This window comes from Micromonospora sp. WMMA1976 (assembly GCF_027497335.1).
Taxonomy (GTDB): Bacteria; Actinomycetota; Actinomycetes; order Mycobacteriales; family Micromonosporaceae; genus Micromonospora; species Micromonospora aurantiaca.
In genome coordinates, this window is record NZ_CP114912.1 from 4,433,368 (window position 1) to 4,490,345 (window position 56,978).

Here is a 56,978-nt window from a genome sequence, read left to right on the forward strand (position 1 = left end):
AGCGACGACACCGCGGTGCTGAGCCAGCCGACCCAGATGGTGGCCGCGCTCCAGCCGGTCGAGCGCCCGGCGTGGGCCCGGCTGCCCGAGAGCGGCGCCGCGCAGCGCCCGCACCGGCGCCGCGCCGTCGAGGAGGACGTTCCGGGGACCGGGTTCGCCGCTCTGCGTACCCGGATCATGGGCTCACCGCGCGGGCGGCTGGCCGTCGCCGCGGTGGTCGTCGTGCTCGGCCTGGTCGCCGCCGGGGGTGGCTGGTGGTTCGGCGTGGGCCGCTACACGGTCGCGCCGCAGCTGGTGAGCCTGACCAAGGCCGACGCGGAGGCGCGGGCCGAGCGCGGCGGCTTCACGCTGCGGTACGCCGCACCGCGCTACGACGAGAACGTCCCGAAGGACACGGTGCTCGGGCAGGATCCCGGCTCGGCCGCGCGGATCGTCAAGGGCGGCACGATCACGCTGACCCTGTCGCTCGGTCCGGAGCGGCTGCCGGTGCCGGACGTGGTGGGCAAGGACTACGCGCTGGCCCAGGCCGAACTGGAGGGCGTCAACCTGGTCGTGGCCAAGGGCTCCTCCCGGTACGACGACGCCCTGCCGGCGGGTGTGGTGCTGGCCACCGATCCGAAGGTGGGCACAGAGGTCAAGCCCGGGGCGAAGGTGACGGTGATCCTCAGCAAGGGTCGCGCGCCGGTGACGGTGCCCAACCTGGTCGGCAAGAGCCTCACCGAGGCGCGCGCCATCCTCGCGCAGCTCGGGCTGAAGCCGGTGGAGAACGTCAAGGACTCCGACAAGCCGAAGGACGAGATCCTCGGCCAGAGCCCGGCCGACGGCACCGGTGTGGAGAAGGGCACCCAGGTCAAGCTGGAGATCAGCAAGGGCCCGCCGCAGGTGGCCGTGCCCCGGGTGATCGACATGCCGTGCCAGCAGGCCAAGCAGACGCTGGAGAGCCAGGGCTTCCCGGTCAACGTCCAGCTCAACCCGAACGGCATCGTCCGGATCCAGAACCCGGCCGAGAACACGCCGGTGCCGCCGGGTACGACGATCACGGTGACGTGCCTGTGAGCGGATGCGACGGCCGCCGCCGGGTGGGGTCGCACACCCCCACCTCCGGCGGCCTGGCCCGGGCGGCCCTGCCGTACGCGGACGCGGCCGGGTCCGAGGTGGTGCAGGTCTACGTCTCGAACTCGCGGGGCTGGGCGCTGCCGGCCGGGGACCCGGCGCAGGACGCGTCGTTCCGCGACGGGTGCGGCGAGCGCGGCCTGCCCGTGTTCATCCACGCGTCGCTGCTGGTGAACCTCGGCTCCCCCACCCCGGCGACTGTGACCCGGTCGGCCGAGACGCTGGCGCACGCGCTGCGGCGGGGCCGGGCGATCGGTGCCGAGGGCGTGGTGTTCCACGCCGGCAGCTCGGTCGACGCCGGTCACGCCGAGGCGGCCCTGCGGCAGGTCCGGGAGGCACTGCTCCCGCTGCTCGACGAGGTCGCGGCCACCGGCGGACCGATGCTGCTGGTCGAGCCGAGCGCCGGGGGCGGCCGGTCACTGGCGTCCCGGGTCGAACACCTCGGCCCCTACCTGGACGCGGTCGACAGGCACCCGATGCTCGGGGTCTGCTTCGACACCTGTCACGCCTGGGCGGCCGGCCACGACCTTGCCGCCGAGGGCGGCATGACCGCCACGCTCGACACGCTGGTCGCGACAGTGGGCGCGGACCGGCTACGGCTGGTGCACGCGAACGACTCGAAGGACCTGTGCGGTTCCACCCGGGACCGGCACGAGAACATCGGCAAGGGCACCATCGGTGAGCCGGCGTTCGCCGAGCTGATGCGCCATCCGGCGACGGCCGGTGTGCCCGTACTGGTGGAGACCCCCACGGAGAAGCACGTCGGCCACGCCGCTGACATAGCCACCCTGAAGCGCCTCCACCCCTGACGGTTCCGCCCACGCGCCCCTCCCCCGCCGGACTCCGGCAGGGGCGCGGGGCGCGGCAGGGTGAGGGCGGGTCAGGCGCGCAGGGCGGTGTTCAGGATGGTGGCGGCGCGGTCGATCTGCGTGTCGGTGACGTCCAGGTGGGTGACCAGCCGGGCGGTACGCGGGCCGAGCACCGAGATCAGCAGCCCCTCCGCCCGCGCGGCCGCCGCCAGCGCGTGCGCGTCCAGCGGGTGCTTGGTCAGGTCCAGCGGCACGATGTTGGTCCGCACCGCCGCCGCGAGCACCCCGTGCGGGGCGACCGCCTCGGCCAGCCGGGCCGCCTTCACGTGGTCGTCGGCGAGCCGCTCGACGTGGTGCGCCAGCGCGTACCGGCCGGCGGCGGCCAGGATGCCGACCTGCCGCATGCCGCCGCCCATCCGCTTGCGCAGGAACCGCGCCCGGGCGATCTTCTCCGCGCTACCCACGATCAGCGAGCCGACCGGCGCGCCGAGGCCCTTGGAGAGGCAGACCGAGAGCGTGTCGAACAACACGCCGTACTCGGCCAGCGGCACCCCGTCGGCCACATGCGCATGCCAGATCCGCGCGCCGTCGCAGTGCAGGGCCACCCCGTGCTCGTCGGCGACCTCACGCATCCGCCGCAGCGTCGGCAGCGGGATCACCCCGCCGCCGCCCCGGTTGTGGGTCTGCTCCACCGCGATCGCCCGCGTGGGCACCGCGAAGTAGCCGTCCGGCCGGATCATCCCGGCCACCACGTCGGGGTCCAGCTCCGCGCCCACCGCCGGCCAGGTCCGCGAGGAGATCCCACCGTACGCGGCGGCGGCGCCCACCTCGTACGTGACCACGTGCGCGTCGGCGTCGCAGAGCAGCTCGTCGCCCGGCGGTACGTGCAGCTGGAGCGCGATCTGGTTGGCCATCGAGCCGCTCGGGGCGAACAGCGCCGCCTCGTGGCCGAACAGCGCGGCCACCTCGGTCTCCAGCGCGGTGACCGTCGGGTCCTCGCCGTAGACGTCGTCGCCCACCTCGGCGGCGGTCATCGCCTCCCGCATCCCCGGCGTCGGCCGGGTCACGGTGTCCGTCCGCAGATCGATCAGATTCCTCACATCACCCACGGAGCATCTCCGCCACCAGGAACGCCAACTCCAGTGACTGCTGGGTGTTCAGCCGGGGGTCGCAGGCGGTCTCGTACCGGTCGGGCAGGTCGAGGTCCTCGATGCCCTGGGCGCCGCCGAGACACTCGGTGACGTCCTCGCCGGTCAGCTCGACGTGCAGGCCACCCGGGTGGGTGTCCAGGCCGCGGTGCACCTCGAAGTAGCCGAGCACCTCGTCCACGATCCGGTCGAAGTGCCGGGTCTTGTAGCCGTTCGAGGACTCGTGCGTGTTGCCGTGCATCGGGTCGCACTGCCAGACGACCTTGGCGCCCGCCGCGGTGACCTTGGCGACGATCGGGGGCAGCGCGTCGCGTACCCGGTGGTTGCCCATCCGGCTGATCAGCGTGAGCCGGCCGGGGATGTTGTCCGGGTTGAGCTTCTCGCAGAGCTCGATCGCCTCGTCGGGGGTGGTCGTCGGGCCGAGCTTGACGCCGATCGGGTTGGCGATGCGGGAGATGAAGTCGATGTGCGCGCCGTCGATCTGCCGGGTCCGCTCACCGATCCAGAGGAAATGCCCGGACAGGCCGTACGCCTTGCCGTTGGAGATCCGGGTCAGCGCCCGGTCGTACTCCAGCGCCAGCGCCTCGTGCGAGCAGTGCAGCGTGACGGTGCGCAGCGCCTCGTCGTCGGTCATTCCGCAGGCCCGGATGAAGGCCAGCGCCCGGTCGATCTCGCGGGCGATCGCGTCGTAGCGTTCGCCGGCCGGGGACCGCCGGACGAAGTCCTTGTTCCAGTCGTGCACGGCGTGCAGGTCGGCCAGCCCGCCGGCCAGGTACGCCCGGAGCATGTTCATCGCGGCGGCCGAGTTGGCGTACGCCCGGATCATGCGCTGCGGGTCGGCGACCCGCGCCTCCGGCGTGGCCTCAAGGGAATTGATCATGTCGCCGCGGTAGGCGGGCAGGCCCCGGGCGTCGGTCGGCAGGGACCGGGGCTTGGTGTACTGGCCGGCGACCCGGGCGACCTTGACCACGGGCAGCGACGCGCCGTAGGTGAGCACGATGGCCATCTGGAGCAGCGTGCGGGCGTTGGCGAGCAGGTGGCTCTCGGTGTTGTCGGCGAAGGTCTCCGCGCAGTCACCGCCCTGGAGCAGGAACGCCTTGCCCTCGCAGACCAGCGCGAGCCGCTGCCGCAACTGGTCGACCTCGTAGGGCGCGACCACCGACGGCACCGTGTCCAGCACCCGGCAGACCTCGGCGACCTGGGCCGGGTCGTCCCAGGGCGGGGTCTGCGCGCGCGGCAGCTCCCGCCATCGGTCGAGGCCGAGGGCCGCGTCCTCGGCGGAGTCGGCGGTCGGGCGGCTGGTCTGCAGACCAGGGCTGCCCACGGCGGGGTGACTCAGCTGATGCCACTCATGGCGCATGAAGGAAAGCGTACGGCGACCGTCGCGATCACTCGCCGCCGAGGGGGATGGTTCCGGTCACTGGGAGGGAACCGGTGAGGGCGCCGTCGCCGGCGGCGCCGGCTCCGCCGGGTCGGCGGTCGCCTCGACCGCGCGCTCGCCGGGCACCTCGCCGGAGATGCACCAGTCCGCCCCGTTACGGGTGACGGTGAACAGCAACGACCGGGCGGCCTTGCGCGAGCCGGCGGCAACGGTGATCGAGGCGCTGACCTCCTGGCCGTTCGGGCCGGAGCGGACCTCGGTGATCGTCGCCTCGGGCACCGTGAAGTGGTCGGCGAAGTCGCCGTTCGGGCCGGTGGCGGCGGAGTCGAAGGCGGCGTGCATGGGCGCGCAGAGCTGGCTGCGGCCGGCGGCGGCGTCGCGGGCGGTGAGCGCGTCCAGGTACGCCTGCACACGTTCGCGGCTCTTGGCCGCCGCCTCCTCGGCCGGCGCCTTCCCGCTGGGCGGGGTGTCTCCGCCGTCCTGGCCGCCCGAGCCGCAGGCGGCCAGCGCCGCCGGCAACAGCGCGAGGAGAGCGAGCCCGGCGAACCGGTCCCGGTGGCTGCGACCCATCTGTCCTCCCGTCGCGTTGACTCGTCGAGCGGCGAGTGTGCCACACCCGGCCCGCGTGGCCGGGTGACTCCCCATCCTGACCCGGATCGGCGCGCTCGGCCAGGACGGCACGCGGGCGGGGAGGGGCCGGTGCGGCCCCTCCCCGCCGGGTGGGTGGTGCGTCGGCCCTCGGCTCAGCCGAGACCGCCCTTGATGGCGCCGATCAGCTCACCGTTGCTGGTGTCACCGGAGAGCTCCCAGAAGAACGCGCCACCGAGGCCCTGGCTGTTGGCGTAGCTCATCTTCCCGCCGATGGTCGACGGGGTGTCGTAGCTCCACCAGTTGCTGCCGCACTTGGCGTACGCCGTGCCGCCGACGGTGCCGGTGGCCGGGCAGCTGTTCTTGAGCACCTTGTAGTCCTCGATGCCGGCCTCGTAGGTACCAGGTGCCGCGCCGGTGGCGCTGCCGCCGGGTGCGGCCTGGGTCACGCCGGTCCAGCCGCGTCCGTAGAACCCGACGCCGAGCAGCAGCTTGCTGGACGGTACGCCCTTGGACTTGAGCTTCTGGATCGCCGCGTCCGACCAGAAGCCCTGCTGCGGGATGCCGGCGTAGGAGTAGAGCGGCGAGTGCGGCGCGGTCGGCCCCTGCGCGTTGAAGGCGCCGAAGTAGTCGTACGTCATCGGCATCAGCCAGTTGAGGTTGTTCGCGGCGCCGGCGTAGTCGGTGGCGTCGATCTTGCCGCCGTTGCTGCCGTCGGCGGTGATCGCCGCGGTGACCAGGAAGCTGGAGCCGAACTTGCTCCGCAGGGCCGAGACCACGTTCTTGAACGCGTTCGGGCCGCTGCTGTCGCACTGGAGGCCGCAGGCGTTCGGGTACTCCCAGTCGACGTCGATGCCGTCGAAGACGTCCGCCCAGCGCGGGTCCTTGACCAGGGAGTAGCAGGAGTCGGCGAACGCGGCCGGGTTCTGCGCGGCCTGGGTGAAGCCGCCGGACCAGGTCCAGCCGCCGAAGGACCAGAGCACCTTCAGGTTCGGGTACATCTTCTTGAGCTTGCGCAGCTGGTTGAAGCTGCCGCGCAGCGGCTGGTCCCAGGTGTCGGCGACGCCGTCGACGCTGTCCGCCGCGGTGTACGCCTTCTCGTAGTCGGCGTAGCTGTCCCCGATGCTGCAGCGGCCGCCGGTGGTGTTGCCGAAGGCGTACAGGATGTGGGTCAGCTTCGCGGCCGAGCCGCTGGTGTGGATGTTCTTGACGTGGTAGTTGCGGGCGTAGACGCCCCACTCGGCGAAGTAGCCGACGATCTTCTTGCCGCCGGGCGGCGGCGTGGTGGGCGGCTGCGTGGTCGGCGGGGCGGTCGTCGGCGGTGCCGTGGTGGGCGGCGCGGTGGTCGGCGGCGCCGTGGTGGGCGCGGTGGTCGTCGGCGTGCCGCCGCCGGTGCAGGAGCCGCCGTTGATCGTGCAGCTCACCGGCGCCTTGTACGCGCCGGTGCCGTTGTAGCCCCAGCTGAAGCTGGCGCCGGGGGCGAGCGTCGACGCCCAGCTCTTGTTGACCGCCACGTAGCGGTCACCGCTGCGGGTGATGTCGGCGTCCCAGGAGCTGCTGATCGAGGTGCCGGAGGGCAGCGTGAACTCGATGCGCCAGCCGTTGACGGTGGAGCTGGTGCCGTTGGTGACTGTCACCCGTCCCTCGTGGCCGGTCCCCCAGTCCTGCACCTTGGCGAAAGTGGCGGTGACGCTGCCGGCGGCCGACGCGGTGGTCATGGGCACCGCGGCGACCGCGAGCGCGACCACGGCGCCGGTGGCCCACAGGGCCCGGCGGAGCGATCTCTTCATACGGCGTCCCTCCAATAGTTAGGAAACTTTCCAAATTGATTGCTGAGACGCTACTCACGCCGTCACCACTTAGTCAAGATGTCGATGCATCGATTTCACGGGTGGCGCGGGACGGTGGGCGCCAAGGCCCGTAGCCTCGTCCCATGACCGTTTTCGACGTCCAGATCGACGCCCTCACCGGCGGCCCGGCCGACCTCGGCGGCTACCGCGGCCGCGCCCTGCTCGTGGTCAACGTGGCCTCCCGCTGCGGCCTCACCCCGCAGTACGCGGGCCTTCAGGAACTCGCCGACACGTACGCCGGACGCGGGCTGACCGTGCTCGGGGTGCCGTGCAACCAGTTCGCCGGCCAGGAGCCGGGCAGCGCCGCCGAGATCGAGGAGTTCTGCCAGATCAACTACGGCGTGACGTTCCCGCTGACGGAGAAGGTCGACGTCAACGGGCCCGACCGGCACCCGCTCTACGCGGAGCTGGTGTCCACGCCGGACGCCGAGGGGCACACCGGCGACGTGCGCTGGAACTTCGAGAAGTTCCTCGTCGCGCCGGACGGCACGGTGGCCGCCCGGTTCGGCCCGCAGGTCACGCCCGAGGATCCTGAGCTGCGCGCGGCGATCGAGAAGGTCCTGCCGGCCTGACGGGCACACCGCCGCCGGGCACGGCGAAGCGGCACGCTCCCGCGGGGAGGCGTGCCGCTGCCGCGGACCGGGTCAGCCGGCGGCGGACCGGAAGACCGGGTAGTAGCCGCCGGACTGCCCCGCGGCCGTCGGGTGGTACGACTTGCTCAGGCTCAGCACGTTCAGCGCGTGCAGCCACTTGGTCCCGCCGCTGCACAGCTGGTGGCCGACGAAGATGGAGCGGACGTCGGCGAATTTGAAGCCGGCCGAGACGGCGGCCGTACGGGTGATGTCGTCGAGCAGGTTGATGCCCTCGTTGATCTTCGCCCGGGACGTCGCGCTGAGCCCGACGCAGGTGGTGCCGAGCTGGTAGAAGACCGGGTAGCCGACCACCACGACGCGGGCCGAGGGCGAGCGGCTCTTGATGCCGTTGTAGACGTTGGCGAGGCGGCCCGGCATCGAGGTGCGGGCCACGTTCATGGCGGACTGCACGGCCGCCACGCACTGGGTCTCCCCCTGGAGCACGCAGGTGCTCATGATGTTGGCGAAGCCGACGTCGTTGCCGCCCACCGTGACGCTGACCAGCGTGGTGGTGGAGGAGAGCGCGGAGAGCTGGCTGTTGATGACGTCCGCCGTGGTGGCGCCGGAGCAGGCGACCGAACGGTACGACGCGGGCTTGATGTTGGCGTTGTAGAGCGCCGGATAGGCGTTCGTACTGCGTAGGCAGTTACCGCTCTCGGACGTGTAGCTGTCGGCGCCGACGCCGGAGGCGTACGAGTCGCCGAGCGCGACGTAGCGGTCGGACGGGGCCGCCTGGGCGGGGGCGGCCAGAGACAGGGTGACCCCGACCGAGGCGGCCAGGGTCAGGGCGAGGGTGGCAAGACGGGATCTCCGCACGTCGCACTCCTGGGGGCGTGAAGTGGTGGTGAGAGATAGATATCAATAAGATCACAGCGCATGGAAGATCACCGATTTGCGGCCGGGCGCGTATAGCGACTTACGCCTACAAATCGTTGCCGGTTTCGCGGAGCGGGCTGAAGGATTGTTCCGCCGGGATCGTCAGCCGCATCGCCGGGTCGGCGGTCTCCCGGAAACCCAGGGCACGATAGAGCGGCCGGCCGGCCGCCGAGGCCCGCAGATCCACCCGGCGCACACCCCGGTCCCGGAACCACGCCAGCAGCGCGGTCAGGCAGGCCCGGCTGTGGCCACGTCGGCGGTACGCCGGGTCGGTGCTGACGTTGAAGACGTACCCGACCAGGCCGCTCGGATCGTCCGGCCCGCCGAGTCGGCGCTCCACAGTGCCCACCGCGCAGGCCGCCAGCGACGCGCCGCCCGGCGCGTCGACCACGAAGGCGGCGAGCCACGGGTCCGGCTCAGCCAGCCAGGTACGCAGATTGTCCCGGGCGACGTCCTGCCAGCGACCCGGCGGCGTCGGCACCCCGCTCATGCCGGCGAGCATCAGCCCGCGCAGCCGCACCAGCTCGTCGGCGTCGGACGGCACCGCCCGGCGCGCGTCACCCACAGGCCGGCTCAGACGGGACGACGGCCGGCGAACCCGCACTCGACCCGGTGATACCACCGGATGTCGGTGTCCCCCTCCAGCCAGCACCACAGCACCGCCCGGCCGTCACGCTCACCGGGAAAGTCGAGCAGCACCGGGGCGATCCCCTTGACCGCGATCTCGTGCTGGTGGAACTCGTCCACCACGAGATGCAGGCGCGCCTCCAGCGCCTTCACCTCGGCGAGCCCGCCGAGCGCGCTGACGCCGTGATCGGCCAGATCGACCCGCAGCTCGGCCAGGTCGGCCCGCAGCCGGATCAGCTCGTCGACGCGCGGCCGCAACGTGGCCACCAGGTGACGCGCCTGGGCGAGAGTGAACACCGGGCCAGTATGCGGCACGACCGCGCCGGGAGAAGTCTCCACATGCTACGACCGTCGCCGGGCTTCCCTTTCACGTTCACCGGCTCTCGTGACGGACGGTCAAGTCGGGAACACGGGAGGACGGAAGTGTGCGATTATCGCACCATGGTCGATGACAGCGACTGGGCGACGGTCGGCGAGCAGATCCGGCAGGCACGTCTCGGGGTCGGCCTGTCGCAGGCTGAGCTGGCCACCCGCATCGGCCTCGACCGCACGATGATCGCCAAGGTCGAGGCTGGTGCCCGCCGCGTCGACGCGTTGGAACTTGTCCGTCTCGCCACCGCGCTCGACGTCACGATCGACTATCTCCTGCATCGACGGCCGGCCGTCATCTCTCATCGCACCGACCTGCTCGCCGAAGACGAAAACGTGGAGTCCGCGCGCAGATCCCAGCGTCTCGACATCGCACTGTCCGCCTGGCTCGGCGACGTCCGGCAGATGATCGATGTGGGAACGCTGCGTCCGAACGCCCCGACCCGATACCCCGGACCGGTCGAATCGGAGGCTGACGCGCGGATGGCCGCACGATGGCTACGCGAGGCACATCGTCTCGGCGAGGAACCGATCACCACGCTCATGGAGTTCAGCGAGCGCTGCGGACAATACGTTCTGGTCATCGACCTGCCGGGGGACGGCGCCTCCCTGATCGACGGCGACACCGCCGTGGCGGTGGTGAGCGCCAAGGGTGATCCGGGCAGGCGGCGAGCCACTGCGGCCCACGAACTCGGTCACCTGGTACTCGGCGACGAGTACTCCAGCGACCTGGCGGTGCACCTGTCCCGGGCCGATCGCGAGTCCATGATCAATGCATTCGCGGCGGAGCTGCTGCTGCCGCTTGCGGCCTTCTCCGGCCCCGTCCCGGACGGCAACCCGCGCGAACAGATCATTCGCCTGGCCGCCACGTACCGCACATCCTGGTCGCTCGCCCTCAGACAGGCCGAGCTGGCCGGCTGGCTTGACACCCCGAGACGGCGCAACCTGAACCAGGTCACCCCCACCCAGGCGGAGTTCATGGACGCCGTGGGTTGGGCGCCGCAGCCCGACCTGAACGCGGAGCGCGTTCCGCCCAGCTACTCACACGCGGTGATGCAGGCATGGCGCCGCAATCTGGTGACCGGCCCCCGTGCGGTCGAACTGCTGCACGGCCAGATCACCTCCGATGATCTACCTCCGCGCCACGACGCAGATCTGCCGCTGTGACCGACCCTGGAGCGGGTACATCGATGCTGGTCTTCGATACCACGGTGCTGCACCACTTCGCGCTCGCCGACCGGCTGGACGTCCTGGCGAGCATGGTCGCGGAAAACTCATGTGCAACCACCTCGATCGTGCTGGACGAGCTTCGGTCCGGAGCCGAGCGGCATCCGATGCTCACCTCCGCGCTGGAACTGGACTGGATTCGGGTGATCGCACTCGACGACGCGGCCGAGATCCGATGCTTCGCGGCCTGGGTCCGCAGGACCGGCGCCGGCGCCCGTCACATGGGCGAGGCCAGCGTCTTCGCCGCCGCACAGATCTACAGCGGCACCGCGGTGACCGACGATCGCGACGCGACCAGAGTCGCCCGTGCGTACGGCTTGAGCGTGCACGGAACGATCTGGCTCCTGGCGACCGCATGCGGCGCGGGCACGATGACGGAGATCGGGGCCGGTGCGATCATCGATGCGCTGCGACAGACGAACCACCGGCTCCCGTGCACCGGGGCTCAGTTCCCCGCGCCCGTCGCAATGGCCTGCTCAAGGTGGTCTCACCCCGTCAGCCCACGACGCCGGGCGTCCTCGCGCCGCCCGGAACCTCAGGCGTACTTTGACTGTCGGGGCCGGGACGAGACGGTGGGTCTGGAATGGCCGCGGGAGACCAGACGACGCCGGCAGCCTCCCGCACCTCGGCCTGCCAGGCGCGCAGCGCCCGCTTGATGCGGTCGTTCTCACCCAGCGCGTCGTCGAGCAGCCGGGTCCGCTCCCCCAGCTCGTAGACGAGCCGATGCAGCAGCGCGTCGACGTCGTCGGTCCGGTAACCGCGCCGGCCCAGTGGCGTGCGGGGCAGCTCGACGGCGCTGAGCCGGTCCGCGGTGAGCGGGCCGGCCAGCGCGTTGCGGCTGCGATAGACGCCCATCAGACCCCGCACCCGTCCGGCAGGTGGATCCGCTCGGCCGGCACCCCACCGGCGAGCAGCCGCAGCCGCGACCCGGCCACCATCAACGGTGGACCGCACAGGTAGACCTCCTGACCGGGCCGCCAGTGGTCGAACGCGACGGTGAGCGCGTCGCCCTGCTCTCCCGCCTCCGCCACCGGATCGTGCGAGAACGCGGGCACGACGGTCAGCCAGTCGTTGCTCCTCTGGAGCTTGTCCAGGCTGATCGGGTCGTAGAGGTCGGCGAAGGTGCGGGCGCCGACGACCACTGTGACCCGGCGACCGGCCGGCGCGGCGGCGACCTGCTCGACCAGGGCGCGCAGCGGCGCCAGCCCGGTGCCCCCGGCGACGAGCAGCAGGTCCGCATTCGACGCCGGATCGAGGGTCAGGCCGGTCGACCGGGGCGGGCCGAGCCAGATCCGATCATCGGGGCGTACCCGGTGCACGAGCGTGCGGGAGACGGCGGCGACGGCACGGATGTGGAATTCGATGGTGCCGTCGGCGCGCGGAGCGTTGGCCGGCGAGTACCAACGCCACCGGCCGGGCCGGCGCTCGGTGCAGACGGGCAGCGACTGACCGGGCCGGTACGTCAGGCGGCGCCAGGGGCGCACGGTCACCACGGCGATGCCGTCGGCCGCCCGGTCGTGGTCGACGACCTGCGCCGGCCACCAGGGCGGGCCGTCGCCGGCCTGCTCGACCGCACGGCGCACCGCCGCCGTGGCCCGCCGGGCGGCCCCTGCCCAGGCCGCTGCCAGCTCCGGTGTCCACCTCACCTGCCGGGACACTGTCGCGACGAGCGCGGCCTCGACGGTGAGTAGGTGCGGCAGCAGCCGGTAGCGGCGACAGGCGCGGCCGAGCACTGCCAACAGCGCCGCCCGCCCGGCCGGGTCGTCGCCACCGCTGACCAGCCGTCCGAATGCGGCGAGGAACACCGCCGCCTCCCGCTCCGGCAGCGTCGCGGGGCAGCGGTCCTCGACCGCACACCAGAAGTGGTCGGCTGCCTCGCGGGCGTACCGCATGGTGACGGACCACGACGCGGCCAGGGCGGCGGTCACGAGCCGGCCTCGTCCGAGAAGGCCCGCCGGGCCGCTTTCACCGAGTTTGCCGGCACGTCGAGCGCCCAGAGCACCCCGGCCAGGTAGTCGACCACGCGGCGGTGCTGCGCCTCGGTCAGGCCCAGGCCGCGCCACGCCCCGGCCGCCGGCCGGGCGATGTCGCCCGCCGGTCCGCCGAGAGCAACCGTGAGAGTGAGCGCCAGGTGTCCGGCGAGCCGGGCCCGATCAACCCCGACGAGGTACGGCGCCAGCTCCGCGTCCGCCGCCACCAGCCGCAGCCACCGGGCCACCGCCTCGCGCACCGCCGTCGAGCCGGGCCAGCTCTCCATCGGGTACGCCCCGAGCCCGGTCACGCCCACGGCCAGGCGCCCGGGTCGCCGGCGGCGACCAGCTCGTCCACGCGCTCCTCGGTGAGCCCGGCCGCCCGTAGCGTGCCGCGGCCCCAGCGGGCCAGCCGGCACGGATGCGGCACCCGCTCGCTGCGGCACAGTGGGCCCGTCGGCCACCGTTCCGGCACATGCACCGCCACCGCGCGTACGGCCAGCGCCACATCCTCGTCGCTGACCGGGGTGAGCGCCGGAAAGTCGTCCAGCACCGCCGCCATGAAGAGCCCTTCCGTCGAGAGTCGGAGCGGCACCGGGGCGGGCGGGGACGGCGGACGCGCTCGGGTGACGCCCCACCGGAGCCCAGCACCCGCCCCGGGCCATGCGTCCACCCTCGCCAGCTTGCGGCTCATGGGGTACGACTACGCTCTGCACTTGCGCTGTACCAGCTCTGAAGTCGAGCCGCTAAGCTGCTGGCGGCCGGTCTCGACGCACTCGGAGGCGAGCCGATGACGACCGTGCAGAAGTGGACCGGGCGGGAAACCCGGATGCTGCGGCACGCGCTGCGGATGAGCATCCGCGACTTCGCCGAACACCTCGGCGTCAGCGAGCGCACCGTGTCGAAGTGGGAGGCCGGCCGGGATGCGGTGCAACCTCGACCGGAGATGCAGGCCGCTCTCGACACCGCTCTGGTCAGAGCCAGCGATGAGGCGGTCGCCAGGTTCTGCCAAGCGACGGGCAACGAGCCTCCCGTCCCTGCTGCTTCGGTGACTTCCGGATACCGCATCCACTCCCACAAGTTCATCCCGGCCCACGTCGGGGCGGCTGCGGTACGGGAATTGGCGACTTTGCCGCGGGTGAAGCCCCGCCCGCACGAGTGGCTGCACGTATCGACGACCGATGTGCCGCATCCAGACGGGCAGTGCACAGCGCACGTCTTCGCCTGCGGCGTGGTGGTGCTGCACCTTCAGCAGGAACTCATCTTCAGAAGGCTGGCGGAACTCGCCGCCTGGCGGTACGCCAGCTACGAGGACGACCTACCGTGGGCGACCCGGCAGCTCGAACGGCTGCTGTCGGATCAGTTTGACCGACGAGAAGTGGTCGCGGAGTACGTGATGTCGATGTACCTTCCCCAGGAAATGGGGTGCCGCCCCGAGGAACTGAACAACGCCGTCCGCTTGTTGAGTTTCCCGTCAGTGCTGGTGAACCGTCATGCGGCACCCCGACCACAACCTGTGCCCGAGCACGTCGAGCGGACGTTGTTGACCAAGGGATTCGACGAGCCCACGGCTGTGCCGTTCGGAATCGTCGGAGTATCCGTCGGCTTCGCGACCTGGTCCGGACTCGCCTACCACGCAATCTCACCGGAGCGAGCCCTTACCGCCGACGAACTGGTCTCGCTTGAGATCGACGTGCAGATGCTCTGGGCCTACTGCCGGCAGGTCCAGCGAGTGGTGGAGAACGGGCGAGACCCGGTGGTGCCTCACGGGTTCGGCTGGCGGTTCCTGAGAGCTGCCCACTCGCGACTCACCACCGCACGAGTGCAGGAGACCGCGCAGCACTGCATGATGCGTCAGGCAGCCGTGACGACCAGCGGCCTACCCGAGCGCCTGACGCAGGCCCAGGCGGCGCTTCGCGAAGCAGAGACGACGGCTGGCAGAGTCGGGGCATGAGCGGCAAGCGGGCGGCCCTGATCGTCATCGACATGCAGAACGGCTTCATCAACGACCGGAGCCGACATGTCATCCCGAAGGTCGTGGAGCTGGTCGAACGGTGGGAGGCCACGGGCAGACCGATCGTCTTTACGCGCTACTACAACTATCCGAACAGCCCGTTCGAAAGGCTGATCCACTGGTCGAAGATGCAGCATGTGCCGGAGACAGAGATCGTCCCTGAACTGCGCCGACACGCTGCTCGCGCGCGAGCCGTTCTCGAAAAGCCCATCTACTCGTACTTCACGAACCAGGGCGCGAACCTGACTGCTCGGGAGGGCTGGACCGATCTGGTGTTCTGCGGGGTGGCCACCGAGAGCTGTGTCCTGAAGTCAGCGGTGGACGCGTTCGAGCGCGATCTGACGCCATGGGTGGTCACCGATGCGTCGGCCAGCCACGGCGGTCAGGCCGCACACGAGGCGGGCATCCTGGTGGCGCAGCGTTTTGTCGGTGCCGGCCAACTCATCGACACGAAGACAGTCAACGAGTTGTTCGATCATCGGTGATCGTACGACCGTCCACCACTACCGGTGGCACAACTTTCCACCGGCCGGTGGAACCCTCGGAGACTCTGAAGGAAGGTAGGCGGCTGGCCACGCCAACCCTTGGGAAGTCAGCCTCCGCCCATCGCTCCACCAGACCACTGCTCCACCGGTCGCGGATCTCGTAGTGACCTCCTCTGGCTCCATCCGCAGAGAACCTTCGGTCGCCAACGGACGGCGAAGGCACCAAAGCCGCCATAACAGCCAAGTCACCGCTGTCCGCGCCGACCTCAAAGACTTCAGAAAATTCCCCACACTTCCCCGATATTTCGGAACTTCGAGTTCGCCTTCCAATCGAACCACGTTACTCATGTCTGGCAGTTTTTGGACGACTCCTTGACAAGGAGGCCGCTATCCCACCAAGTACAGGTGGCACTCACGCTAGATGAACTGGTCGTGCGGAAAGGCCGCCCGTTATCGTAGACCTCAATCGTGCCGGACTGACCCTGAGAAGACCAATCCACCTCGACTCGCCAGTCAACGTCATACTTGGAAATCACAGATGAGACAACAAAGCTCTCGGCCTCATCAATGGCGACCTGATAGGGGAACTTCGCGGGATCCAGCCGAGCATTGCGTTCGCCACCGATTGATCCTGTTGTCTTGGACGTTACGGACGGCGGATTCTTGTCAAGATTGGCCTCCAGGTATCTGTACTCGAATGGCTCGCCGCACTGTATATCCACAAGCGTCCCAATGAGGGGCGCCCTGCGAAGACCCACCACGACTACTCGGATGCGATCGATGACAACCCTGGCGTCCGAGACTCCTTGAATAGTAAGCAGCACTTCGTGCCTGTTGACACGCACTGCCCCCTGCTGCCGCGCCCAGGCGGGCCAGTCGATCCATCCGTCATTGGACTGAGGAATTGGACGAGGAGCATTGGGCAGAACCCATCCCTCCCGGCAATACTCGTCAGACTGTTGAACGGCAACGGTTAGCGGCGGCGAAACGTCAGGAGTAGCAGTCGGTGCACCGGACGCCGAAATCCCGGATGATGGAGCCTGCGGTTGGTTGGCCGCCAGTAGATGAGGGACGATAGACGCAACGACGGCAGATACAGCAGTAATCGCAGCTGCCGCTACCGTACCAATCAGTGCGAGCTTAGCAATCTGACGATCGGATGAATGCGATTGATTCGACGAGGCCGGGTTTCGCCTTCGCCTCATTGGCGGCATTGCAACCTCTAAATTCGTAGAATCTGTGGATCACGCGCCTATCGACCCTACTCCACTGGAGATGATTCACCTGAAGAGGCTGACGGCAGACTGAAGAGCTCCGACCGGCCTGCCGCTCACCACAGAGGGGCTTCGTCGACACCCGCCACTGTAAAGGCACCGATCATGTAAGCCAGAGAAGCCAGATCAGGCCGCCCTCTTCCCATTGTGGGGGCAGGCGCAAGATCGACCTGTGCGTATCTTACAAGTGGACGGCCGGCCCGTTGGGACTCGACGCGCCATCCGACTTCCAAGCCGCAGCATGCGAAAACGGTCGTTGCAGACTCCTGACATTCCTCGATTGAATCGATTAGGCATCGGAGACACCCCTAACGTCCTCGGTGCCTGCCGTCGCAGCTTGATTTAATCACTCACAGTCCACAGTGGCAGGATCCCCAGCGGTCTACACGCGCAACTTGACCGAAGGAGTGAGACGTAAGACCCAATCAGGCAGTGGTCGACCACCTATCAGGACTGGACGCGTTCCGCCTCCTGCACGAACGTGTCGCTCCGCCGGGCCCCCATCCGGTCCAGCTCGTCCAGCACCGCCCCCACCCCGTCCGCACCCACCAGCACCGTGACGCGCAGCCGGGCCGACAACGGCTGGTCCTGCCAGTAACCACGCGGCAGCAGGCTGGCCTGTGGCGTCGTCGTCGCCACGGCGGCGTCGCTGACGATGACCGAGATCGCGCCCGCGCGCAGCAGCGCGTCGCGCAGGTCGGCGCTGTTCGCCGCCGGATCAGGCTCCAGCAGCGCGGTGACCACCCGTACCCGCTGGCCTGGTGGCACGGCCGGTTCGCCGACCGGTGCCGCCGCGGTACGGCGCCGGGGGGCGCCGGGCGCGGTCAGGCTGGTCACGCCGCCCAGGTGGTACGCGTCGGCACCCTGTTGCGCCTGGTCCAGGCGCTCCTGGTCGGCGAGCAGCACGCGCAGGCCGATGAGTGCCTGCACCCCGGCGGCGATCAGCCAGGTCAGGACGAAGGAGAACGCGACCACGCTGACCACGCCGACGAGCTGGCGCCACAGCAGGCCGCCTCCGCCGCCGAGGAACAGCCCGTCGGCGCCGAGCGGGTTGACGCCGCGGTTGCCGAACAGGCCGAGCAGGAGCGTGCCGAGCATGCCGCCGACGAAGTGCACGGCGAGCACGTCGAGCGCGTCGTCGAGGCGCAGCAGGTATTTCAGCTTCAGCGCGAAGTGGCAGACCAGGCCGGCCAGCGCGCCGATCGCCACGGCCGAGGCCGCGTTGACGTACCCGGCGGTCGGGGTGACAGTGGCGAGGCCCGCGACCGCGCCGGAGACCGCGCCCACGACGGTGCTGTGTCCGTCGGTGACGCGTTCGAGCGCCAGCCAGACGAGCATCGCCGCGGCGGCGGCGAGGTGCGTGTTGAGGACGGCCTGCGCGGCGAGGCCGTTGGCCTGGAGTCCGTCGCCGCCGTTGAAGCCGAACCAGCCGAACCAGAGGATGCCGGCGCCGACGATGGTCAGCGGGATCGAGTTCGGTGGTGCGGCGGTGTGCGGCCAGTCCCGGCGCCGGCCGACGACGAGCAGCACGGCGAGGACGGCGGCGCCGGCGCTGGCGTGCACGACGAGCCCGCCGGCCCAGTCCTGGGTGCCGAACTTGGCGAGCCATCCGCCGGGGTGCCAGAGCCAGTGCGCGATCGGCGCGTAGACCACAATCGACCAGACCGCGAGGAACAGCACCCACCCGCCGAACCTCAGCCGACCGGCGGTGGCGCCGGTGACGAGCGCCGGTGTGATCACCGCGAACATCATCTGGAACAGGACGAACGCCAGCGTCGGGATGGTGATCCGGCCGTCGACGACGTGCAGGTTGGGTGCGGGCGGCACCTTCAGGTCGGTGAGCCCGAACAGTTCCAGGTTGCCGAAGAGTCCGCTGCCGGCGTCGTCGCCGAAGGCGATGGTGTAACCGACGAGCACCCAGGTCAGGCTGACCACGCCCAGCGCGATCATGTTCTGTTGCAGCATCGCCAGCACGTTGCGGGTGCGGACCATGCCGCCGTAGAACGCGGCGAGCCCCGGCGTCATGAACAGGACGAGGCCGGCGCAGACGAGCACCCAGGCGGTGTCACCCGCGTTCGGAGCGGACACGGTTTCCCTCGTTCTCTCGCAGGTGGACGGAGTCGCGGACGGTGTGCATCACGGTGTCCTTGACCCGATCGTGGTTGGGCACCGGCGCGAAGTGCCGGTCCGGCAGCAGCAACAGCCAGGTGGCGATGTTGAACGGCCCGGTCAGCACCGGGATGCCGAGCGGGGTGAGCATGGTGGTCAGCGCCATCTGCACGAACAGCGTCAGCGCGATGCCGAACAGCGTGTAGACGGTGACCAGCGCGCCGGGGCGGTGCGCCACGGCGCCCACCACGATCGCGGTCAGCACCGCGTTGAAGGCGAACAGCCCCTTGTCCAGGGACGCGCCGTCGGCGCCGAACCAGAGCGCCAGCAGTGTCGCGCCGACCGCGCCGATCACCGCGAACAGCGCCGACCAGCGGGAGTTGATCAGCAGGGCGACGAGGATGAGCAGGCCGGTGACCCAGCTCTCGATCAGGTAGACCTGGGACACGCCCTTGAAGAAGACCGGGATGAGGCCCCAGTCGAACGTGCCGCCGGTCAGCGATCCCTCACCGGGGAACTTCGGGGTCAGCTTGGTGAGCACCGTGAACCTGTCGAACTGGTACGCCGCCATCAGCAGGAACCAGGTCGTGAGCACGAACGGGAACGTGTAGGCGGTCAGGTTCCAGCGTTTGAAGACGGCGTTGAGGGCGAGCGTGACCACCACCGTGCCGATCGCGCCGAGCACGAGGTAGAGCCACATCAGCGGACGCTGGTCGAGGAACGTGGGCACCGCGAGCCCGGTCAGCAGCGGACTGAAGCCGAACAGGCCCTTGCGCCAGCTCGACATGTCGACCCGCAGCGCCAGCGCGGTCGCGGTGCCGACGACCAGGCCGAGCACGCCGCCGCCGAACACCCGGGGCGTCCCGTTCTCGAACGCGCCCCAGGCGAGCGCGATCAGGATCAGCAGGCCGCTGAGCGGATTGTTCTGGAGCACCACCTGCGCGGCGCCGCGCAGGCTGGCGTCGACGAACCCGGCCGCCGGGTTCCGATCGGCCAGATGGCGCCAGCCACGTCCGATGTCGGCCATGTCGCTGCTCTCCTCGCCTCAACGCCAGCTGAAGACCGGCGGGAAGGTGCAGCCGGTCACCTCTTCGCGGGCGGCAGTGCAGAACGCGCGTACCGCGGCGCGGACCGGTTCGGTCTCCTGACCCAGCACCTTGAACACCAGGCCGGCGTCGTTCGGCAGCCGGCTGACGGCGGTGGCCAGCGGTGTCTGCTCGTCCCACACCGGCGTCGCGGTCCGCTCGAAGACCCTTGCCGCCCGGTCCGGGTCGGTGAGCAGCACGGCGTTGCCGAAGACGTGGAAGCGGTCCATCATCCCGATCCGCGACACCGGGAACCGGCCGGGCGTGATGACGAACTTCTCCACGAACAGCGGGCGTCCGTCGGGCCGCTGCGCCCGCAGCGTGGTGGAGAACAGGTCGTACGCGAAGATCTCGCCGTCGCGGTAGTACTTGCGGCCGGGCTGGAGGACCTCGGCGTACAGCATGGTGGCGGTCTCCGGCAGCCGGACCACGGTGTCGGAGACGAACCGGCTGCGCCGGAACGGGATCACCGGTTCGGGCAGGAACTCCAGGTAGGCGTCCTGCGCCAGGGTGAAGCTCTGGGTCTGGGTGCCGTAGTTGGCGTCCATCTCCTGGATCTTGGTGGCGGCCTGGGTGACCAGGTGCGCCTGCGCGCCCGGCCCCAGGTCGACGTCGATGCGCAGCCGGTCGCCCTGGAGCACGCCACCGGAGGTGGTGAGGATCATGACGCAGGGCAGGCCCGGCATCTCCTCGTCCCAGTACAGCGCGCGCTGCACCAGCAGCGGCGACTGCCGGAAGACGTCGCGCAGGATGGTCCGGTCCTCGCGCCGCTCGAACCCCAGCCGGAGGATGCCCACCTTGCCGTTCGCGGCGGCCGGCAGCTGCGCCGGCTGGTCCTGGTACGGCGCGAGTTCCCGGACGGAGTCCAGAGTGGTCATGCGAGGACTTCGGCGTCGAACAGCGCGTTGCGGCGGACCAGGTCCACCAGGTCGTCGATGCCCTCGCCGGTCTTGCAGTTGGTGAACACGAACGGCTTGCCGCCGCGCATCATCTCGGCGTCGCGGGCCATCACGTCCAGGTCGGCGTCGACGTACGGGGCCAGGTCGGTCTTGTTGATCACGAGGATGTCGGACTTGGAGATACCGGGGCCGTTCTTGCGCGGGATCTTGTCGCCGGCCGCCACGTCGATCACGTAGATGAAGTAGTCGACGAGCGCCGGGCTGAAGGTGAGCGTGAGGTTGTCGCCTCCGCTCTCGATGAGCACGACGTCGCTGTCCGGGAACCGCGCCTCCATGTCCTCGACCGCGGCGAGGTTCATGCTGGGGTCCTCGCGAACGGCGGTGTGCGGGCAGGCGCCGGTCTCCACGCCGACGATGCGTTCCTCCACCAGCACGCCGGTCAGGGCGCGGCGGACGTGCTTGGCGTCCTCGGTGGTGACCACGTCGTTGGTGATGACCAGGATGCGCAGGCCCTGCTCGACCAGGCGGGGCACGACGGCCTCGATGATGGCCGTCTTGCCGCTGCCCACCGGGCCGCCGACGCCGATCCGACTCGCTGATTTCATCTTTGAAAAAGCCCTTCAGGTGATGAGCGCTCAGCTCATGAACATCCGTACGTGTGCGTGCTGGTGTGCGCCGGCCAGCACGTCGAGGTGCGGCGCGAAGCTCTGCATGTCGTCGAGCCCGGCGGTGCGCACCTCCTCGTAGTCCTCGCCGACCCGCTCGTTCACCGCGAAGAGGATCGACTGGGTGTCGAGGTGGTCCACCCGCATGAGCCGGACCGCCGCGCCGAGCACCATGGAGGCCGCGCCGTACTGGTGGGCGGCGAACGCGTCCGCCTCGTCCACGCCGAGTTCGGCGAAGAGCACGCCGAGCGCGACCGGGTAGGTGACCGGGACGCCGGCGCCGCTCTCCGCGACGCGCTTGCGCAGGAGGGACTCCCCCACCACCCGTTCGGCGGCCTCGGCCAGCTTGCGCCCCATGCGGACGGTCATCGTCCGCGTCTCCTCGTTGATCTTGCGCAGGTGTACGGCCTCGTCGGCCGCCCGGATCCGGTCGAGGTCACCGGCGCGGGCGGCGCGGTGCGCCACGAGCAGCGCCACTCCGTCACCGGTGGCGGCGGCGCGCGTGACGGTACGCACGAACTCCTGCAACGTGGCCCGGTCGTGCACCGCCCCCTGTTCGACCGCCGTCTCCAGCCCGTTGGAGAAGGAGAACGCGCCGACCGGGAAGACCGAGTCGCCGAACTGGAGCAGCTTCAGGGCCTCGGTCACCGTGGACACCCCGGCCCTCAGTTCAGGTCGGCGGGCAGGTGCGTGTGCGGGGTCGAGTCGGCCCCGCCGAACAGCCGCCGCGACTCGTGCGGGGCCAGGTACGCGATGATCTCGGTGCCGGGGATGAACTCGTGGGTGAGGCCGGTGAACGCGTGGGTCCGCATCACCGAGTCCATCACCTTGCGGTCCACAGTGAGCGGAACGTACATCTTGGTGCCCTTCACCACCGCCGGCCAGTGCTGGTTGCCGATCGCGTGGCCGAGTTCGACGGCCGAGCGGATCACCATGTCCAGGGACTCCCCGTGCAGCGTGTCGAGGTGCACGACCATCACCTCGCCGAGCGCGATCCGGGCCACCACCGCGGTCGCTGTGGCGTCGTCCCAGGCCAGCACGTCGCCGTCGCGCAGCCGTACGCCGCGGGCCAGGGACAGCGCCAGTTCGGTGCCGAGGCTTGTGGTCCGGCGCAGCCGGCTCTTCTGGGCGTCCCACTGGTCGAGGACCAGGTCGTCGACCTTGGCCTCCCGGAGCCGCTCGGTCCAGGCCGGCTCGTTCACGTTGCCGAGTACCGTTTCGACGAGCATGTGTTCTCCTTTCACGCGACCCCGCCACCGGCCCGGCCGGGGGCTGGCACCGCGCCGGGTCAGCTGAAGAAGTAGAGCTGGCTGAGGGGGAGGTTCTTGGCCGCCGGCACCGTCGCGTGCACGCCGTCCATCTTCACGGCGAAGGTCTCCGGGTCGACCTCGAGCTTCGGCGTACGGTCGTTGCGCACCATGTCGCGCTTGGTCAGGTTGCGGCAGCCGTAGACCGGCATGACCTGCCGTTGCAGGCCGAGCTGTTCGGCCACACCCGACTCGTGCGCGGCCCGGGACACGAACGTCACGCAGTTCTTGGCGACCTGGGTGCCGGTGGCGCCGAACATGGGCCGGTAGTAGACCGGCTGCGGGGTGGGCAGCGAGGCGTTCGGGTCGCCCATGATCGACCAGGCGATCATGCCGCCCTTGAGCACCATCTTCGGCTTCGTGCCGAAGAACGCGGGCTCCCAGAGGACCAGGTCGGCGAGCTTGCCCGGGCTGACCGACCCGATGACGTGCGAGACGCCCTGGGTGATGGCCGGGTTGATGGTCATCTTGGCGACGTAGCGCAGGACGCGGAAGTTGTCGTTGGCGTCGGAGTCCTCGGCCAGCTTGCCGCGGACGTTCTTCATCTGCCCGGCGAGCTGGACGGTCCGCAGCCAGGTCTCGCCCACCCGGCCCATGGCCTGCGAGTCGCTCTGCATCATCGAGATGACGCCCTCGTCGAGGAGCACGTCCTCGGCGGCGATGGTCTCGGTGCGGATCCGGCTCTCCACGAAGGCGACGTCCGAGGGCACCTTCGGGTTGAAGTTGTGGCAGACCATGATCATGTCGTACAGCTCGGACTGGCTGTTGATGCCGTACGGCACCGTCGGCGTGGTCGAGGCGGGCAGCACGTTCATCTGGCCGGCGACCTTGATGATGTCCGGCGCGTGCCCGCCGCCGGCGCCCTCGGTGTGGAAGGTGTGGATGGTGCGGCCCTCGAAGGCGGCGATGCTGTCCTCGATGTAGCCGCTCTCGTTGAGCGTGTCGGTGTGGATGCTGATCTGGACGTCGTACTCGTCGGCGACGGCCAGGCAGGACCGGATCACCGCGGGCGGCGCGCCCCAGTCCTCGTGGATCTTGAAGCTGGGCACCCCGGCCATGATCTGCTCGACCAGCGGCGCCCGGCCGCTGCTGTTGCCCTTGCCCAGCAGGCCGATGTTGATCGGCAGGTTCTCGAAGGCCCGCATCATGTTGTGGATGTTCCACGGGCCGGGCGTGATGGTGACGCCGTTGGTGCTGTCGCTGGGCCCGGTGCCGCCGCCCCACAGGGTGGTGACGCCGTTGCTGAGCGCGGCGTACACCTGCTGCGGGGTGACCAGGTGGACGTGCGCGTCGATGCCGCCGGCGGTCAGGATCAGGTGCTCACCGGAGATCGCGTCGGTGCCCGGACCGGTCACCAGGCCCGGGGTCACCCCGTCCATGATGTTGGGGTTGCCCGCCTTGCCGATCCCGGCGATCCTGCCGTCCTTGATCCCCACGTCCGCCTTGACCACGCCGAGCAGCGCGTCCACGATGGTCACGTTGGTGATCACCAGGTCCACCACGCCCTCGGCGCTCGTGGCCTGGCTGGCACTGCCCATGCCGTCGCGCAGGGTCTTGCCACCGCCGTACATGACCTCGTCACCGAGGACCCGCAGGTCCTTCTCGATCTCGATGTAGAGGTCGGTGTCACCCAGCCGGATCTGGTCGCCCGTGGTCGGGCCGTACATTCCGGCGTATTCCTGCCGTGAGATCTGACTCATGCGTTGTCGCTCCAGCTCTGGCGCATCTGAGAGTGGCCGGGCTACTTGCCCTTGCCCTTGCCTTGGTCCTGGCCCTTGCCCTGGTCCTGCTGCTGCGACGTGGTCTTGAAGCCGCGCGTCTGGGCCTGGTGGAGCGCCTCGGCCCGGTCCGGCCGGTAGCCGGGGATCGGCCCGTCGCCGGTCCAGCCCTGGACCAGGCCGTTGAAGCCGTACACCCGCTGGGAGCCGCCGTACGGGACGAGTTGCACGGTCTTGCGGTCGCCGGGCTCGAACCGGATCGAGGTCGTGGCCGGGATGTTCAGCCGCTTCCCGAACGCCGCCGGGCGGTCGAACTCCAGGAAGCGGTTGGCCTCGAAGAAGTGGAAGTGGGAACCGACCTGGATGGGCCGGTCACCGGTGTTGTGCACGACCACCTCGGTCACCGGCCGCCCGGCGTTGAGTTCCAGAGGTTGGTCGCTGAGCTTGTAACCGCCGATGGGCCGAAGGTGCTTGGAGTTCGGTCCCGGGTGTTGCTTCGCCATGTCGCCCCCGCTCCGCCGGAGACCGTGGCCTCCGGTCGCTGCTCTACTGGATGGGTGAGTGGACGGTGATCAGCCGTGACCCGTCGGTGAAGACCGCTTCGACCTGGAGCATCGGGATCATGTCCGCCACGCCGGGGATCACGTCGTCGGCGGTGAGCACGTGGCTCGCATCGTTCATGACCTCCTCGACGGTCTTGCCCTCGCGCGCGCCTTCGAGCGCCGCGGCGCAGATCACCGCCACGGCCTCGGGGTGGTTGAGCTTGACCCCGCGCGCCTTGCGGGCGTTCGCGACCATCGCCAACGAGTGGATCGTCAGCTTGTCGAATTCCTTCGGCGTGAGATGCACGTCGCGATCCCTTCACGTACTTTCGACTATGTCGTCACACTAGGAGGGGTTTATGGGCAAAACAGGCTTTCGGTGAGATTCCCGGAATCGGCGTGCGCCCGCCTGCGCCGGACGCTGCCGGGGCCGCTCCTGCACACGGACGGGGAAAGGGTGAACCGGTCGGCGTCGTACGACTCCGCGGACTCCTACCGGGAGTTCCGCCATCCGCTCGCGGCGCTCGTGCTCGCCGTCGTCACCGCCGGCGCGTTGGACGCCTTCGCGTTCCTGCGGTACGGCGCATTCGTCGCCAACCAGTCCGGCAACGCCATCTTCCTCGGCATGGGACCGGCCGGCGGGCATCGCACCTGGCCGGTCTCGGCGGCCTCGATCATCGCGTTCGCCACCGCCGCCGGACTGACGAACCTGCTCCGCCGCCGGACCCGGCCGACGGCGGCGCCGCTCGTCGACATCGCGGTCACCGAGGCCGCCATGATCGTCTGGACGGTGCTCAACCTGACGCTCGCGTACGGCCGGGACGGCACAGCGTCCCGGGTGCTGCTCGCCGCCGCCGGAGCGGTCGCCATGGGCAGCCTGACCACTGTGGCGAGCCGGACCGCGGGCATCGCGACGCCGATCACCTACCAGTCGGACACCACGACCAAGACCGGTGAGCGCGCCGCCCGCTGGCTGCTCGGTCCCGCCGCCGGCCGGGGCCGGGCCCGGCGGGGCACCCTGCTCGGGCTGCTCGCCCTGGTCAGCTACAGCGTCGGCGGCGCAGTCGGCACGCTCGCCCAGCACCAGCCCCGCTGGGTGCCACTGTGGGGGACGCTCGCGCTGGCCGTGCTGATCCTGCTGCTCCGCCGGCACCGGCGACCGGGACCGGCGGCGCGGCCCGGCTGAGCGTCAGTCCGCCTGGGCGGCGAGTTCCCGGGCCCGGTCCCGGGCCGCCTCCAGCGCCGCCAGCATGGCCGCGCGTACGCCGTGGTTCTCCAGCTCGCGGATCGCCGAGATGGTGGTGCCCGCGGGCGAGGTGACCGCCTCGCGCAGCTTCACCGGGTGTTCACCGGAGTCGCGCAGCATCACCGCCGAGCCGATCGCGGTCTGCACGATCAGCTCGTGCGCCACCTGGCGCGGCAGGCCGAGCAGGATGCCCGCGTCGATCATCGCCTCGACCAGCAGGTAGAAGTAGGCCGGGCCGGAGCCGGAGAGCGCGGTGACCGCGTCCTGCTGCGACTCGGGCACCCGGACGGTGGCGCCGAGCGGGGAGAACATCTCCTCCGCCAGGGCCAGATGCTCGCCGGTGGCGTACGCGCCCGCCGAGATCGCGCTCATCGCCTCGTCGACAAGCGCCGGGGTGTTCGTCATCACCCGGACCACGGGGGTGCCCTCTGGTAGCCGGCGGTTGAAGAAGGCGGTCGGCAGGCCGGCGCAGAGCGAGATGACCAGCTTGTCGGCCGGCACCTTCGGGCCGATCTCGTCCAGCAGCGCGGCGGCGTCCTGCGGCTTGACCGACACGGCCAGCACCTCGGCCTCGGTCACGGCGGTGAGGTTGTCCACCACCCGTACGCCGTAGCGGTCGGCCAGCTCCCGCGCCCGCGCCGGCCGCCGCGCGGTGGCGAGCAGCCGCTCCACCGGCCAGCCGGAACGCAGCAGCCCGGAGAGCATCAGCTCACCGATCTTGCCGGCGCCGATCACCGCGACCGTGTGCACCTGGCGTGCCATCAGCCGTACCCCTTCCCGGGTCACGTGGGCAGGGCGTGGCGGGCCGGATCGCCGGCCCGCCACGCCCGTGCGCCGTCGATCAGCTGCCGAAGAAGACCTCGGCCTCGGCGTACCGCTCCAGCGGCACGGTCTTCAGCTCGCGGGTGGCGTCGGCGAGCGGGACGCGGACGATGTCCGTGCTCTGCATCGCGACCATCTTGCCCCAGTCGCCCTCGTGCGCGGCGTCGATCGCGTGCAGGCCGAGCCGGGTCGCCAGCACCCGGTCGAACGCGGTCGGAGTGCCACCGCGCTGGATGTGGCCGAGCACCACGGTGCGGGCCTCCTTGCCGGTCTTCGCCTCCAGCTGCTCGGCCAGCCACTGGCCGATGCCGCCGAGACGGACGTGACCGAACGCGTCCAGCTCCTGGTTGTGCAGGACCATCTGGCCGTCCAGCGGCTGGGCGCCCTCGGCGACCACGACGATCGGGGCGTACTGGTGCTGGAAGCGCTTCTCGACGTAGCCGGCGACCTGCTCGACGTCGAACTGCCGCTCCGGCAGCAGGATCACGTTGGCGCCACCGGCGAGGCCGGCGTGCAGGGCGATCCAGCCGGCGTGCCGGCCCATGACCTCGACCACCAGGGTGCGGTGGTGGCTCTCCGCGGTGGTGTGCAGCCGGTCGATCGCCTCCATGGCGATGTTGACGGCGGTGTCGAAGCCGAACGTGTAGTCGGTCGCACCGAGGTCGTTGTCGATCGTCTTCGGCACACCGATGACGTTGACGCCCAGCTCGTGCAGCTTGGTGGCGACGCCGAGCGTGTCCTCGCCGCCGATCGCGATCAGCGCGTCCACGCCCTGGGCGGCGAGGTTGTCCTTGATCCGCTCCACGCCGTTCTCGATCTTGAACGGGTTGGTGCGGGACGAGCCGAGGATGGTGCCGCCGCGCGGCAGGATGCCACGCACCTCGGCGATGCCGAGCGGCTTGGTCAGGCCCTCGAGCGGGCCCTTCCAGCCGTCCCGGAAGCCCACGAACTCGTGACCGTAGGTGGCGACGCCCTTGCGGACCACCGCCCGAATCACCGCGTTGAGACCTGGGCAGTCGCCGCCGCCGGTGAGCACGCCGATACGCATGATCTGCTCATCCTCCTGGAGCATCAGGTGAAGCCCGGATAAGCCCCAGGATATGTGTCAGATCAGACCATCGGCGCCGTTGCCGGCCCGGGGCGGGCCGTCACTGCGCACTGTAGTCGGCACAGGTGTACGCCGACACCGCACCCCGGGCCGTTCCGGACGGCGGACGGGCTACCCGTCAGTAGCTGACCTCGTGGTTCTCCCCCGCCTTCGGCGGCTTGCCGGTCACCGCCGCCTTCGCGAAGCCGAGCAGGTTGACCACGGTGCTGCCGGGCGAGTCCCAGTACTCCGCCGACCCGGCGTGCACCTTGATCAACGTGATCCCGGGCGTGTCCAGCCCGTCCGGGAACCACGCCTTCAGCACCGGACTCCACAGCTCCTTCGCCCGGTCGGGGTCCCACTCCTCGGTGGCGGTGCCGGCGACCGACACCCAGGCGTGGTGGCGCTGGTCGGAGAAACCGACGTTCACCTGCGGGTTGACCCGGATCTGCCGCACCTTCGCCGAGTCGGCGTACGCGAAGAACCACAGGTCGCCGTCGAAGTCCGCCTCCTGCAACCCCATCGGGCGGCTGATCAGACGCCCGTCCACGCCGGTGGTGGTGAGCAGGCAGATCCGGGCGTCCCTGATCAGCTCGGTGACCCGGCGGCGGGCGTCCGCGGCGTTTGTCGGCTCATTGCTCATGGGGCACTCCTGTCTCGGATCGGCGTAGATGCCGCTCCCGTGCCCTGGGCGGAACCGGTCAAACCTCCCGCGCCGTCATCGCCCGCCACCGCGCCAGGTTGTGCCGCGCGTCCACGAGCGCGTCGTGCCGGTCGGCCTCGGCGTCCGGCAGCCGGGGGCGACCCCGGTCGTCCCAGAGCTGGCGCAGCTCCTTGGTGAAGCGGGGGATCTCCCGGGGCAGCGCCGGCATCGCGCCCCAGAGCTGGGCCAGCACGACGTGGTCGTAGGCGGCGTACCAGGCCCACAGCTCCAGCTGCTCGCCCGGCCGGTCCCGCACCGGCTCCAGCAGGAACTCGTGCAGGTCGTCCCGGATGCGCGCGCGGGAGCGCCAGGCCCGGTCGGCCGGCGACGGGAGCTTGTCCAGCACGTTGCGCCGCACCCAGGGCACCGCCCGGGAGTCGTCGAACTCGGTGGAGACCGCGTAGAACTCGCGGCCGTACTCGTCGACGACGCCGATCGACACCAGGTCGACGATGCGGCCGTCCTCGATGAATTCGCAGTCGTAGAAATAGCGGTAGACCATCGCCCCCATCCTCGCCCATCACCGGCACGGACCGGTCGCCGGGGCGTCCGCCGAGGTCGGCGCGTGTGCCGGCGGCGGGCGGGCATGGTCACGGAAGTGTTTCCGGGGGTGTACAGCACGCGACGAGAGCGTCATGATCTGATGTGTACCGCCGTCGGGCGCCGAACCGGTTGAGCTGCCTCGTACCGGGAATGACAGCTTCACCCGGTGTGCGAGTCGTGACTTCTGACCGGGGAGGGGTTGAGCCGTGGAGTCTCGCCTGCCGGAGCCGGGTGACGCGCTCACGGGTGTGGAGATGTTCGCCGGGCTCGAGCCGGAGGTGCGGCAGCGTGTCATCGCCGCGGCCGTACCGCGCACCTACCGCAAGGGCCAGCTGCTCTTCGTCGAGAACGATCCCGGTGAGTCGCTGATCGTGCTGCGCCGCGGCGCGGTGGCGGTGTTCCGCACCGCGCCGACCGGTGAACGCGCGGTGCTGTCGGTGATCCGACCCCCGGACGTGCTCGGCGAGGTGTCCCTGTTGGACGCCTCCACCCGCTCGGCGTCGGCCGAGGCGATCGAGGACTGCGCCGCGCTGGCGCTGTCCCGGCCGGCATTCATGGAGCTGGTGCACTCCAACCCGCGCATCCTGGACGCGGTGATGCGCTCGCTGGGCCAGTTGATCCGCCGGCTCACCGAGCAGAACGCCGACCACGTCTTCCTCGACCTGCCCGGCCGGGTCGCAAAGACGCTGGTCCGGCTCGCCGGTGAGAGCCAGGCCCCGATGATCACCATCGAGCTGAACCAGAGTCAGCTGGCCGAGATGGCGGGCGGTTCCCGGCAGAGCGTCAACCAGGCCATCGGCTCGTTCGCCAGCCGGGGCTGGCTGCGCACCGAGGGACGCCGCATCGTGGTCACCGACGTGGCCGCGCTGCGCCGCCGGGCCGGCATGAACGACCGCTGACACGACGACGGCGGGGGCCGGCGGTCGTCCCGCCGGCCCCCGCCGCGTTCGTCGTACGCCCGTTCGTCGTACGCCCGGTCAGTCGTTGTCGGTGTCGGCCGGGGGCGAGCTCGGGCCCGGGCCGATCTTCGACGGGTCGGTCTTCTTCGGCGGGGTCGTCGTGGTGGTCGTGGTCTCGGTCGATCCGCTACCCGCGGGCTGCTCCACCATGCCTTTTTCCTCCAGTTCGGCGAGGGTCACGGCGTCCACGTCGACCGTGTCGCCGACGGCCCACACCGTCCCCCGTGGATCGGTCCATGCGGCGGACAGCCGGACGTGCACGGCAAACTCCCTGTCGACGGGACTTCCTGCTAGGGGAGACTAGACCCGGCCGAACAGCCGTGACGTCCCGCCGACCCGTCGGGTACCCGACTGCGCGGCCGCGCGGGACACTGGGGACCTCACGCGTACGGAGCCGGACATCGACCTCACCTGTGGACACTGCGCCCGGACTGCCGGGCCGGACGACCGTTTCTGCGGTGGGTGCGGCCGTCCGCTGGCGGCTGCCTGCCCTGGCTGCGGCCACGCCAACGACACCGGCGCCAACTTCTGCACGAACTGCGGTCAGCCGCTGCGCGACCACGCGGTCGCCGTGCAGGAGGACCGCCGCCAGGTGAGCGTGCTCTTCATCGACATCGTCGACTTCACGACATACGCCGAGCGGGCCGACCCGGAGCAGGCCCGCGGCCTGCAACAGGCGTACTTCGCCACGGTGCGCCGGCTGGTGCACCAGTACGGCGGCGTGGTGGAGAAGTACATCGGCGACGCCGTCATGGCGTTGTTCGGCGCGCCGGTCGCCACCGACAACGACGCGCTGCGCTGCGTACGCGCCGGGCTGGAGCTGCAACGCAGCCTGGCCCGGCAGCCGGCCGGCCCGCATCCGCCGCTCGGGTTCCGGGTCGGCATCGCCACCGGCGAGGCCCTGGTCGACCTGTCCGCGGCCCGCGACGGCGGCCAGGCGTTCGTCACCGGCGACGTGGTGAACACCGCCAGCCGGTTGCAGGGGCTCGCTCCGGTGGGCGGCGTGGTGGTCGACGAGAGCACCTGGGCGGCCACCCGGCGCGAGATGGAGTACGACGACCAGCCACCGGTGACCCTGCGCGGCCGCTCGACGGTGAGCCGGATCTGGCTGGCCGTGCGGGCGCGGCCCCGGCGCGACGGGCAGACCGCCGAGCTGACCCCGATGGTCGACCGGGACCACGAGCGGGGCCTGCTGGTCAGCGCGTTGCACCGCACGCTCACCGAGCGCACCTCGCAGCTGCTCACCGTCTTCGGCCCGGCCGGGGTCGGCAAGAGCCGGCTGCTGCGCGAACTGGCCCGGCACGCCGCCAGCCTGCCCGGCGCCCGGGTCACCTGGCTGACCGGCCAGTGCCCGCCGTTCGGCGAGAACGTCACCTACGCGGCGCTGGCGGACATCGTCCGGAGCTGGGCCGGGCTGACCGGCGCCGACGACCCGGCCACCATCCGGGACCGGCTGCGCGAGCGACTGGGCCACCTCGCCGATCCGCACGCGGTACGGCTGGCCGAGGCGCTGGGCCCGCTGGTCGGCGTCTCCGGTGAACGGCTCACCTCGGCCGAGACCGAGGCGGCGTGGCGGCGGTTCCTGCTCACCCTGGCGTCGACCGGCCCCACGGTTCTCGTCTTCGAGGACATGCACTGGGCCGACGAGGCGATGCTGTCCTTCGTCGAGCAGCTCGGCGCGGCGGCCCGCAACGTGCCGCTGCTCGTCGTCGCCACCGCCCGGCCGGAGCTGCGCGAGCGGCACCCGGCCTGGACCGGCACGATCAGCGGGGCGATGTCCATCTCGGTGCCGCCGATGCACGACGGGGACATCGACACGCTCTACTCGCTGCTGCTCGGCCAGGCCACGCTGCCGCAGGAGGCGCGCGCGCCGCTCATCGAGTTCGCCGACGGCAACCCGCTCTACGCTCAGGAGTACGCGCGGATGCTGCTCGACGGCGGGCTGGCCGAGCGGACCGCCGCGCTCGCGCTCCTCGACCCGGTCGGCAGCGCCGGGATGCCGCGTACCGTGCAGGCCGTCATCGCCAACCGGCTGGACCTGCTCGACCCGGCCGACCGCGCGGTGCTCCAGGCCGCCTCGGTGGTCGGCGTGCAGTTCTGGGCGGCGCCGGTCGCGCTGGCGCTGGGCCGCCCGACGGAGTGGGTCGAGCGCGCGCTGCACCACCTCCAGCGGCGTGACCTCGTCTACGAGCTGCCCGTCTCGGCCATGCCCGGCCAGGCGGAGTACCGGTTCCGGCACGTGCTGGTCCGGGACGTCTGCTACCAGCGGCTGCCCCGGGCCGAGCGGGTCGCCCGGCACCAGCGCACCGCCGACTGGCTCGAGCAGCTCGCCGACGGCCGACTGCACGACCTGGCCGAGGTGCTCGCCAACCACAGGTGGGCGGCACACGAGATCGCCCGTACCGTCGGGCTGGACCAGGCCCCGCACGCCGCCGCGACCCGGTCCGCGCTGCACCGGGCGGCACGCCGGGCGTACGACCTGCACGCGCTGGAGACCGCTGCCACGCTGGTGGAGCGCGCGCTGAGCGTGGAGTGCGGGCCGGACCCGGCACTCGAACTGTTCCGGGCCGAGCTGGCGTTCTACCGGGACCGCGACGGCTTCCTCGACGGTGGCGGTACGGCGCTGCTCACCACGCTGGCCGACCGGCTGACCGACGCCGGTGACCGGCCCGGCGCGGCGAAGGCGTGGCGGCTACTGGCCACTGCGGCCTTCGCGCGGGCCGACCGTTCGGAGCTGATGCGCTGCCTGGACCGGGCGATCGGGCTGCACGCCACGCTGCCGGACAGCGAGGACAAGGTGGGTGTGCTGCTGGAGCTGGCCCGGGCGCACATGCTGGACGCGGAGACGGAGCCGGCGTGCGCGGCCGCCCGTACCGCCGCCGAGCTGGCCGAGCGGCTGGGGCTGCGCGAGGCCCGGGCGAACGCGCGCATCACGCTCGCCGTGGTCCGCTACCAGGCCGGCGCCGAGGAGGCGTACGCCGAACTGGCCGAGGTGACCGAGGAGTGCCGGGTGGAGCGGCTGACCAGCCGCCGCCGCGCGGTGCACAACCTGGCCTGGGTGCTGCAGGAGGAGGGTGACCTGGCCGGCTCGGCACGGCTGGTCGACGAGCAGCGCTCACTGGACCTGGCCGGCGAGCACGCCCTGACGGTGAGCTTCAGCGACCAGTGGGCCCGGTCGTACTACAGCGGGGACTGGACGTCGGCGCTGCGGATGGCCGAGGGGTCGACGCGGCGCCCGACCGACGAGTGGGACCTGCACATCGTGGCGGTGTCCGGCTGGATCCGCGCGCTCGGCGACGACCCGGCCGGCCCGGGCACCGGCGAGGACCTGGTGGACCAGGCGCTCGTGGCGGCCCGCCGCAGCGGCTTCCAGCGCGTGCTGCGCTCCACGCTGGCGCACGCCGCGCTCTGCCGCGCGGTGCAGGGCCGCCGGGACGAGGCGGTGGCGCTGCTGTCCGAGCTGGACGAGGACTGGCGGCAGACCCGGATGATCCCGTTCGCCGAGTGGGTGCCGGCGGTCGGCCACGTGGCCGCGCTGCTCGGCGGCGACGCCGCGGTGCTGGTGCGCGACCTGCTGGCGCGCTCGCCGCGGGCCACCCGCTGGGCGCGGGCCGCCGGACGGTCGGCCGAGGCGGCGCTGGCCCGGGGCGACGGCGACGCCGCGCGGGCGGGCCGGCTGCTCACCACAGCGGCCGAGGGGTACGCGGAGATGACCGACGTCACCGACCAGATGATCGCGTCCGCGCTGGCGGTCGGGCCGCTCACCGAGGCGGATCCGCCGGCCGCGGCGGCGACCCTGGACCGGGTACGCGCGTTCGCCGGCCGGCACGCCGCCACTGGGCTGCTCCGGATCGCCGGGGCGGGCTGAGGGTCAGGCCGGGAGCGGCTGCCGGGCCGCGGCGCTCTTGGCCTTCTGCGCGTACGTGTCGACGTACTCGCGACCGGACAGCTCCATCAGCTCGTACATGATCTCGTCGGTGACCGCCCGCTCGACGAACCGGTCACCGGCCATCCCGGCGTAGCGGGAGAAGTCCAGCGGCGGGCCGAAGCGGATCCGCACCCGGCCCAGGTTCGGGATGATCTGGCCGGTGGGCTGGATCGCGTCGGAGTTGAGCATGGCCATCGGTACGACCGGGGCGCCGCTCTCCAGCGCCAGCCGCGCCACGCCGGTCTTGCCCCGGTAGAGCCGGCCGTCCGGCGAGCGGGTGCCCTCCGGGTAGATGCCGGCGATGCCACCGGCACGCAGCACGGAGAGCTGGGTGTCGAGGGCGGCGCGGGCGGCCCGGCCGCCGGAGCGGTCGACCGGGATGGTGCCGGAGCCGACGAAGAACATCTTGGTGAGCCGGCCCTTGAGGCCCTTACCGGTGAAGTATTCGGCTTTCGCGATGAAGGTGACTTTTCGCTTGACGATCAGCGGTGTGAAGATCGAATCCGAGAAGGAGAGGTGGTTGCTGGCCAGGATCACCGGGCCGGTGGCCGGAACGTGCTCCAGTCCCTCCACCTGCGGACGGAAGATCAACCTCAGCAGCGGGCCGAGAACGACGTACTTCAGCAGCCAGTACAGCACCGGCGTCCTTCCCGTGTCGGTGGCGGCGGACGGGTCGCCGCGTGGCCCCGCGGGCGCCGGCGGCGCCCACGGGAGTCCGGGAAGAGGGTACGAACGACGAGCGGCACGCCACAACGCACTCCCGGAACCGGGTGCCGACGTGTCACGATTCAGGGCACGGGCAGGGAACGGCGAAGGGGGGTGTCCGGTGTCAGGGGGCGGGCCCCGTCGGGGACGACGGGACAACGGGCTCGACGCGGCCGAGTACGCGGTCGCGGGCGACGTCGATCCACGCGTCGGCGAGCACCTGCTCGACGTGCTCGCCGCCGGTGGCATCGCGGCCTACCTCCAGCCCTCGGCCGACCTGAACCCGGTGACCCGCACCACCACCGTCCCGGCCCGCCCGGTCGACCGGCTCTACGTCGACAGGTCGCACCTGACCACCGCCCGCGACTACCTGACCCAGCTCGCCGACGAGGGCGCGGGCGACCCGCCGCGCGCCGACGAGCCGGACATCGAGGCCGAGTGGGCGAAGATCGTCGCCGGTTTCCACACCACGCCGAGCACCGGCAGCCACCCCTGGCCCGCCGCCGAGGACGTGGACGACCCGGCCGCGCCGGGCACCGCCGCGGGCGGCCGGGCCGAGGAGCCCGCCGGGCCGACCGCCACCGACGTGCGCCGGCTGCCGTACGCCGCCGACGTCTCCGGCGTCTCGCTCAGCCGGGACCGCCACGACGAGCCCTCGCTGCTCGACGGCCTGGACACGTTCGGCGCGAACCTGCCCGACGAGGCGTCGGACGAGGATCACTACACCCCGCCCCCGCCGCCCCCGCTGCCCCGCTTCTCCAAGTACGCGGTGCTCGGCGTGGCCTGCATCGTGCTCGGCTTCCTGCTGTTCCTGTCCCCCACCGTGGTGTCGCTGGTCGACCCGTCGGTGGTCACGCTGCTCGGCTTCACCGGCATCCTGGCCGGTTTCGTGATGCTGATCTGGCGGCTGCGTCCGGGCGACCGGGACGACCACGACCCGGACGACGGCGCGGTCGTCTGACACCCCGCCGCCGGGCGCTGCCCGGATGCCGGGACGCCGCAGCCCCTGGGCCGAGGCGTAACAAGCGTGTAACTTACAGTCAGTAGGAATAGGCTGAACGTCACGTCCCGCACCGGCTGTCCGGCTTGCGTCTCCTTCCGGGTCGCCGGTCCCCTGCTGAGCGGATTGCCCGAGATGCGACAGAGCCCCCTCGTGGTGGTGGCCAACCGCCTCCCCATCGACGACAGCGTGGCGCCCGACGGCGCCTTCGAGTGGCGCCGCAGCCCCGGCGGCCTGGTGAGCGCCCTGCACCCGCTGCTACGGCAGACACCCGCCACCTGGGTGGGCTGGGCCGGCGGCACCGGTCCCGCGCCCGAACTGCCGGACGTGGACGGCGTGCGCATGCACACCGTGCCGCTGAGCGCCGAGGACTTCCGCGACCACTACGAGGGCTTCGCCAACGCCACCCTCTGGCCGCTCTACCACGACGCCGTCGAGCAGCCGGAGTACCACCGCCGCTGGTGGGAGGCGTACCAGCGGGTCAACCAGCGGTTCGCCGAGGCCGCGGCCCAGGTGGCCGAGCCGGGCGGCCTGGTCTGGGTGCAGGACTACCACCTCCAGCTGGTGCCGGGCCTGCTCCGCGAGCTGCGCCCCGACCTGCGGATCGGGTTCTTCCTGCACGTGCCGTTCCCGCCGCCGGAACTGTTCATGCAGCTGCCCCGCCGCGCCGAGCTGCTGCGCGGCATGCTCGGCGCCGACCTGGTCGGTTTCCAGCGTGCCCAGGCCGCGCACAACTTCGCCCAGCTCGCCACCAAGGTGCTCGGCCTGCCCGCCACCGACCGGCGGATCGGCGTGGACGGCCGGGTGGTCCGCATCGGCGCCTTCCCGGTCGCCATCGACACCGCCGAGGTGTCCGCGCTCGCCGCCCGCCCCGAGGTCGCCGAGCGGGCCCGGCGGCTGCGGCAGGACCTCGGCCGGCCCGAGCACGTGATCCTCAGCGTCGACCGGATGGACTACACGAAGGGCATCGAGCAGCGCCTCAAGGCGTACCGGGAGCTGCTCGCCAACGGTGACATCAAGGTCCGCGACACGGTGCTGGTCCAGGTGGCGGTGCCCAGCCGCGACCGGGTCGCGCAATACCAGATCCTGCGCGACCGGGTGGAGCACCAGGTCGGCCGGATCAACGGCGAGTTCGGCCGGGTCGGCGAGCCCGCGATCCACTACCTCACCCAGCCGTTCGACCGCGCCGAACTGGTCGCGCTCTACCGCGTCGCGGACGTGATGGCGGTGACGCCGCTGCGCGACGGCATGAACCTGGTCGCGAAGGAGTACGTGGCGGCCCGGGTCGACGGCACCGGCGCGCTGCTGCTGAGCGAGTTCGCCGGCGCCGCCTCCGAGCTGGAGCAGGCGTACCTGGTCAACCCGCACGACCTCGACGGCCTCAAGCAGGGGTTGCTGGCCGCGCTGCGCGCCGGCCCGGAGGACGTCGAGGCCCGGATGCGCGCGATGCGCGACCACCTGGCCCACAACGACATCCACGCCTGGGCGGCGTCCTACCTCAGTGCGCTGGAGGAGAGCGGGACGCTCGTCGGCCGCCGCCCGGCCGCCCGCTGACCGGCACCCCGGCGCTCACCCGAGGGCGGGCGCCGGGTCCTTGTCCAGCCAGTCCAGGATCGCGTCGATCGGCTCGCGCCAGCGCGCGTCGAGCATCAGGTCGTGCCCCATGCCGGGGAACAGCAGCGGCGCCGAGTCGTACCGCCGGGCGGCCCTGGTCAGCGCCGTCGCCGGCAGCACCCGGTCGTCCGGGCTGCCGAGCACCAGCACCGGCGGGCGGCCCACCGCCGGCTCCGGGGACCGGCCGGTCAGCAGTTGCCACTGCGCCCGCCGTCCGGCCCGGCCCAGCCGGGCCAGGTGCCGCCGCGCGTCGGCGTCCGGCAGCTCCCGGCTGAACAACTGCCGCCGGTTGAGCCGCAGCCCGGCGCCGAAGACCGCCGGCACCGTGCCCACCGGGTTGCGCCGCAACGCCGTGCCGAACGTCGCCCAGCCGCCGAGCACCGGCGCCACCAGCACCGCGGCCCGCGCCGGGTAGCGGGCCATCGCGTGCGCCACGACCCGGGCGCCCGCGCCGTGCCCCACCAGCACCGCCTGCCGCGGCAGGCTCGCCGCCACCTGCGTCACGTCATGGGTGTACGACCGCAGCGTCGCCTCCGGCGCCGGCTCGCTGCCGCCGTGCCCGCGCAGGCTCAGCGCGTACGCCGGGAAGCCGCGACCGGCGGCGTGCCCCAGCCAGTGCTCGGCGAACGCCCACGCCCCGTGCCCGAACCCGGGCACGAACAGCAGCGGCGGCTTCGCCTCCTCCCGCTCCGGCAGGGCGGCGAGCACCTCCCGGCGGGCGGGCCGTTCCGGCCGGGCCCACTCCCAGGACCGGACCACCCGCACCCGCTCGGCCGCCGTCATTTACCCTCCTCCAGCTCGTGCAGCGCCCGCTGGAGCGCGCGCAGGTAGTCGGCGTGCCCGACCTCGAACCAGTGCCGGGTGCTGTCCTTGACCTTCGCCGAGTACCGCTCGCCCAGCCCTTCCCGGACCTTGCGGTCGAACGCGGCGGCCCGCTCCGGCCGGGCGGCGCGCAGCGTGAGCAGCCGGGCGAACAGCACGCTCTGCCAGTGCGAGATCGGGAAGATGCCGGAGTCCGGCTGCACCAGGCCGACCACGGCGAGCGTGGGATGACCGGCGGTGAACGCGTTGAGCCACAGCCGGGGCCGCCCGGATCCGTCCTCGTCGCCGAGCACCCGGCCCTTGAGGAACTCGAAGCGCGGCAGGTAGCCGGTGGCGAAGACGACCAGCTCCGGGTCGATGCGCCGGCCGTCGGTCAGCTCCACCGCGCGGTCGTCGAACCGGGCCACGTCCGGCACCGGGGTGATCTCCCCGTGGCCGACGTAGTAGACGAGCTGGCTGTTGGCGATCGGGTGCGTCTCGTAGACCCGGTGGTCCGGCTTGGGCATGCCGAACCGGGTCAGGTCACCGACGGTCAGCCGCAGCGTCCAGTGGTAGAGCCACTGCCGGACGCGCAGCGGCACCCGCAACGCCAGCAGCGTGTCGTTGACCTGATCGGCGGGGCGGCCGAGGACGTACTTCGGGGCGTACCAGTAGCCGCGGCGGGTGGAGTGCCAGCAGTGCGACGCCTGCTGCGCCGCCTCGACCGCGATGTCGCAGCCGGTGTTCCCGGCGCCGACCACGAGCACCCGCTTGCCGCGCAACTGCGCCGGGTCCTTGTAGGACGAGGCGTGCATGACCTCGCCGCGGAACTCCTCCAGCCCTTCGTAGCGGGGCAGCTTGGGCGACCAGTTGTGGCCGTTGGCGAGCACCACGGCGGCGTACCTCGAGGTGCGCTCGGGACCGTAGCCGCCGGTGCTGCGCGTGGTCACGTCCCAGCGGTCCCCCTCGACCGGCTCGACGCGGACCACCTCGGTGCCGAACCAGACGTGCTGGCGCAGGTCGAAGTGGTCGGCGTACCGCTCGAAGTAGGACAGCAACCGGCTGTGGTGCGGGTAGTCCGGCCAGTCGTCCGGCATCGGGAAGTCGGGGAACTGGGTGAACGGCCGGGACGAGATCAGGTGCGTGCTGCCGTACACCGGGCTGCGGTCATGCCGCCAGTTCCAGGCGCCGCCGACGCCCGTCTCCCGCTCGTAGCAGTCGACGCCGAAGCCGGCCTCGCGGAGGTTCTTCACGGCGGTCAGGCCGCTGGCGCCGGCGCCGATGACGCAGACCGTGTCACCCCGGTCGGAGACCGGGCGGTCGTCGCGGACCGGGACGTCCGTCCGGTCCGGATCGGGGCGGCCGAGGTCGGTGGAGGAGGACACCGGGAAATCTCCTTTGTGCGGCACGCGTGCCGGGTCGGAGCGAAATCCTGCCGAGAATGCCCGCCGTTGTCCAGCCACCGGATCCGGCGCCGCCCACCCGCCCGGCTGCCTTGACACAGCGTCACCGGCGCGCCGGTCACCGAGCGTGAGTGGACCGGCCGCGCCGGAGGCGTACCCTCTTCCGCCCTTTGCTCTGCCGCCACGGACGCAGCACCGCCGGGAGCTGCGCCGACGTCTCGCGGCCGTCCGGCCGGGACGCGGCCCGGCGGTCACGGCGGGTAGCTGGTGCGTATGTGGCGGCAGAGCAAAGGCGGCGAAGCGGTTGGCCCGCCGGCGGCCGGGACCTGACCGTGCGTCACCGGCCCGGCGGTCCGGGCCGGTCAGGCGGTGGGCAGCAGCAGGTCGACCAGGACCGGGAAGTGATCGCTGGCCCGGCGGGCCGCCGGGGTGTCCACCACGTCGTAGTCGACCACGGTGATCCGGGGGTCGACGAAGAGCGCGTCGATGCGGCGGCGCGGGTCGGCGCAGGAGAACGTGTGCCGGTCGGCCCGGTCGGCGGCGAGCGCCGTGTCGGTGAGCCCTTCGGCGAGCGTCTGCCAGGCCGGCCCGTCCGGGCCCTCGTTGACGTCGGCACCGGCCACCACGGGCAGTTTGGACGCGTCCAGCTCACGCTTGAACGCCGCCGCCTGGGCCGGCCGCTCGGCCGGGTCGGTGGACAGGTGCGAGCCGGCCAGCAGCACGTCGACGCCGCCGACCCGGCAGTGCGCATAGGCGGCGCCGCGCATGTGCCGTCCCGGCGTCAGCGGGTACCGCTGGCAGCTGGTGTCGACGACCCGCAGCCGCAGGCTGGTCAGCAGCACGTTGCCCAGCGACGGCAGGCCACCGGCCGCCACCACCATGCCGAACGACTCGGCCAGCGCGGCGGTCTTCTGCCGCCACCGGAACCGGCGTGGTCCCTCCTGGACGATCACCACGTCCGGCGCGACCGCACGGACCACCTCGGCCAGCGCGGCGGTGTCGTCGCGCTGGCTGTGGATGTTGTACGACACGACCCGCAGCGGCACACCCGCGTCAGTCATGTCAGATCCGCCGGGCCAGGTCGGCGGCGCCGATCACGCCGGCGGTGTTGCCCAGCTCGGCCGGGCGCACCTCGGCGACGGGCAGGCGGCTGCGCTGGGCCAGCGCGTCGGCGAAGGACCGCCGGGTCGGGCCGAGCAGCAGGTCACCGGCGTCGATCACGCCGCCGCCCACCACCAGCACCTGCGGGTCGAGGATCTGCGCCATGTCGGCGAGGCTGGTGCCGAGCCAGCGGCCGACCTGGGCGAACGCCTCGGTGGAGACCGGGTCGCCGCCCTTCGCGGCGGCGGTCACCATCGGACCGGTGATCGTCTCGGCCTCGCCCCCGGCCAGCTCCAGCAGTGCGGCCGCGCGGTGCGGCTCCTGCCGGGCGGCGGCGCGGGCGAAGCGGACCAGGGCGCTGCCGCTGGCGTACTGCTCGATGCAGCCCAGCCGGCCGCAGCCGCACTGGTGGCCGTCCGGCACGGTGAGCATGTGGCCCAGTTCGGCGGCGATGCCGTTGGCGCCGCGGACCAGGCCACCGCCGAGCACGATGCCGCCACCGACGCCGGTGCCGATGGTGAACATGACCATCGAGTCGTCGGCGTCGCGGGCCGCGCCGTAGCGGAACTCCGCCCAGGCCGCCACGTTCCCGTCGTTCTCCACGATCACCGGCAGGCCGGTGGCGTCGCCGACGTACGTGCGCAGCGGCTCGTCCCGCCAGGCCAGGTTCGGGGCGAACAGCACGGTGGAGCGGGAGGCGTCGATCCAGCCGGCCGCGCCGATGCCGACCGCCTCCACGGCGTGACCGGCGGCCAGTTCGGTGACCACCTCGATGATGACGTCGCGGGTCTTGGCCACGTCGTCGGCGGGGGTGTCCCGTCGCGTCTGCACGAGTACCGTGCCGGCGTCGTCCACGACACCGCCGGCCACCTTCGTGCCACCGACGTCGACTCCGATGGTCAGCGTCACCGCTGCCGCTCCCCTCTGCTGTGCTGCCCGGGGACCGGCCGAACCGGCCGTACGGTCCCGGGATGTCCGGTGGTCAGGCCCCGTCGCCTGGTGCGTCCGCGCCCACCTCTCCGGACGCCCGCGAGGCGGGCACCACGGGACGGCCGGCCGGTGTCCGGCTCGTGTCCGGCTCCGGCGGCCCGGCGGCGTCGGCGGTGGCACCCGAATCGGCCGCGCCCTCCCCACGGGTGGCGGCGGACCACACGTCCTGCTCGGGTGCCGGCTGAGAATCATGCCCGGTACGGGTCGCCTCGCGCCACACGTGGTCCCCTGATCCGTCCGGCGCGGCGGTGCCGTCGTCGGCGGTTCGCGCCGGCTCGGCGGGGGTGAACGCGCGCAGCAGGCTCGCCACCCCGGCCGCCAGGTCCCCGGCGCCGGTGGCGAGCCGCTCGGCGAATTCCGGACTCGGGTCGCGCAAGGCGGCGATACCGCGACAGACGGGGCAGACACAGCATTCCGGCGAGCCGGTGGCGAAACCGGCGGGCGCGGGCGTCTCCGGAGCGGGGCCGGCGCCGGGCGGGGTGTGACCGAGGACACCGGAGAGGATCCCACCGAGCGGACCCCAGGCGCCGGATCCGGGCGCGGCGGCGGCCATCTTCGCGCCGGCGAGCAGGGTGGCGACGAGGCGCTCGGCCTCTTCCCGGGCCGAACCCGGATCAGTGTTGCCCATGGTTCGGCTCCTCCAGCGTGACTACCGGGACGACGGTCGGGTCTCCTGCGCCGCACCGGGTGCTTCTACCCGGCGCTTGAGCTGCTTCAACGCCGCGTCCATGATCATTTTCTCGGCCTTGCGACGGAACATGCCGAGCATCGCCACGGACAGCTCCACCTCAAGGGTGTACGTCACAGTGGTCGTCCCGTCCGGGTTGCCCACCAGGTCGTACGACCCGCGCTGGGAGCGCTGCATCTTCGACGGGGCGACCAGGTGCCACTCGATCCGGGAGATGTCCTCGGCGTACTCGTAGGCCAGCACGTACTCGTCGGCCATCACGCCCGCGTCGAGCGTGAACCGGACCTGGCTGGCGTAGCCGTCCTCGTACTCCTCGATCACCTCGGCCCGGCGTACCGCCTCGGCCCACTCGGGATAGCTCGGGAAGTCGCAGATGACGGCCGCCACCCGGTCCGGTGACGCGCCGATGATGATCGACTGGGTGGAGGAGTCCGCCATGGGGGGAGGCTACCCGGCCGGCTCCCGGCCGGTCCCGCTCCACCCGCCGGACGGCGTCCCACCAGCCGGGCGGGCAACCTCCCTGGCAGACCCCCCGGGGTGTGCGGGTAGGTTTCGACAGAGCCGACCAGGCCGGCCCCCGCCGGTAGAGCACGAGGGAGTGCAGGTGCGCGAGTTCTCCGTCCCGCCGATCGTCACCGTCGGCGACGCGGCCAACCTGACCGACCCGGTCTGGGAAAACGCCGAGGTCGCCCCGGACACCGTGCAGTTCGTCCGCCCCGGCGCGGGGACGGACGCGCGTGAGGATGTCACCTGCCGCCAGTTCCGCGACGAGGTCGTGGCGGTGGCGCAGGGCCTGATCGCCGCCGGCGTCTCCCCCGGCGACCGGGTCGGCCTGATGAGCCGCACCCGCTACGAGTGGACCCTGTTCGACTACGCGATCTGGGCGGCCGGCGCGGTGACCGTGCCGATCTACGAGACGTCCAGCGCCGAGCAGGCCGCCTGGATCCTCGGCGACTCCGGCGCCGTCGCCGTCGTGGTGGAGAGCACCGCGCACGCCACCCTGGTCGCCGGCGTCCGGGACCGCCTGCCCGAGCTGCGCGAGGTCTGGCAGATCGACCTGGGCGCCGTCGACGACCTGGTCGCCGCCGGGGCGTCGGTGGACCGGGCCGAGGTGGAGACCCGCCGCTCGCTGCTCAAGGCCGACGACGTCGCCACGATCATCTACACCAGCGGCACCACCGGCCGGCCCAAGGGCTGCGTGCTGACCCACCGCAACATCTACTCCGACATCGCCAACGCGGTGCCGGTGCTGCCGAACCTGTTCCGCCAGGGCGCCTCCACCCTGCTGTTCCTGCCGCTCGCGCACGCCTTCGCCCGGCTCATCCAGGTCGGCGTGGTGCACGCCCGGGCCACCATGTCGCACTGCGCGGACACGAAGAACCTGGTCGCCGAGCTGCAGGACTTCAAGCCGACGTTCGTGCTCTCCGTACCCCGGGTCTTCGAGAAGGTCTACAACGGCGCGCGGCAGAAGGCCGAGGCCGAGGGCAAGGGCAAGATCTTCGACCGGGCGGAGAAGGTCGCCATCGCGTGGAGCGAGGCGCAGGAACTGCCCGGCGGTCCGGGCCTGGGGCTGCGCGCGCAGCACGCCCTCTTCGACAAGCTGGTCTACCGCAAGCTGCGGGCGGCGATGGGCGGCCGGTGCCGCGACGCCATCTCCGGCGGCGCGCCGCTGGGCGCGCGGCTCGGGCACTTCTTCCGCGGCGTCGGGGTGACCATCTGCGAGGGCTACGGCCTCACCGAGACCTCGCCGGCCGCCGCCGCCAACCTGCCCACCGGCACCCGGATCGGCACCGTCGGCCGCCCGCTGCCCGGCGTCACCATCCGGATCGACGACGACGGCGAGGTCCTGATCGCCGGCGACATCGTCTTCCAGGGCTACTGGCACAACGACGCGGCCACCGCCGAGGCGATCAGCACCGACGGCTGGTTCCGCACCGGCGACCTCGGGCACCTCGACGACGACGGCTACCTGAGCATCACCGGCCGCAAGAAGGAGATCATCGTGACCGCCGGCGGCAAGAACGTCGCCCCGGCGGTGCTGGAGGACCAGGTACGGGCGCACCCGCTGATCAGCCAGTGCGTGGTGGTCGGCGACCGACAGCCGTTCATCGCCGCGCTGGTCACCATCGACGAGGAGGCGCTGCCGAAGTGGCTGGCCGGGCAGGGGCGCCCGGAGACCACGAGCATGGCCGAGCTGCGCGACGACGCGGCGCTGCGCGCCGAGGTGCAGTCCGCGGTCGACCAGGCCAACCAGGCGGTGTCCAAGGCCGAGGCGATCAAGGTGTTCCGGATCCTGCCGCAGGACTTCACCGAGACCACCGGCGAGCTGACCCCGTCGCTGAAGGTCAAGCGTCAGGTCGTGCACAAGACGTACGCCTCGGAGATCGCCGAGATCTACCGGGGCTGACTACCATCCGTCACGTGCCCGCCTCCACATCCCGCCAGCCGTCGACGCAGCCCCTCGCGGCGGCGGCTCGCGCGGTCCTCCTCGCGCTGGTCGCCGCCCTGACCCTGTTCGCCACCCGCGACGCCACCCAGCTCTGGTGGATCGCGCTGCTGGGCGTCGCCGGCCTGCCCGCCGTGCTCGCCCCCCAACACCGGCTGCTCGCCCCGATCAGCCGCTTCGCCGAGGTGGTGGTGCTCGGGCTGGCCGCCAGCCAGGTCGCCGCCGACACCCACCTGTCCGGCGTGACCGGCGGGGTGGGGGCCTCGGCGGTGCTGCCGTACCTCGCCGTGCCGGTCACCGTCACCGCGCTCAGCCGCCGCTTCCGCGAGGGCGCCGCGCTGCTCGCGGTGGCGGCGGCGACGCTGCTGGCCAGCGCCGCGTTCACCCAGGTCGACGGCGGGCCGCAGCTCGGCCAGGTCGGCTACCTCGCGGTCTGCGCGCAGTGGCTGATCCTCGCCGGGCTCGGCCTCTACACCGCCGGCACGCTCCAGCGCGTCATGCGGGTGCGCGGCGAGGGCAAGCCCCAGCCGTACGCCGAGGCGACCCGCCTGCTCACCCAGCTCCGTACGGTCGCCCGCCAGCTGCCCGGCGCCACCCTGGACCCGGGCGGCATCTCCGAGCACCTGCTGGAGGAGCTGCGGGTGGTCGCCAAGACCGACCGGGGCGCGGTGCTGTCCGCCAGCGGCGGCGGCCGGCTCGTGGTGCTCGCGCAGATCGGCGCGGACCGGGTCGACTGGGAGACCACGCTCGACGCCGACTCGGCCATCGCCGACGCCTGGGCCACCCAGCAGCCGACCGTCTCGGCCCGCTCGCAGGCCCGGTCCCGGCACTCCGGGGAGGTCTCCGCGCTGATCGTCCCGCTGGTGGCGGGCGTGCGCACGGTCGGCCTGGTGGTGATCGAGGCGGACACCGCCGCCGCGTACCCGCCGCCGGTGGTGTCCCGGGTGACGGCGCTGACCGGCCCGGCGGCGCTGCGGCTGGAGGCGGCGCTGCTCTTCGACGAGGTGCGCTCGCTGGCGACGAACGAGGAGCGGCAGCGGCTGGCCCGGGAGATCCACGACGGGGTCGCCCAGGAACTGGTCATGGTCGGGTACGGCATCGACAACGCGCTCGCCACCGTGCACGAGGACGCCGAGGAGACCGCCGACTCGCTGCGCACGCTGCGCCAGGAGGTCACCCGGGTGATCACCGAGCTGCGGCTGAGCCTGTTCGAGCTGCGCAGCGAGGTGGACCGGCACGGTGGCCTGGCCGCCGCCATCGCCGAGTACGCCCGCACCGTCGGCGCGTCCGGTGGCCTGCGGGTGCACCTGTCGCTGGACGAGTCCACCGCCCGGCTGCCCGCCGCCACCGAGGCCGAGTTGCTGCGCATCGCGCAGGAGGCGGTGACGAACGCGCGCAAGCACGCCGGCGCGTCGAACCTGTGGGTCACGTGCGAGGTGGATCCCCCGTACACCCGAATCGAAGTGTCGGATGACGGTCACGGCATCGGTGACCAGCGCCCGGACGGGCACTATGGCCTTGCGATCATGGCCGAGAGGGCGGAACGTATCCGAGGCCGGTTGGAGATCAGGCCGCGGCAGCCGAGTGGGACGACTGTGGCGGTGGTGCTCGGTTCGTCGCCCCGGCGCGATAAGGTGCGCGGCAGCGCCGCAGCAGCAGAAGGGGAGTAACCCGAGGATGACCAGCAGTCCGACACCGGCCACCCGTACCAAGGTTCTCCTGGTCGACGACCACGACCTCATCCGCAAGGGGCTGCGTCACGCGTTCGAGCGCGACCGTCAGTTCGAGGTCGTGGGCGAGGCGGCCACCGCGGCGGAGGGCGTGCGCCAGGCCGGCGCGCTCCAGCCCGACGTGGTGATCATGGACCTCCGCCTGCCCGACGGCAGCGGCCTGGAGGCCACCCGCGCCCTGCGCAAGTCCAGCGCGTCCATGGGCATCGTCGTGCTCACCATGTACGCCGGTGACGACCAGCTCTTCGGTGCCCTGGAGGCGGGCGCGAGCGCATTCGTGCCGAAGACCGCCCCGGCCGACGAGGTGGTGGCCGCCGCCCGGCACGCCGCCTCCTCCCCCAGCGCGTTCACCGCGGCCGACCTGGCCGAGGCGATGAAGCGCCGGCTGGCGCCGTCCGGTCCGCAGCTGTCCCCCCGTGAGGGCCAGGTGCTGCGGCTGCTCGCCGACGGCATGAGCGTGGCCGGCATCGCCAAGCAGCTGTTCGTCAGCGAGTCGACCGCCAAGACCCACATCTCCAAGCTCTACGAGAAGCTGGGCGCCGCCAACCGGGCGCAGGCACTGATGACGGCGCTGCGGCTGGGGCTGCTGGAGGCCCCCGACGCGCCGAAGTTCTGACACGTACCGCCGAAGAGGCCCCGTCCGCCACGGACGCGGGCCTCTCGGCGTTTCCGGTCCCGGCTGGTCGCTGACGGTGACCGGCCGGACGCGCAGTGACGGCGGTCTTTGCAGCGCGACGGCGGAGGGGCAGAATACCCGGGTGATCCGCGCGGCGGTGACGACCGCGTGTCGCCGACACCCGAGGGGCAGGACATGCAGCGGCCGGACTGGGCACCCGAGACGATCGACATCGAGCGCCCCAGCGTCGCCCGCATGTACGACTACTACCTCGGCGGCTCGCACAACTTCGCGGCCGACCGGGCGGCCGCCCGCGCGATGGTGGAGGCGGTGCCGGAGGCGCCGCTGATGGCGCAGGCCAACCGCGCGTTCCTGCGCCGGGCGGTGCAGTACCTCGCCCAGGCCGGCATCCGCCAGTTCCTCGACATCGGCTCCGGCATCCCGACCGTCGGCAACGTGCACGAGATCGCCCAGCGGATCGACAGGGACTCGCGCGTGGTCTACGTCGACGTGGACCCGGTGGCGGTGGCGCACAGCCAGGAGATTCTGGCCGGAAACGAGAACGCCACAGTGCTGCAGGAGGACCTGCGCAACCCGGAGGCGATCCTGTCCCACCCGGAGGTCACCCGGCTGCTGGACTTCACCCGGCCGGTCGCCGTGATGATCGTGGCGGTGCTGCACTTCGTCCCGGACGCCGACCGCCCCGAGGAGATCCTGCGGACGCTGCGCGGGGCGCTGGCACCCGGCAGCCACCTGGTGCTCTCCCAGGCCAGCGAGGAGGGCCGCGACGGCACCGGCGAGCGGGCCGAGGCGGAGCGGGTCTACCGGCGTACCGACAGCCAGCTCTGGATCCGCAGCCGGGCCGAGATGACCGCGCTGTTCGACGGCTTCGAGCTGGTCGACCCGGGTGTGGTGTGGGTGCCGCAGTGGCGGCCGGACTCCCCCGACCAGGCGGAGAACGCCGAACGGGCCGTGTTCATGGGCGGGGTCGGGCGGCTCGGTGGGTGACGACGCGACCCGCAGCAGGCCCGGCGTTTTCGCCCGGGCCTGGGCCAAGGCGGTGTCCGGCACCAGCTACCTGCCGATGACCCAGTCGCAGCTGGAGGAGATGCTGCAACGGCTCACCGACCGGCTGGCCCAGGCGCTGCGCGCCGAGCCGTTCGACCTGCGGATCGGCCAGCAGGTCGGCGCGGAGCTGGTGCAGGCGCACATCGCCTCCGCGGAGGGGCTGGGCCGCACCGTCGAGGTCATCCAGCTGCGCCTGGTCCGCGACCTCGACCTGGTCGTCGACGACGTCGAGGACCGGATGGCGCGGCTGCTCGCCACCGTCGCCACCGGGTACGCCCGCGCCCTGCGCGACCGCACGCTGGACGAGCAGGAGTCCATCCGCCGGGCCGCCATGATGGCCCGGGCGCAGGCGGAACGGGCGCTGCGCGACAGCGAGGCCCGGTTCCGGCACCAGGCCACCCACGACCCGCTCACCGGCCTGCCGAACCGCACGCTGTTCACCGAACGGCTGACCGCCGCGATCACCGCGCCCGGACGGGGCGCCGACCGGGTCGGCGTCTGCTTCCTCGACCTGGACCGGTTCAAGGTCGTGAACGACTCCCTCGGCCACCAGATCGGCGACTCGCTGCTGGTGACGGTGGCCCAGCGCCTGCACCGGGCGCTCGGCGAACACCTGGTGGCCCGGCTCGGCGGCGACGAGTTCGTGATCCTGGTCGAACGTACCGCCGGCACCGACGACGCGGTGAAGGTCGCCGAGGCGGCCCTTGCCGCGGTACGCGAACCGGCGCTCGTCGACGGCCACGAGCTGACCGTGTCCGCCAGCATCGGCATCGTGGAGCGGCCGGTCGCGGGTACCTCGCCGATGGACCTGATGCGCGCAGCCGACAGCACGCTGCACTGGGCCAAGGCCGCCGGCGGGGCCCGCTGGTCGCTGTTCGACGCCGACCGCAACCGCCGCGAGCTGGCCCGGTACGCGCTGTCCGCGGCTATCCCCGCCGCGCTGGACCGGGGCGAGTTCTACCTCGACTACCAGCCGCTGACGTCGTTGCGCGACGGGCGGGTGCTCGGCATGGAGGCGCTGGTGCGCTGGCGGCACCCGGAGCTGGGTGTGCTGCGGCCGGACAGCTTCATCCCGCTGGCCGAGGAGACCGGGCTGATCGTCCGGCTGGGCAGCTGGGTGCTGGCCGAGGCGTGCCGCGAGGCGGGCACCTGGCCCGGCGCGGACGGCGACGCGCCGTTCGTCAGCGTCAACCTCGCCGTCCGGCAGTTGCACCGCACCGACCTGGTGACCGAGGTACGCGGCGTGCTCGGGCGCACCGGCCTGCCGCCGCACCGGCTGCAACTGGAGATCACCGAGAGCACCATGATGAGCACCGTCGTCGAGCCGGTGCGCGCCCTGCGGGTGCTCGGCGACCTCGGTGTCCGGGTCGCCATCGACGACTTCGGCACCGGCTACTGCAACCTCGCGTACCTGCGGGACCTGCCGGTCGACGAGCTGAAGGTGGCGGGCGAGTTCGTGACCGGCCTGCGGGCGCCGGGCAGCGGCACCGACGAGCGGATCCTCGCCTCGCTCGTGTCGCTGGCGCACGCGCTGGACCTGACGGTCACCGCCGAGGGCGTGGAGACGGCCGACCAGGCCGACCGGCTGCGCGCGATCGGCTGCGACGCCGGGCAGGGCTGGCACTTCGGCCGCCCCGGACCGGCCGCGCCGCACCTGGGCCGGGTGCCCGCCCACGTCGACGCGGCCTCCTGACGCGGCCGTCGCCTGACCCGGCCGCCGCCTGACCGGGCCGGCCCGCGGTGCCCTGATCCGGCTGGCACGCGGGCTCCTGGTCCGGCTGGCATGCGGTCAGCCGGCCAGCAGGGCGGCCATCCGCTGCGCCTGCGTCTCCCAGCGCCACTCCCGCTCCACCCAGGCGCGGCCGGCCGCGCCGAACTGCCGGGCCAGATCCCGGTCGGCGAGCAGCGTGGCCACCCGGTCGGCGAGCTGGGCCACGTCCCGGCCGCCGACCACGTACCCGGTCTCCCCCTCGCGGACCGCGTCCGGGGCCCCGCCGGAGTCCCCGGCCACCACCGGCAGCCCGGTCGCGCTCGCCTCCAGGTAGACGATCCCGAGGCCCTCCACGTCCAGGCCCCGGTTGCGGGTGCGGCACGGCATCGCGTAGACGTCGCCGGCCGCGTAGTGCGCGGGCAGTTCGGCCGAGGGCACCGAGCCGGTGAAGACCACGTCGCGTTCCAGCCCGGTCTGCCGGGCCAGCTTCTCCAGCGTCGAGCGGTACGGGCCGCCGCCCACCACGAGCAGCGCGGCGTCGGGCACCCGGCGGCGGATCTCCGGCAGCGCGCGGATCAGCATGTCCTGGCCCTTACGGGGCACCAGCCGCGACACGCACACCACCACCGGCCGGTCGGCCAGCCCGAGCCGCGACCGGACGCGCCCGCCGTCGACGTCCGGGTGGTAGGTGTCCACGTCCACGCCGGGCGCGAGCCGCCGCAGCTCGGTGAGTCCGTCCAGCACGCGGGCCAGCCGCGCCCTGGTGTACTCGCCGAGGTAGGTGGTCACGTCCACGCCCCGCCCGATCCGGCGCAGCGCCGACCGGGCGCCTGGGAGCGCCGCCCAGCCGACCTCGTGCCCGTGGGTCAGCGCCACCGCCCGGCGGATCCCGGCCCGCCGCCGCAGGCCAGCGGCGAGCAGCCCCAGCGGGGCCGCCGCGCCGAACCACACGGTGTCGCAGTCGTACGCGCGCGCCAGCCGCGCCGCCCGCCGGGCGATCAGCGGCGTGGGCAGCAGCACCCGGGTCCGCTCCCGGACCACCTCGAACGGCTGGTCGGCGTCGAACTTCTCCGCCCCGCGCCAGCTCGACGCGTACACCACCACCGAGCCGGGCTGCTGGCGCACGGCGAGGTTGTGGACGAACGACTGGATGCCGCCGGGGCGCGGCGGGAAGTCGTTGGTGATCAGCAAGGTGCGGCTCATCGGCCGGACTCCCTGGCGTAGGCGCGGGCGGCGGCCATCCGCTCCACGGTGGACGGGTGGGTCGCCGACCAGAGGCGCTCCCAGCGCGGCGGGTCCGGGTCGGCCAGGTTGACCCCGGCCAGTCGTCGCTGCATCGCCTCGAACGTCGCCGGGTCGCCGGTGAGTGCCAGCGCGTGGGCGTCGGCGCGGGCCTCGATCCGGCGCGAGACCAGCGCCTGCGCCGGGGTGGCGAGCAGCCCGGCGACCGTGACCAGCGCGATCAGCAGCGGGAACGCCCGCGGATGGGCGATCGAGTCGACGCCGGCGAGCCGCAGCAGCGGCGTCCACGAGCCGATCAGGTAGAGCGCCACCACGGCGGCGGCGGCGCCGAGCGCGCCGAGCACCGTGCCGGTCCACACGTCCCGGTCCTTGGCGTGCCCCAGCTCGTGGGCGACCACGCTCGTCACCTCGGCCGGTTCCGCCTCGCGCAGCAGCGTGTCGTAGACGACCACCCGCCGGGTCGGGCCGAGCCCGGAGACGTACGCGTTCACCGCACTAGTACGCCGGGACGCGTCGGCGACGAGCACGTCGCGCACCGGCACGCCGTCCCGGGCGGCCATCGCGGTCAGCTCGGTGCGCAGCGGACCCGGCTCCATCGGGGTGAACCGGTTGAACACCGGCTCGACCAGCACCGGCAGCACGAACGACAGCACCACCACAAGGGCCGCCGCTCCGGCCGCGCCGAACGCCCACCACCAGCGCGGGGCGAGCCGCACCACCGTGTAGAAGCCGAGCAGGACCAGCGCGCCGATCACCGCGCTGACCGCGTACGACTTGAGCAGGTCGACGGCCCAGCCGCCCCAGCTCTGGGTGCTCAGCCCGTAGCGGACAAGCACGGTGCGGCGCCAGGCCGCGAACGGCAGCGTGAGCAGGTCGGCGAGGAACATGACGGCCAGCCCGCCGAGCACTGCCTGCGCGACCCAGTGCCCGCCGAAGGGCCGGCCGACCAGTTCGACCAGGCGCCCGCCCAGCGCGGTCAGCCCGAGCAGCAACGCCACCACCAGCCCGACCGCAAGCGCCGACCAGGCCGCCGGGCGCAGCGCGCCGTGGAAGGCCCGGCCCCGGGTCACCTGCTCGGCCGGGAGGTCACGCAGTGCCGCGAGCTGGTCGGCGCGGGGCGCCGGCGGGCGGCTCCACGGCACCAGCAGCACCACCGCCACGAGCAGCGCGACCACCAGGCCGCCCAGGGTCAGCAGCGCCCAGGCGCGCGGGGTCACCGCCCCATCCCGCCGTCGTGCCCGGTCCGCGTCATCCCGCCCCCTCCCGCCGTGACCGCTCATCCTATTGCCCGGCCGCGCAAGCGGGACCGCCGTGCCCGCCACGCGGTCCCGCCCGCCCCGCCCCGCGCGCGCGGCCGCCAGCCCACCCGCGCGCCGATCTTGGAGTTGTGGCGGCTGACAAACGTGACTACCCGGACATCCTGGGCACCACAACTCCAAGATCGATGGCCCTTGCCGGGCTGGGGACGAGAAGGTGGACGGGGTGATCCCGACGGACGCCTCGAGCACCCCGGGGCGGCCCTCCTTCAGCGGCAGGCGGAAGCCGGCGGGCAGCGGGCAGCGTCAGGCGACCCGGCGACGACGGCCGGGGCGGCGGGGCATCGGCGCCGGCGCCTCGGCGGGCGCCGACGGCAGCACGTCCACCTCGAAGCCGGCCCGCGCGAACACCTCGATCGCCCGGTGCTCGGCCGGGCCCAGGTCGGCCGGGTCGGAGTCGAGCAGTGCGGTCACCAGGCAGCCGGAGCAGCCGGCGCCGCGGTTGCCGCAGGTGTCGCAGTCGATCAGCATCAACGCCTCCTGACGGGTCGCCGGTGGCGCTCGGGGAAGGAACCACCACCGTCGGTCACCAGGACGCTAACGCCCCGGTACGACGGAACCGGACAACGAGGCAGCAGCCGCCGCGAAGCAGAACCAGTACGCCGAAGTGGCGCGATCAGCACGCGTCCGACCCCACCACTCCCCCGATCTGGAGTCGATCAAGGGGGAGAGAGAAGGCTCAGGACCGGGCCAGGCGCCGCAGCAGCGAGTCGGCGCCCAGCGGGTACGCACCGTGCCGGCGTACCCCGTCGGCGACCTCGCGGTCCGAGGAGACCACCACCACCGGCCGGCCGGCCGGCTCGGCGCGGACCAGCCGGCGGATCAGCTCGTCGGCGGTCTCGCCCTTGCGGGAGAACAGCACCCGCACGCCGCGCGGCGCCGGGGGCAGTCCGTGGATCCGCTCGGCGCCGTCGAACACGACTGTGACCTCGTCCCCGGTCTGCGCGGCGATCCCGCCCAGCCCGGTGATCAGCCGCTTGCGCTGCTGCTCCAGCGACATCTCGCCGAAGCCTCGCTTCGTCACGTTGTAGCCGTCCACGACGAGGTGCGCCCGCGGCAGCGCGAGCAACTGGTCGAGGCGGGCCGGGTCGTCGGTGTCACGGGCCCGCGTCGACGGGCCGGCCTGGGCGGCACCCGGCTGCTCGGCGAACGCGTCGGCGACGAAGTCGGCGGGGAGCTTGTCCACCGGGTCGAGCGCCAGCTCGCGGCGCAGCCCCACGGCGGCCTGGCCGATCGTCTCCAGCAGCAGCCACAGCCGCGCGTCGTCGACCGAGCGGGCCTCCTTGGCGCTGGCCCGGGCCACGCCTGCGGCGGCCTCCGCCTCGGCCAGCCGGGCCCGGGCGCGGCGCAGCTCGGCGTCCGCGTCGGCGGCGGCACGGGCCGCCCGTCCCCGCTCGGTGGCGAGCATCTCGGTGGCCTTGCGCTCGCGGGCCTGGGTCTCCCGCAGGGTACGGGTCAGCTGGCGGGCCTCCTCGCGGAGCTGACCCAGCTCCTCCCGGACCCGGGCCAGCTCGTCGCGCAGCTTCTCCGCCTCGACCCGGGCCACCGCGCGGTCGTGCTCGGCGCGGGCGGCCCGCTGTTCGGCCTCGCGGACCAGTTCGGCCACGACCGCGCTGTCCGCCTCGGCGCGTACCGCCTCGCCGCTGGCCTCGATCAGGTCCCGCCAGCCGCGGGGCCGGGCCAGGTAGGCCAGGGCGGCCACCTCGACCGGGTCGGCGGCGGCCGGTGCGGTGCCGTCGACCACCGCCGCACCGAGGTCGCCGGCGTCGGCGAGCACCCGGGCGGTGATCCGCTGCCGGAACAGCGGGTCGGCGGTGAGCTGGGCGGCGATCGCGGGCGCGCCGAGGCGGGCACGACGGTTGGGGGCGAACTTGGCGACCCGCCGCAGCGGCACCGGCACCTCGTCGGCGGGCAGGCCGGGCAGCACGGCGGCGGTCAGCGTGACGATCCGTTGCCGGACCGGCTCGGGCAGCACCGGCTCGGGCTCGATCGCCGGTGGCGCGTCCTCATCGGCGGGCACGCCGACCACCGGCTCCTCCACGGAGGAGTGGTCGTCGTACGGCTCGCTGAGGGGCATGAGGCAAGTCTCCCACCCCGAACGGGCCCACCGCCCGGTGAGTGAGCCGATCTCTCATCGTACCCCCGTGGTATCTCCTGGGGCCGCAGTGACGGGAGTGTCGGACCGTGCCGCTAGCGTCCCGCGGGTGACACGAGCGGAGTACGTCCAGGAGTCGCTGGCCGGCCTGGACCCGGCGGGCAGCGGCGTCGACCCGGCGCTGCCGCTCTACGCGACCACCTTCGTGGTGGTCGACCTGGAGACCACCGGCGGCGCTCCGGACGGCGGCGGGATCACCGAGATCGGCGCGGTGAAGGTGCGCGGCGGCGAGGAGCTGGGCGTGCTCGCCACGCTCGTCAACCCGGGCGTGCCGATCCCGCCGTTCATCACCGTGCTCACCGGCATCACCCAGGCCATGCTGCTGCCCGCCCCGCCGATCGAGCAGGTGCTCCCGAGCTTCCTGGAGTTCATCAGCGACGCCGTGCTCGTCGCCCACAACGCGCCGTACGACGTGGGCTTCCTCAAGGCGGCCTGCGCGAAGCACGGCTACCGCTGGCCCAACCCCCGCGTGCTGGACACGGCCGCGCTGGCCCGGCGGGTGCTCACCCGCGACGAGGTGCCCAACCGCAAGCTGGGCACGCTCGCCGCCTACTTCCGCACCGCGACCCAGCCCACCCACCGGGCGCTCGACGACGCCAAGGCCACCGTCGACGTGCTGCACGGGCTGATCGGCCGCCTCGGTGGGCACCGGGTCGGCACGGTCGGCGAGGCGATCGAGTTCGCCCGCGCGGTCACCCCCACCCAGCGCCGCAAGCGGCACCTCGCCGACGGGCTGCCGAAGGTGCCGGGCGTCTACATCTTCCGGGCCGCCGACGACCGGCCGCTCTACGTCGGCACGTCCGGTGACATCGCCACCCGGGTCCGCAGCTACTTCACCGCCGCGGAGAAGCGGGCCCGGATCTCCGAGATGCTCGCCGCCGCCGAGCGGGTGGAGGCGGTCGAGTGCGCCCACTCGCTGGAGGCCGAGGTCCGCGAGCTGCGGCTGATCGCGGCGCACGCGCCGCCGTACAACCGCCGGTCGAAGTATCCGGAGCGCCAGGTGTGGCTGAAGCTCACCGACGAGGCGTACCCCCGGTTGTCGATCGTGCGCGACATCGCGCCCACCGACACCGCCTACCTGGGGCCGTTCCGGTCCCGGCAGGCGGCGGAGCTGGCCGCCGCCGGCTTCCACGACGCGGTGCCGCTGCGGCAGTGCACGCACCGGCTCTCCCGGCGCACCACCATGCCGGCCTGCGCGCTGGCCGAGCTGGGTCGCTGCCCGGCGCCCTGCGAGCACCGGATCACCCCCGAGGAGTACGACGACGCGGCGGCGACCCCGTTCCGCACCGCCACCAGCGACGACCCCGGTGTGGTGGTGGACGCGCTGCTCGCCCGCATCGAGGTGCTGTCGGCCGCCCGGCGGTACGAGGAGGCGGCGGTGGTGCGCGGCCGGCTGGTGGCGGTGCTGCGCGCGGCGGTCCGGATGCAGCGGCTGGCCGCGTTGACCGGCATCGCCGAGCTGGCCGCCGCCCGCCCGGCCGCCCGGGGTGGCTGGGAGCTGGCGCTGGTGCGGCACGGCCGGCTCGCCGGGGCCGGGGTGTCCCCGCCGGGTGTCCATCCGCGACCCACGATCGCGGCGATCCGGGCCACCGCCGAGACGGTGCTGCCCGGGCACGGCCCGGTGCCGGCCGCCACCGCCGAGGAGACCGAGCGGATCCTGTCCTGGTTGGAACGACCGGAGACCCGGCTGGTCGAGACGACAGACGGCTGGGCCTCGCCGGTGGCCGGCGCGGGGCGTTTCCGCGACCTGCTGACGAAGGCGGAGAACGGCGGATCCGCCAAACTCTCGACCGAACGCTCATGACCAACTGACCGATCGGACTACCTCGACTCCCTTAGTCTGTTAAAGGAGTGCAGACCTGCCCGATTCGCGGGCTCTGCTCCCGGCCGCCGGTCCCCGGTGGCCGAGGGCCGGGGTGAGGAGGTGTCCCAGGTGGACGTCGACGCCGGACACGGCGCCGCCCTGGGTGGCGCGCTCCCTGCCCAGGGCGAACTACCGCTCACCCGCCGCCTGCGTTCCCTGCTCACCTGGCCCACTGCCGACGGCGACCCGGTCACCACACTGGTCCGCGCCCATCGCGGCATCCACGCGAGCGCCGACGCCTCGGTACTGCGCCGGGCCTACACGATCGCCGAGAACATGCACCGCGGCCAGTTCCGCAAGAGCGGCGAGCCGTACATCACCCACCCGCTGGCGGTGGCGCAGATCTGCGCCGACCTCGGCATGGACACCATCACGCTGGTCGCCGCGCTGCTGCACGACACGGTGGAGGACACCCGCTACACGCTCCAGGCGCTCCAGGAGGACTTCGGCCGCGAGGTCGCCCACCTGGTCGACGGCGTGACCAAGTTCGACAAGGCGTTCTACGGCAAGGCCGCCGAGGCGGAGACCGTCCGCAAGATGATCGTGGCGGCC

At 72.3% G+C, this 56,978-nt stretch carries 54 protein-coding genes (2 of these 54 only partly in view); 18 read left to right on the forward strand and 36 right to left on the reverse strand.

The features are described 5' to 3' along the window. Positions 1-1,056, forward strand: the 3' portion of a protein-coding gene (gene pknB, locus O7546_RS20205; protein ID WP_194801194.1) for a Stk1 family PASTA domain-containing Ser/Thr kinase. 930 nt of this gene lie to the left of the window's left edge; 1,056 of the gene's 1,986 nt are visible here — the last part of the coding sequence; its start codon lies beyond the left edge, outside the window; its stop codon occupies positions 1,054-1,056. Next, the gene (locus O7546_RS20210) at positions 1,053-1,922 is read left to right on the forward strand and encodes a deoxyribonuclease IV (protein ID WP_281601171.1); all 870 of its coding nucleotides are present in this window, start codon (positions 1,053-1,055) and stop codon (positions 1,920-1,922) included. The genes pknB and O7546_RS20210 overlap by 4 nt, the downstream gene beginning before the upstream one ends. A gap of 71 nt (positions 1,923-1,993) precedes the next feature. Here O7546_RS20210 and O7546_RS20215 read toward each other — a convergent pair whose 3' ends face one another. The 4 genes from O7546_RS20215 to O7546_RS20230 all read right to left on the reverse strand — a co-directional run bounded on the left by O7546_RS20215 (position 1,994) and on the right by O7546_RS20230 (position 6,829). Then, positions 1,994-3,013, reverse strand: coding sequence for a GntG family PLP-dependent aldolase (locus tag O7546_RS20215; RefSeq protein ID WP_281601172.1), 1,020 nt, complete (start codon positions 3,011-3,013; stop codon positions 1,994-1,996). 10 nt (positions 3,014-3,023) lie between these two features. Then, entirely contained in the window at positions 3,024-4,430 is a 1,407-nt protein-coding gene (locus tag O7546_RS20220) for a 3-deoxy-7-phosphoheptulonate synthase class II (protein ID WP_013475760.1), read from the reverse strand. A gap of 57 nt (positions 4,431-4,487) precedes the next feature. After that, positions 4,488-5,021 carry a hypothetical protein gene (locus O7546_RS20225; protein WP_194801192.1) on the reverse strand — a complete coding sequence of 178 codons (534 nt, stop codon included), beginning with the start codon at positions 5,019-5,021 and terminating at the stop codon, positions 4,488-4,490. Between the two features lie 173 nt (positions 5,022-5,194). After that, on the reverse strand, positions 5,195-6,829 hold the full coding sequence (locus O7546_RS20230; RefSeq protein WP_194801191.1) for a glycosyl hydrolase family 18 protein: 1,635 nt from the start codon (positions 6,827-6,829) through the stop codon (positions 5,195-5,197). A gap of 143 nt (positions 6,830-6,972) precedes the next feature. Between O7546_RS20230 and O7546_RS20235 the strand changes: the two genes are divergently transcribed. Beyond that, positions 6,973-7,461, forward strand: coding sequence for a glutathione peroxidase (locus tag O7546_RS20235; RefSeq protein WP_281599942.1), 489 nt, complete (start codon positions 6,973-6,975; stop codon positions 7,459-7,461). Between the two features lie 72 nt (positions 7,462-7,533). On the opposite strand, the gene O7546_RS20240 is transcribed toward O7546_RS20235, so the two are convergent. From O7546_RS20240 to O7546_RS20250, 3 genes are all read right to left on the reverse strand, one after another. After that, positions 7,534-8,337, reverse strand: coding sequence for an SGNH/GDSL hydrolase family protein (locus O7546_RS20240; protein WP_043329427.1), 804 nt, complete (start codon positions 8,335-8,337; stop codon positions 7,534-7,536). Positions 8,338-8,443: 106 nt separating this feature from the next. Beyond that, the gene (locus O7546_RS20245) at positions 8,444-8,962 is read right to left on the reverse strand and encodes a GNAT family N-acetyltransferase (protein WP_269697365.1); all 519 of its coding nucleotides are present in this window, start codon (positions 8,960-8,962) and stop codon (positions 8,444-8,446) included. A gap of 8 nt (positions 8,963-8,970) precedes the next feature. Further along, positions 8,971-9,321, reverse strand: coding sequence for a DUF2203 domain-containing protein (locus tag O7546_RS20250; protein WP_260034125.1), 351 nt, complete (start codon positions 9,319-9,321; stop codon positions 8,971-8,973). A 144-nt stretch (positions 9,322-9,465) separates the two neighbouring features. Between O7546_RS20250 and O7546_RS20255 the strand changes: the two genes are divergently transcribed. Then, positions 9,466-10,560 (forward strand): helix-turn-helix transcriptional regulator, encoded by a 1,095-nt coding sequence (locus O7546_RS20255; protein WP_281599943.1) that lies wholly within the window; start codon positions 9,466-9,468, stop codon positions 10,558-10,560. 555 nt (positions 10,561-11,115) lie between these two features. Here the strand turns inward: O7546_RS20255 and O7546_RS20260 are convergent. The 4 genes from O7546_RS20260 to O7546_RS20275 are packed head-to-tail and all read right to left on the reverse strand — an operon-like array spanning position 11,116 to position 13,152. Continuing rightward, a complete protein-coding gene (locus O7546_RS20260) occupies positions 11,116-11,475 on the reverse strand; it encodes a DivIVA domain-containing protein (protein WP_281599944.1) in 360 nt (119 codons plus the stop codon). Then, a complete protein-coding gene (locus O7546_RS20265) occupies positions 11,475-12,548 on the reverse strand; it encodes an oxidoreductase (RefSeq protein ID WP_281599945.1) in 1,074 nt (357 codons plus the stop codon). The genes O7546_RS20260 and O7546_RS20265 overlap by 1 nt, the downstream gene beginning before the upstream one ends. Next, a complete protein-coding gene (locus tag O7546_RS20270) occupies positions 12,545-12,907 on the reverse strand; it encodes a hypothetical protein (protein WP_281599946.1) in 363 nt (120 codons plus the stop codon). Before O7546_RS20270 ends, O7546_RS20265 begins: the two co-directional genes overlap by 4 nt. Continuing rightward, on the reverse strand, positions 12,898-13,152 hold the full coding sequence (locus O7546_RS20275) for a hypothetical protein (protein ID WP_281599947.1): 255 nt from the start codon (positions 13,150-13,152) through the stop codon (positions 12,898-12,900). Before O7546_RS20275 ends, O7546_RS20270 begins: the two co-directional genes overlap by 10 nt. A 228-nt stretch (positions 13,153-13,380) precedes the next feature. Here O7546_RS20275 and O7546_RS20280 point away from each other — a divergent pair, with 228 nt between their 5' ends. Further along, complete coding sequence (locus O7546_RS20280) at positions 13,381-14,544, forward strand: helix-turn-helix transcriptional regulator (protein ID WP_262013283.1); 1,164 nt, start codon at positions 13,381-13,383, stop codon at positions 14,542-14,544. Next, positions 14,541-15,089 (forward strand): isochorismatase family cysteine hydrolase, encoded by a 549-nt coding sequence (locus tag O7546_RS20285; protein ID WP_262013284.1) that lies wholly within the window; start codon positions 14,541-14,543, stop codon positions 15,087-15,089. The genes O7546_RS20280 and O7546_RS20285 overlap by 4 nt, the downstream gene beginning before the upstream one ends. A gap of 1,721 nt (positions 15,090-16,810) precedes the next feature. On the opposite strand, the gene O7546_RS20290 is transcribed toward O7546_RS20285, so the two are convergent. From O7546_RS20290 to O7546_RS20330, 9 genes are read right to left on the reverse strand one after another with little or no spacing between them, the layout of a single operon-like run. Next, positions 16,811-18,451, reverse strand: coding sequence for an ammonium transporter (locus O7546_RS20290; protein ID WP_281599948.1), 1,641 nt, complete (start codon positions 18,449-18,451; stop codon positions 16,811-16,813). Further along, positions 18,429-19,499 carry an urea transporter gene (gene yut, locus O7546_RS20295; RefSeq protein ID WP_281599949.1) on the reverse strand — a complete coding sequence of 357 codons (1,071 nt, stop codon included), beginning with the start codon at positions 19,497-19,499 and terminating at the stop codon, positions 18,429-18,431. The genes O7546_RS20290 and yut overlap by 23 nt, the downstream gene beginning before the upstream one ends. Before the next feature lie 18 nt (positions 19,500-19,517). Beyond that, positions 19,518-20,435 (reverse strand): urease accessory protein UreD, encoded by a 918-nt coding sequence (locus O7546_RS20300; RefSeq protein ID WP_281599950.1) that lies wholly within the window; start codon positions 20,433-20,435, stop codon positions 19,518-19,520. Beyond that, positions 20,432-21,061, reverse strand: a complete 630-nt coding sequence (gene ureG / locus O7546_RS20305) for an urease accessory protein UreG (protein WP_260034115.1) — start codon at positions 21,059-21,061, stop codon at positions 20,432-20,434. The genes O7546_RS20300 and ureG overlap by 4 nt, the downstream gene beginning before the upstream one ends. Positions 21,062-21,091: 30 nt before the next feature. Next, the gene (locus tag O7546_RS20310) at positions 21,092-21,769 is read right to left on the reverse strand and encodes an urease accessory protein UreF (protein ID WP_262013288.1); all 678 of its coding nucleotides are present in this window, start codon (positions 21,767-21,769) and stop codon (positions 21,092-21,094) included. 17 nt (positions 21,770-21,786) lie between these two features. Continuing rightward, positions 21,787-22,350, reverse strand: a complete 564-nt coding sequence (gene ureE, locus O7546_RS20315) for an urease accessory protein UreE (protein ID WP_013475749.1) — start codon at positions 22,348-22,350, stop codon at positions 21,787-21,789. Positions 22,351-22,409: 59 nt separating this feature from the next. Further along, entirely contained in the window at positions 22,410-24,128 is a 1,719-nt protein-coding gene (locus O7546_RS20320) for an urease subunit alpha (protein WP_262013290.1), read from the reverse strand. Positions 24,129-24,169: 41 nt separating this feature from the next. Next, complete coding sequence (locus O7546_RS20325) at positions 24,170-24,649, reverse strand: urease subunit beta (protein WP_151499870.1); 480 nt, start codon at positions 24,647-24,649, stop codon at positions 24,170-24,172. A gap of 43 nt (positions 24,650-24,692) precedes the next feature. Beyond that, on the reverse strand, positions 24,693-24,995 hold the full coding sequence (locus O7546_RS20330) for an urease subunit gamma (protein ID WP_013287657.1): 303 nt from the start codon (positions 24,993-24,995) through the stop codon (positions 24,693-24,695). 150 nt (positions 24,996-25,145) lie between these two features. On the opposite strand from O7546_RS20330, the gene O7546_RS20335 reads away from it, so the two are divergent. Next, positions 25,146-25,874: a YoaK family protein gene (locus O7546_RS20335; RefSeq protein WP_281599951.1), complete on the forward strand. Its 729-nt coding sequence runs from the start codon at positions 25,146-25,148 to the stop codon at positions 25,872-25,874. A 3-nt stretch (positions 25,875-25,877) separates the two neighbouring features. On the opposite strand, the gene proC is transcribed toward O7546_RS20335, so the two are convergent. The 4 genes from proC to O7546_RS20355 all read right to left on the reverse strand — a co-directional run bounded on the left by proC (position 25,878) and on the right by O7546_RS20355 (position 29,048). Continuing rightward, complete coding sequence (gene proC / locus O7546_RS20340) at positions 25,878-26,696, reverse strand: pyrroline-5-carboxylate reductase (protein ID WP_194801182.1); 819 nt, start codon at positions 26,694-26,696, stop codon at positions 25,878-25,880. 79 nt (positions 26,697-26,775) lie between these two features. Next, positions 26,776-27,804 (reverse strand): 6-phosphofructokinase, encoded by a 1,029-nt coding sequence (locus tag O7546_RS20345; RefSeq protein WP_030273929.1) that lies wholly within the window; start codon positions 27,802-27,804, stop codon positions 26,776-26,778. Positions 27,805-27,982: 178 nt separating this feature from the next. After that, positions 27,983-28,486 carry a pyridoxamine 5'-phosphate oxidase family protein gene (locus O7546_RS20350; protein WP_194801181.1) on the reverse strand — a complete coding sequence of 168 codons (504 nt, stop codon included), beginning with the start codon at positions 28,484-28,486 and terminating at the stop codon, positions 27,983-27,985. Between the two features lie 58 nt (positions 28,487-28,544). After that, positions 28,545-29,048 (reverse strand): polyadenylate-specific 3'-exoribonuclease AS, encoded by a 504-nt coding sequence (locus tag O7546_RS20355; protein ID WP_013287663.1) that lies wholly within the window; start codon positions 29,046-29,048, stop codon positions 28,545-28,547. A 247-nt stretch (positions 29,049-29,295) separates the two neighbouring features. Between O7546_RS20355 and O7546_RS20360 the strand changes: the two genes are divergently transcribed. Next, positions 29,296-29,988, forward strand: coding sequence for a Crp/Fnr family transcriptional regulator (locus tag O7546_RS20360; RefSeq protein WP_013287664.1), 693 nt, complete (start codon positions 29,296-29,298; stop codon positions 29,986-29,988). A 78-nt stretch (positions 29,989-30,066) separates the two neighbouring features. Here the strand turns inward: O7546_RS20360 and O7546_RS20365 are convergent, their stop codons facing one another. After that, positions 30,067-30,309: a hypothetical protein gene (locus O7546_RS20365; RefSeq protein ID WP_194801180.1), complete on the reverse strand. Its 243-nt coding sequence runs from the start codon at positions 30,307-30,309 to the stop codon at positions 30,067-30,069. Positions 30,310-30,448: 139 nt separating this feature from the next. Between O7546_RS20365 and O7546_RS20370 the strand changes: the two genes are divergently transcribed. Further along, positions 30,449-33,916 (forward strand): adenylate/guanylate cyclase domain-containing protein, encoded by a 3,468-nt coding sequence (locus tag O7546_RS20370; protein WP_281601173.1) that lies wholly within the window; start codon positions 30,449-30,451, stop codon positions 33,914-33,916. Positions 33,917-33,919: 3 nt separating this feature from the next. Here O7546_RS20370 and O7546_RS20375 read toward each other — a convergent pair whose 3' ends face one another. Then, on the reverse strand, positions 33,920-34,615 hold the full coding sequence (locus O7546_RS20375) for a lysophospholipid acyltransferase family protein (RefSeq protein WP_194801179.1): 696 nt from the start codon (positions 34,613-34,615) through the stop codon (positions 33,920-33,922). Positions 34,616-34,802: 187 nt separating this feature from the next. Between O7546_RS20375 and O7546_RS20380 the strand changes: the two genes are divergently transcribed. Together O7546_RS20380 and O7546_RS20385 are read left to right on the forward strand one after the other, a co-directional pair. Further along, positions 34,803-35,642, forward strand: a complete 840-nt coding sequence (locus O7546_RS20380) for a DUF308 domain-containing protein (protein WP_194801178.1) — start codon at positions 34,803-34,805, stop codon at positions 35,640-35,642. A gap of 174 nt (positions 35,643-35,816) precedes the next feature. After that, positions 35,817-37,235 carry a trehalose-6-phosphate synthase gene (locus O7546_RS20385; RefSeq protein WP_194801177.1) on the forward strand — a complete coding sequence of 473 codons (1,419 nt, stop codon included), beginning with the start codon at positions 35,817-35,819 and terminating at the stop codon, positions 37,233-37,235. 15 nt (positions 37,236-37,250) lie between these two features. Here the strand turns inward: O7546_RS20385 and O7546_RS20390 are convergent, their stop codons facing one another. From O7546_RS20390 to O7546_RS20415, 6 genes are all read right to left on the reverse strand, one after another. Further along, entirely contained in the window at positions 37,251-38,078 is an 828-nt protein-coding gene (locus O7546_RS20390) for an alpha/beta fold hydrolase (protein ID WP_194801176.1), read from the reverse strand. Continuing rightward, positions 38,075-39,481 (reverse strand): NAD(P)-binding domain-containing protein, encoded by a 1,407-nt coding sequence (locus tag O7546_RS20395; protein WP_194801175.1) that lies wholly within the window; start codon positions 39,479-39,481, stop codon positions 38,075-38,077. Before O7546_RS20395 ends, O7546_RS20390 begins: the two co-directional genes overlap by 4 nt. 380 nt (positions 39,482-39,861) lie before the next feature. Next, positions 39,862-40,560 carry an endonuclease/exonuclease/phosphatase family protein gene (locus tag O7546_RS20400; protein WP_194801174.1) on the reverse strand — a complete coding sequence of 233 codons (699 nt, stop codon included), beginning with the start codon at positions 40,558-40,560 and terminating at the stop codon, positions 39,862-39,864. A 1-nt stretch (position 40,561) separates the two neighbouring features. Next, on the reverse strand, positions 40,562-41,509 hold the full coding sequence (locus O7546_RS20405; protein WP_013287673.1) for an ROK family glucokinase: 948 nt from the start codon (positions 41,507-41,509) through the stop codon (positions 40,562-40,564). Positions 41,510-41,582: 73 nt separating this feature from the next. Continuing rightward, positions 41,583-42,218, reverse strand: a complete 636-nt coding sequence (locus O7546_RS20410) for a hypothetical protein (protein WP_281599952.1) — start codon at positions 42,216-42,218, stop codon at positions 41,583-41,585. A gap of 21 nt (positions 42,219-42,239) precedes the next feature. After that, the gene (locus O7546_RS20415; RefSeq protein WP_269697375.1) at positions 42,240-42,716 is read right to left on the reverse strand and encodes an SRPBCC family protein; all 477 of its coding nucleotides are present in this window, start codon (positions 42,714-42,716) and stop codon (positions 42,240-42,242) included. A 166-nt stretch (positions 42,717-42,882) separates the two neighbouring features. Between O7546_RS20415 and O7546_RS20420 the strand changes: the two genes are divergently transcribed. The 5 genes from O7546_RS20420 to O7546_RS20440 all read left to right on the forward strand — a co-directional run bounded on the left by O7546_RS20420 (position 42,883) and on the right by O7546_RS20440 (position 49,831). After that, complete coding sequence (locus tag O7546_RS20420) at positions 42,883-44,685, forward strand: AMP-dependent synthetase/ligase (protein ID WP_269697376.1); 1,803 nt, start codon at positions 42,883-42,885, stop codon at positions 44,683-44,685. Positions 44,686-44,699: 14 nt separating this feature from the next. Further along, positions 44,700-46,394: a GAF domain-containing sensor histidine kinase gene (locus O7546_RS20425; protein ID WP_194801170.1), complete on the forward strand. Its 1,695-nt coding sequence runs from the start codon at positions 44,700-44,702 to the stop codon at positions 46,392-46,394. A 7-nt stretch (positions 46,395-46,401) separates the two neighbouring features. After that, positions 46,402-47,070, forward strand: coding sequence for a response regulator transcription factor (locus O7546_RS20430; protein WP_013287678.1), 669 nt, complete (start codon positions 46,402-46,404; stop codon positions 47,068-47,070). A gap of 195 nt (positions 47,071-47,265) precedes the next feature. Then, a complete protein-coding gene (locus tag O7546_RS20435; RefSeq protein ID WP_194801297.1) occupies positions 47,266-48,078 on the forward strand; it encodes an SAM-dependent methyltransferase in 813 nt (270 codons plus the stop codon). A gap of 76 nt (positions 48,079-48,154) precedes the next feature. After that, positions 48,155-49,831 (forward strand): bifunctional diguanylate cyclase/phosphodiesterase, encoded by a 1,677-nt coding sequence (locus O7546_RS20440; RefSeq protein WP_269698133.1) that lies wholly within the window; start codon positions 48,155-48,157, stop codon positions 49,829-49,831. A 96-nt stretch (positions 49,832-49,927) separates the two neighbouring features. On the opposite strand, the gene O7546_RS20445 is transcribed toward O7546_RS20440, so the two are convergent. The 4 genes from O7546_RS20445 to O7546_RS20460 all read right to left on the reverse strand — a co-directional run bounded on the left by O7546_RS20445 (position 49,928) and on the right by O7546_RS20460 (position 54,484). Continuing rightward, complete coding sequence (locus tag O7546_RS20445) at positions 49,928-51,052, reverse strand: glycosyltransferase family 4 protein (protein WP_071098291.1); 1,125 nt, start codon at positions 51,050-51,052, stop codon at positions 49,928-49,930. Then, positions 51,049-52,308, reverse strand: coding sequence for a M48 family metallopeptidase (locus tag O7546_RS20450; protein ID WP_281599953.1), 1,260 nt, complete (start codon positions 52,306-52,308; stop codon positions 51,049-51,051). Before O7546_RS20450 ends, O7546_RS20445 begins: the two co-directional genes overlap by 4 nt. 345 nt (positions 52,309-52,653) lie before the next feature. Continuing rightward, positions 52,654-52,878 carry a hypothetical protein gene (locus O7546_RS20455; RefSeq protein WP_194801166.1) on the reverse strand — a complete coding sequence of 75 codons (225 nt, stop codon included), beginning with the start codon at positions 52,876-52,878 and terminating at the stop codon, positions 52,654-52,656. A gap of 208 nt (positions 52,879-53,086) precedes the next feature. Continuing rightward, positions 53,087-54,484, reverse strand: a complete 1,398-nt coding sequence (locus O7546_RS20460) for an NYN domain-containing protein (protein WP_194801165.1) — start codon at positions 54,482-54,484, stop codon at positions 53,087-53,089. A gap of 127 nt (positions 54,485-54,611) precedes the next feature. Between O7546_RS20460 and O7546_RS20465 the strand changes: the two genes are divergently transcribed. Next, positions 54,612-56,366: a DEDD exonuclease domain-containing protein gene (locus O7546_RS20465; RefSeq protein ID WP_145823167.1), complete on the forward strand. Its 1,755-nt coding sequence runs from the start codon at positions 54,612-54,614 to the stop codon at positions 56,364-56,366. Between the two features lie 129 nt (positions 56,367-56,495). Further along, positions 56,496-56,978: the beginning of an HD domain-containing protein gene (locus O7546_RS20470; protein WP_194801296.1), read on the forward strand. It continues 1,305 nt past the right edge of the window; only the first 483 of its 1,788 coding nucleotides appear in the window; it begins with the start codon at positions 56,496-56,498; the stop codon falls past the right edge of the window.

Bases quoted from the DNA above. Each gene is read 5' to 3' on its own strand.
- ureE (WP_013475749.1), bottom strand. From the start codon at position 22,350: ATGCTCGTCGAAACGGTACTCGGCAACGTGAACGAGCCGGCCTGGACC.
- O7546_RS20355 (WP_013287663.1), bottom strand. From the start codon at position 29,048: ATGGTCTACCGCTATTTCTACGACTGCGAATTCATCGAGGACGGCCGC.
- O7546_RS20220 (WP_013475760.1), bottom strand. From the start codon at position 4,430: ATGCGCCATGAGTGGCATCAGCTGAGTCACCCCGCCGTGGGCAGCCCT.
- O7546_RS20350 (WP_194801181.1), bottom strand. From the start codon at position 28,486: ATGAGCAATGAGCCGACAAACGCCGCGGACGCCCGCCGCCGGGTCACC.
- O7546_RS20260 (WP_281599944.1), bottom strand. From the start codon at position 11,475: ATGGGCGTCTATCGCAGCCGCAACGCGCTGGCCGGCCCGCTCACCGCG.
- O7546_RS20410 (WP_281599952.1), bottom strand. From the start codon at position 42,218: ATGGGCAACACTGATCCGGGTTCGGCCCGGGAAGAGGCCGAGCGCCTC.
- O7546_RS20440 (WP_269698133.1), top strand. From the start codon at position 48,155: ATGACCCAGTCGCAGCTGGAGGAGATGCTGCAACGGCTCACCGACCGG.
- O7546_RS20415 (WP_269697375.1), bottom strand. From the start codon at position 42,716: ATGGCGGACTCCTCCACCCAGTCGATCATCATCGGCGCGTCACCGGAC.
- O7546_RS20285 (WP_262013284.1), top strand. From the start codon at position 14,541: ATGAGCGGCAAGCGGGCGGCCCTGATCGTCATCGACATGCAGAACGGC.
- O7546_RS20275 (WP_281599947.1), bottom strand. From the start codon at position 13,152: ATGGCGGCGGTGCTGGACGACTTTCCGGCGCTCACCCCGGTCAGCGAC.
- O7546_RS20255 (WP_281599943.1), top strand. From the start codon at position 9,466: ATGGTCGATGACAGCGACTGGGCGACGGTCGGCGAGCAGATCCGGCAG.
- O7546_RS20435 (WP_194801297.1), top strand. From the start codon at position 47,266: ATGCAGCGGCCGGACTGGGCACCCGAGACGATCGACATCGAGCGCCCC.
- O7546_RS20280 (WP_262013283.1), top strand. From the start codon at position 13,381: ATGACGACCGTGCAGAAGTGGACCGGGCGGGAAACCCGGATGCTGCGG.
- O7546_RS20400 (WP_194801174.1), bottom strand. From the start codon at position 40,560: ATGACTGACGCGGGTGTGCCGCTGCGGGTCGTGTCGTACAACATCCAC.
- O7546_RS20225 (WP_194801192.1), bottom strand. From the start codon at position 5,021: ATGGGTCGCAGCCACCGGGACCGGTTCGCCGGGCTCGCTCTCCTCGCG.
- O7546_RS20300 (WP_281599950.1), bottom strand. From the start codon at position 20,435: ATGACCACTCTGGACTCCGTCCGGGAACTCGCGCCGTACCAGGACCAG.
- yut (WP_281599949.1), bottom strand. From the start codon at position 19,499: ATGGCCGACATCGGACGTGGCTGGCGCCATCTGGCCGATCGGAACCCG.
- O7546_RS20390 (WP_194801176.1), bottom strand. From the start codon at position 38,078: ATGACGGCGGCCGAGCGGGTGCGGGTGGTCCGGTCCTGGGAGTGGGCC.
- proC (WP_194801182.1), bottom strand. From the start codon at position 26,696: ATGGCACGCCAGGTGCACACGGTCGCGGTGATCGGCGCCGGCAAGATC.
- O7546_RS20325 (WP_151499870.1), bottom strand. From the start codon at position 24,649: ATGGCGAAGCAACACCCGGGACCGAACTCCAAGCACCTTCGGCCCATC.
- O7546_RS20235 (WP_281599942.1), top strand. From the start codon at position 6,973: ATGACCGTTTTCGACGTCCAGATCGACGCCCTCACCGGCGGCCCGGCC.
- O7546_RS20385 (WP_194801177.1), top strand. From the start codon at position 35,817: ATGCGACAGAGCCCCCTCGTGGTGGTGGCCAACCGCCTCCCCATCGAC.
- O7546_RS20230 (WP_194801191.1), bottom strand. From the start codon at position 6,829: ATGAAGAGATCGCTCCGCCGGGCCCTGTGGGCCACCGGCGCCGTGGTC.
- O7546_RS20455 (WP_194801166.1), bottom strand. From the start codon at position 52,878: ATGCTGATCGACTGCGACACCTGCGGCAACCGCGGCGCCGGCTGCTCC.
- O7546_RS20430 (WP_013287678.1), top strand. From the start codon at position 46,402: ATGACCAGCAGTCCGACACCGGCCACCCGTACCAAGGTTCTCCTGGTC.
- O7546_RS20345 (WP_030273929.1), bottom strand. From the start codon at position 27,804: ATGCGTATCGGCGTGCTCACCGGCGGCGGCGACTGCCCAGGTCTCAAC.
- O7546_RS20445 (WP_071098291.1), bottom strand. From the start codon at position 51,052: ATGAGCCGCACCTTGCTGATCACCAACGACTTCCCGCCGCGCCCCGGC.
- O7546_RS20460 (WP_194801165.1), bottom strand. From the start codon at position 54,484: ATGCCCCTCAGCGAGCCGTACGACGACCACTCCTCCGTGGAGGAGCCG.
- O7546_RS20320 (WP_262013290.1), bottom strand. From the start codon at position 24,128: ATGAGTCAGATCTCACGGCAGGAATACGCCGGAATGTACGGCCCGACC.
- ureG (WP_260034115.1), bottom strand. From the start codon at position 21,061: ATGAAATCAGCGAGTCGGATCGGCGTCGGCGGCCCGGTGGGCAGCGGC.